The organism is Azorhizobium oxalatiphilum (genome assembly GCF_014635325.1).
In the GTDB taxonomy this organism is placed as follows: Bacteria; Pseudomonadota; Alphaproteobacteria; order Rhizobiales; family Xanthobacteraceae; genus Azorhizobium; species Azorhizobium oxalatiphilum.
In genome coordinates this window covers 1-54,258 of record NZ_BMCT01000015.1, presented here as the reverse complement: position 1 = coordinate 54,258, position 54,258 = coordinate 1, and the positions used below count along the sequence as shown (strand labels likewise).

Below are 54,258 nucleotides of genomic sequence, written 5' to 3'. Positions count from 1 at the left end.
CGGGGTGACGGATTTCTTAATCGGGACTGCTGGCTTAAGCTCGGCGGCAACAATTTGGGGCGCAGGCTGATTGGCTGCGTTCAAGCTGGCATGTACTGCGCTAATGAGCCCTGCCAGTTGGTCTTGCGCGATCGAGTTGTTGCTGACGTATGAAGCAACAATCTCCGCGGCGAGCGCAAGAACAAATCCGTTCGACTGATCAGCTCGATTCATGACAAAACCTTCTTAAAATCGCGGAGAGCGTCTGCCAGAGGACCGTGCATCGGCCAGAGGTTGACGATGTCAACGCATGCACGACAGCATCAAAAGTTAATGCGCCAAAATCATTAAAGCATCATCTTTGACATGACGTCTCGGGCTTGGCATCTCGCGGCACATGCCACGCTCTCGTCTACTGCATGTGAGCAACGGATGCCATGACTTTTATAACTGTGGTGCTGCTAACCCTCGTGGTCGCAGCGTGCATTGGTGGACTATACCTCTTCGTGTTTTGGCTCGACCGTCGAATAAGGCGGTGACGCGTGCAGCCTGATTGGATCGGTCTTTCTGGATCACCCGCGTCGCCATGGCGCACATTTTGTTGCTCTTGATCATCTCGTGAATCCGCCCGGTTCTATTTCGAGTTGTAGCCTCCAATGCGAAGCCGGCAGCGCTGTAAGGTGGGTTGTTACTCGTCAAGGCGGCAACCACCGGCCTGCTTCTGATGATGGACGGCTCCTTCGGCGCGCTGCGGAGATCCATGGAGGCAGCGCCGGGAGCTGCTAGCCCTTGGGGGAGAAGGAACGGGCAGCGATGCATGCCGTTGATACTACGCTTCTCATACACAGGGGATGAGCAATGGACGACGCCATTGAAAACAACACAGACAGCGCGTCGCTGTCCGGCCTGAAGAGCGATATTCGACAACTCAAGGCGGATCTCGCGCAACTGATGGAAACGCTCAAGATCACGGCAAGGGATGCGACAGTCGGCGCCGCTTCCGACGCTGCGGCACTTCCCATTGACACCATGGATGAGATCAGTCTCTGCATCCAGGAGCAGCCGATCAAGTCCGTCGCGATCGCGGCTGGTATAGGAGCCTTTCTGGGCGTCCTTCTATTCCGATGAAACATGATGCCGGGAGGAGCTTTGAGTTAACTCTGGCACTCGGCATTCGTGACGTCTCGAGGTGAATTTCAAGACGGCTAGGTCTGATGAAAGGAACCCCTCTCCCAATGAGGCAGAGGGGTTTTGTTCATGTTGCCCGTCTATCAGATCGGATGACGACGGGTCTCCCTGATGCGATCGCGGGGATAGTCGGGCGCGGTCTCGTCGAAGGCAGTCCACCCCTCGCCCCGATACGCCTCCCGCCGGGAACCCAGATCGACGGCGGAAAACCGCGTGAGAATTTCCTGTGCGCGACGTGCATCAGCTTCAGACACACGTGCGGTGACAATGGTGCTTCCGCGTCGCACTCCCTCGGCATAGACATTCGCGTCCGCTTCAGGCACGCCGGACGATGTCAGTGCCCCAACGAGCCCGCCTACGGCTCCACCCGCAACAGCACCAGCGGCGGCACCGGCGGCGGTCGCCACCAGCCACCCCGCGGCGACCACTGGACCGACCCCGGGAATGGCCATCATGCCGAGCCCCGTCAGCAGACCACCGGCACCGCCGATGGCGGCCCCCACACCGGCGCCGATGCCCGCATCTTCTCCCGCTTCGGATTTATCGGTCCGGCGAGCGGCATGGTAGTCGTCGGCGTTGTTGCCCACGACGCTGATATCTGCTTGCGAAATACCGGATGCTTCAAGCTCCCGCACTGCATTTGCGGCGTCGTCATAGCGATCGAACATCGCGGATACGGTCGTTGTCATGGCTTCCTCCACTGAGGCTGCGTTCACTTGCTGACGACGTTGCCCTGGAAGTCGACGGATACGGACTTGGAGGCACCATCCTTGGTGGCGGTGCCCTGCCAGACCCCACGATCATCCTTCTTGAGGGCCGATATGTCGGTGTAACCCGCCTTCTCGATCCGCTCCTTCGCCTGCGCCTCCGTGAAGCTGTTAGCGCCCTGCACGGGTGCGGCTGGATTGGTTTCCTTGGGAGCGATCGCGGGGGTCTGCGCAAGGGCACCGACGGTCGTCGCGGCCAACAGGCCGATTGTAAGGACAAGTCTCTTCATGGGCGTTACTCCGCTTGTCGGCTCCTCGTTTTCAATCGACGAGGTAAGTGCGTGAGCAACTCCACGTAAAGATCATGCGTTCCCCAGGATCCTCGCTGCGGTGCAAACCTAAACGTCGGAAAAGACGGAACATTTCAATGCGCAGTCGGTTCGCGTCATGAGTGCGGCAACCCTGTGCAGGCTTGGGAGTCGGGAATGAGCGGGATGTCACTGACGGACTTATCCGAGCGCATGAAGGATATCGATTTCGCGATGTTCACGACAAAGACCGAAGGCGGCGACATCGCCTCCCGGCCGATGAGCAACAATCGCGACGTAGAGTATGACGGAGACTCCTGGTTCTTCACCTATGAGAGCTATCGTACGGTCGCCGACATCGAGAGCGATCCAAAAGTCTCGCTGACAATGACCGGCTCGAAGGGCTTCTTCGGCAAGCCACCCCTCTTCCTTTCGATCGAAGGCACGGCCGAACTCATCCGGGACAGCGCGCAATTCGCAGCGCACTGGAGAAGCGATTTGGACTACTGGTTCGAGCAGGGACCGGACACTCCACGGGTGGTTCTCATCAGGGTCAGCGCGTCGCGTATTCACTACTGGGACGGACGCGATGAAGGCGAGATCATCATCAGCCGATGATGACCCGCTGCCTGGAGCGCATGGGAGCCCTTAGCACGCTCGGTCCCGGTCCCTGTCTAGAACGCGGCCGGGTTTGCAGTGGCTACACCCTACGCCGTCGAGGGTAAGCTTCGCAGGCCTTCAACCCAGCGAGGCCAGTCCGCCGAGGCAAAGGGGCACATGCATTCGGACGGGCCGTCCTCTGTGGCGTCACGCGGAAGATGGCGGCGGGATGCAATCCAACTCCGCGGGCTCTGACTGGGTGGGAACACTCGTGGAAAGAGAGAGTTCGGATTGGAGGGGCTGGAAACACAGTGAGAACCAGCAATGACCGACATCCAGAAATCCCGCATCCTCATCGTCGCTACCAACGGGTTCGAGCAGTCCGAGCTGGAAGTGCCGCGTGATGAGCTCCGCAAAGCGGGCGCCAACGTGAAGGTCGCCTCGTTGGATGGGAAAGACATTCGCGGCTGGGATCAGAAGGATTGGGGACGCGCTGTTCCCGCCGATATGAAGATCGCAGATGCCCGTATGGACGATTTCGACGCTTTGGTGCTGCCGGGCGGCCAGATCAATCCCGACATCCTGCGTGCCGACAAACAAACCATGGAGCTGGTCCGTGCCTTTCTGAGTTCGGGCAAAACGGTTGCCGCCATATGCCACGGTCCGTGGCTCCTGGTGGAAGCCGATGCGGTACGCGGCCGGAACGTCACCTCGTTCAACTCCATCCGCAAGGACCTGGAGAACGCCGGCGGCACGTGGGTGGACAAGGAAGTGGTGACCGATGCAGGCATCATTACCAGCCGCTCGCCCCAGGATCTGCCCGCGTTCGTCGCGAAGATCATCGAGGAGATCCGGGAGGGGAAGCACGATCGGCGGAAAGCGGCCTAGCCTCGCCGCCTGGCGCTGCTGGCGGTCGATGACACCTTCCCCCTTCAGCCGCGAAGCCTGAGAAGCCCTCCGAGGAGAGCGCGCGCCGTCGTCGTGCTGGCCGCGTCTCCTTGGACGGGTTAGTGAGCTACCATTGTCAAGCTAGCCCCCCTCAGCGCGAGAGGCCGTGCACCGACGCAAACCGGGATCATTCTCATTTCGTTGTCATGAAATCCATATGGCCAATCAGCCATGGAAATCAACATGCCGAGCGAGTCCCTGCGCGCGGACAGGCCCTCTTGCCGCTTCCAAGACTGATGCCGATGAAGTTCGAACCGCCCACGGCGGCAACGCGAATGCCCCGGTGCGTCACTGAGTAGACCACATTGCCCATTGCCTCCCGTGCGGGTGGAGCGAAGGGCATCCCGCCGTCCGTCTCATTTCTTCGTCTGCGGCGGCGCAGGCGGAGATCCCTCGCCCTGATCCGTCAGGGTGGGGAACTCTCCGAGATTGTCCTGCAAGGACGCGGGCTCCGCGTCAACGGTGTCTTCGGAAACCGGCCTGGTCGTCGCCAGATAGCCGTCCTCCTGGGCGATGATCTCCTTCGCCATGTCCCAATTGGCCTGCGCCCGCCCCTGCGGCTGCCCCTCGCTCAACCAGATCTGATGGGCACGCTCGCGGATCCGATCTTCGATATCCATCCCGCTTCTCCTTCGCGCGTATCGCTCAGATAGAATGGATCGTCGGCCGCCCGGTTCCTTACGAAGACACTTAGGTCGGACAACCCGGCGGCACCCACCATGTCACTTGTCGCGGGGCGCTCTCAGGTGCGCGCCCGATGTCGCGAGCTTGCCGCATCGCTGCGCAGCAACAGCTTCGGCAAGGGTGTGCGCAGCGTTCACGACCTCCGTCTGGATGGCCGTGTCGGCATCAAACTCCTCATGGTTGCCCGCGTAAGGCCTCCAGTAGCCGATGTAACGATCGATCTCGGCTCCCGGCCCCGCCGACACCAGCCCCATGGCGCGCAGCCAGTCGGACAATGAACGCCTTACATTCTCGGCACCTTCGGCGCCACCATGCACGATGACTGAGAACGCCCGGCCGGCCAGATGGCGGGGATAATCCCATCCCTTCAGCTCGATTTCCTTTGCACGGCCGGCATCCTTGCCGTGCGTCCGGGTGGGGTCCGGATTTCCGCCATCCGCACACACGAGGCGATCCATCATCAGCTTCAGGGGCGAAGAGACCTGATACCAGTTCACCGGTGTGATGATCATCACACCGTGTGCCTCAGCCCAAAGCGGGTAGATCTCGTTCATCCAGTCGTGCGCCTGGCCGAGCGAATAGTTGGGATAGCAGGAGCACGGCCAGTGGCAGAGCGCCGGCGCGGTGGAAAAGCAGGCCTTGCAGGGATGGATGTGGCGCCCGTATTCGGAGGCCACGCGGGACAGCGCACACGGGCTGGGGACAAGTAACGGAGCGGCGCATCGCCGCCGTCTCGATCCGGCCGACGAAAGAGATTTTCCGGCGAGGGATCGACGGCATCAAATCTTCCTCAAGGCACCCGCTTTGTGAGCCGCCCGCTTCCCTTCATTGGTCTCGACGAGATATTCGGGATGGGTCGCGGAGGCAGCAACCTTATGGCCCTTGATGGCGGTGGACGCGGTCAACGTCTTCACGACCTTACCGGTGGCTTCACCTCCATGGCTGTTCCAGGAGACCGTGTCGCCTCGTTTCAGTGTTTTGGTCATGGCACACTTCCGGTCAGCCGTTGACGACCACGCCGCCATTGGGATGCAGCACCTGTCCCGACATGTAGCTGGCGTCCTCGCAGGCGAGGAACAGGAAGGCCGGCGCCACCTCATTGGGCTGCCCCGGCCGTCCGATGGGCGTGGACTCGCCGAAATGCTCGAGCTTTTCCGCACTCGCGCCGCCGCAAGGGTTCAGCGGCGTCCAGATCGGGCCCGGTGCAACGGCGTTGACGCGAATGCCCTCGCTGATGAGGTTCTCGGACAGCGAGCGGGTGAAGGCGGTGATAGCGCCCTTGGTCGAGCTGTAGTCGAGGAGCTCCTTCGACCCCTGATACATGGTGACGGAGGTGCAGTTCACGATGGCCGCTCCGGCCTTGAGATGGGGGCGAGCCGCCTGCACCATAAAGAACATCCCGAAGATGTTGGTCTGGAAGGTGCGGCGCAGTTGCTGCTCGCTGATATCGGTGATGTCCTGATCGGGGTGCTGCTCGCCGGCATTGTTGACGACGATGTCGATCCGACCGAAGGCCTTCAGCGTCTCCGCGACCGCCCTCTCACACATCTGTTTATCGCCCACATCCGCCTTCAGGGTGATGGCCTTGCGTCCCTCGGCCTCGACGATGCGTCTGGTCTCGGCCGCATCGTCATCCTCCAGCAGATAGACGATGGCGATATCGGCGCCCTCGCGGGCATAGAGGGCGGCCACCGCCCGTCCTATTCCGCTGTCGGCGCCGGTGATGATGGCAACCTTGCCTTTGAGCCGATCCGAACCGCGGAAGCGCGGCTGCCATGCAGGCTTGGGCTTCAGCGTCGTCTCGTGACCCGGCAGGCCATCCTCGTGAATCATGCCGATGGTGTCGCTCATGGGAAGTCTCCTTCTTCAGGATTAACGCCCACGACAGCCAATGTGTTCGCGCTTCAGAACGAGGGAGCCACAGTTTATGCATCAGTGCGCTTGCTATTCCAGCGCGAGGCGCCTCCAAAGTTAGGCATCCCCGAAGCGGATCACTAAATATTACCAACAAACACACCTCTCCATCCGGAATATATGTATAATTTTATTTATCGAAATTTGAGAAATACTAAAGTATACCCAGTGAGTCGGATCTGATTTTAATTGTACCGATTTCGTCCATGCATCAAGCTAATATCGCAATATGGCCATATGACCAAGGAGAATACACTGAACGACCTCTTTCTCGGATAATATAAAGAATTCCCGACCAGCCCGGCGGTACGGAGCGTCGGATGCAATCTGACTAAGCAAAAAGGCGGGCGGCGGGAGCTCGCGCCGCGTAGCCAAATGCCGAGTTTCGACCAATCAAAATTTCAGGCCAACATGCGCACCTTACGTTCGCGATCCCATTGACGCGTCCGCGCGACCGCGATGAACGTATCGGCATCCTTGTCGAGTTCGACGATGCCGGCATCCGGCTCTACGCCGGCCTTGTCCAACAGAGGCTTTGCCTCCGCGCTGAACCCGATGGCTTTGAGGTGACCGAAAGCATCCCTGGCAAAGTCGATAGCGGCGCCCTCCGTCAGCAGCGAAGTACAGCCATCCTTTGACAAAACCAGCGCGACCGCATCGAAGATGACCGAGGGCGTGCCAGCGAGCTGTCCGTCCGCCTTGAGGCGCTTGCCATTCTTCAATGTGACGCCGCCGATCTTCGGGGCAACGATCTTCACGACCGCCCCTTCGGCTTCGACAGCTGCCCGCACAGCATCGACCAGAACACCGTCCGCGCCGTCGGAAACGAGAATGCCGACTGCTCGGCCCACCAGGGTCTCCGGATATTTTCCAACGATGCGAAGCGCCTGCGAGACCTCCATGTCCCTGGGCTTCACCGCAGGTGTCGACGGCTTCGGTAGCGCGACGTTCAAGCCGTCGGCGACACGTTGCGCCAAGTCTGCATCGACATTGCCCAGATTGGCCAGCACGCGATCGCGCACATGCTCGAGCGTGACCTTCGACAGCTCGAACACGATGGCGCTCGCCAGATGTGCCTGCTCGATGGCGGTCTGGGAGCGATAGAACAACCGGGCCTGACTGAAATGGTCGGCGAAGCTGTCCGCGCGAAGGCGGACCTTCGTCTCCTGCATGGGCAGGGCAACACTGCGGAAGCCACCGGCAGGGTCCTCACGCGGCCCGCCGACCTCGCCGGCCTCGGCGAGGCTGTTGGGCTCGTAATTGGCGCGCCCCGCGAAGACCTGTGTCTGCATCTGGCCGTCGCGCTGGAGATTCTGGAAGGGACAGCCTTTGGCGCGGTTGATTGGGATCTGATGGAAATTGACCGTCCCGAGACGGGAGAGCTGGGTGTCCTGATAAGAGAACAGGCGGCCCTGCAGCAGCGGATCCTCGGACACGTCGATGCCCGGAGGCATGTTGGTGGGCAGAAAGGCAGCCTGCTCCGTCTCGGCGAAAAAATTGTCCGGGTTCCGGTTAAGCACCATGCGGCCGATGATCCGGATGGGCACCATCTCCTCCGGGATCAGCTTCGTCGCGTCGAGAATGTCGAAGGGCAGTGCGTCCGCTTCGTCCTGGCTGATCAGCTGCACACCGAACTCCCATTCCGGGAAATCACCCGCAGCTATGGCTTCGTGCAGGTCACGCCGGTGATAGTCCGGATCTGCGCCTGCGATCTTCACCGCCTCGTCCCAGCAGGTAGACTGCGTACCAAGCTTCGGCCGCCAATGGAATTTGACGAACGTCGGCTCATCCTTGTCGTTCAAAAGGCGGAACGTATTGACGCCGAAGCCTTCGATCATCCGCAGGGAACGGGGAATGCCACGGTCGGACATGGCCCACATGATCATGTGGGTCGCTTCCGGCATCAGGCCGATGAAGTCCCAGAAGGTGTCATGGGCGCTTGCGGCCTGCGGATAGCCGCGATCGGCTTCCATCTTCACGGCATGGATCAGGTCGGGAAATTTGATCGCATCCTGAATGAAGAAGACAGGGATATTATTGCCGACCAGATCCCAATTGCCCTCGCGGGTGTAGAACTTGACGGCAAAACCGCGCACGTCCCGCGGCGTATCGACGGAACCCGCGCCACCCGCGACCGTAGAAAAGCGAGTGAACACCTCCGTCTTCACACCCACTTCGGTCAGGATGCGGGCACGGCTGAACTCAGCGAGCGTGTCCGTCAGCTCAAAAAAGCCATGCGCGGCCGATCCGCGGGCGTGCACGATCCGTTCCGGGATGCGCTCATGATCGAAATGCTGGATCTTCTCCCGAAGGACGAAATCTTCGAGCAGCGTCGGACCACGCCTCCCCGCCTTCAGCGAATTCTGGTTGTCGCTGACGGGAACCCCATGGTTGGTCGTGAGGCGGCTCTCGGGTGCCGAGGCTGACTGGTGAAGTTCGCCTCCCTGGCCTGTCTTGGCCACCGATTTGGCGGTGCCGCTGCTTTTTCGGGCTGTCATGGGGCGTCCTTTTGAATCCGGAGAATGCGCTAAGCCTGCAAGCTATCTAGATTTTCTCTTAATTCATGCTGCCAACGCTGGCCTGCCGGGACCTGTTCCAAGCCCATCTCGAGGGAAACGAGCCAAGCAACTTGGGCTTGGGCTAGGGATCAGGCGGAATGAACTCATAGCTCTCCACGCCGATCTCCTCACCCCGCATATGCGCGGCTCCGCCAACGTGCACTTCAACGTGGTCTCTCCCGAGGGCGCCGCGCCCGCCACCTGCAAGCCGTGGTCCGAGCGCGAGGTTTCCGCGCATTTATGAGCTGGCGGTGGAGATGGGCGGCGCCTTCGGGTCCGAGTACGGCATCGGCCGGGTGAAGCTCGACCTGCTGAGCCGCTACAGCAACTCGGCCAAGATCGCCGTGGTGTGGGCCATCAAGAGGGCGCTGGACCCGAAGGGCATCCTGAGCCCAGGAAAAGTTGTGCGCTAGGGACAAGCGGATCGAGGTCCCCCCGATCCGCGCCCTCGCCTGCGATGCGATGCGATGTCCGTACGCGCATCGGATCGCGCTGTGGGGCCGGTGAAGGCCTTGTCGCGCAAACCCAGTCGCGCGAGAGGCCAAGCCGCCCCGTTCCGGCCTTCACCCTCCCCTACGGAACCCGCGACCGCGGGGACTGGTTTGCTTTCCATGACTTATTGGAAGCCCGCGCCATGCCCCTCCATGCCGATTTTGCCGACATCGCGCTACGCCTCGCCTGCGCCTTCGGAGCGAGCCTGATCATCGGCCTCGACCGCGAGTTGGAGGAGCGGGCGGCGGGCCTGCGCACCACCATTCTCGTGTGCTTGGCCGCCTGCCTCGCAATGATCTCCTCCAACCTGCTGCTGGCGGAGGTGGGGCGCGCGGACGACAGTTTCGCCCAGATGGACGTGCTACGCCTGCCTCTGGGCATCCTCACCGGTATGGGTTTCATCGGCGCCGGGGCCATCATGCGCCGGGAGGACGGGCTGGTGCTGGGCGTCACCACGGCGGCGACACTCTGGTACATGACTGTGCTGGGCCTCATCTTCGGCGCCGGCCAGTATGTGCTGGGCGGCCTCGCGCTGCTGGTAGCGCTGGGGACGCTGTGGCTGCTGAAGTTCGCCAGCCGCTTCATCCGGCAGGAGCGCGAGGCGGTGCTGCGCGTGGTGCTGGCCTCCGACGGCACAGATGCGCTGGAATCCGCTCTCTGGCAGGACCTCAACCGACCGCCCTTCCGCATCCGCCGCAGTTGCGTCGCACGCGATAGCGAGACCGGCGCGCGCGAGCTGCGCTTCGAACTGCGCTACGCAGGCGAGATCGGCCGCCGCCAACCGGACGAGGTGGCGCGGCTCATGGGACAGGCGGGGGTGGTGCGGGTCGAGTGGGAGAATTGAGGGGGACGTCCGCAGGGGGGCGCTTGCAATCCCATTCCGCGCTCGACTATTGATCCCTTGCAAAGTTATCGCAACAATCACACCGGAGCCCCAGGCCGCCTGAGGTCACAAATTGACCCTAGGACTCTCTCCCGGGTCGGAGGAGAAAAGCGTTTCAGGTCAGTGGCTTTAGCCAGCGGGAGACCGCCTTCCAAAAGCGACTGTAGAGAGCCCGCTCGCTCGAAGAGCGTACGTCGGGAATGGGCCGACGTCAGACCGTCTGCTACTAAGCGCCGGACGCGGATGGCGGACGTTAGGCCATCGACACGAGTGCCGATGCCGCCACCACTCCTGGCATCGTTGAAGTGGCCACCGCAATTCAGGTCTGGCCGCTCTATCGGTCGATTCTGCCGGAGGACTCTCGCGCGGTGCGCGGCTCATCCAGTTGAAAGGCTCAACATGCATCGCCATTTCAAGGCCATGCCGCGCTCGTCCAAACCGAAAGATCCCACTCGACTTGTCCAGCAATGGCCTTTGTCGACAGCGGCCACATTGGGGTCTGCTGTCCGGACTCGCGGCATCCTGCTGGAAGTGCGGGCGCAACTGTCAGCCATCGAGCGGAAACTCGTGGACGTGGAAAACGGAGCACTTGTGTTGTGCATCCCCGAAAACGATCCCGACCCTCATGCGGCCACGGCGGCCATCATCACCCGAAAACTGATCGGTATCGAGGAACTGCCGATCATCCCGCGCGAGGTCGAGGACATCCTTTCAATCAAGTCAGCGGAGCGCCACCGCTGGCTTAAAGACGGTCGGCTGCAAAGCGCCGGCACCCGCACGGTAAAGCTGCGTGGCCGCGCGAGAAAGATCACCTTTCATGTCTTCGAGCCGCGCCACATCGAAGACATCCTCGACCGCAACCTGCCTGACGTCTGGCGCGAGGAGGACACGCTGGCGGCGGCCGAGAACCGTCGGCGCGGCAGGCAGAAGGCCGCGCTGAAGAAGGCCGGCAAGCTGCCGGCCCACGAGACGGTCAAGGGCGGCGCCGACCCGGAGAAGACACCGCTGAAAGGTTGGGACGTTTTCGACTTGGACGGCTTACTGCGCTGAAGAGCCCGCAGTCCGGCTTTGCGATCAGGCTGCATGGCAACCGATCGCGCGGCATGGTGCGCGACGTCCGCTGCAAGTTTCAGATCGCGTGCGTCTTGGTAGCGGAGTTGAATGCTCTGCAAACAACCGGATGGACGAACGGGCGATCATGCTCCACGCTCAGACTCGCTCCCGCATCTTTCTAGCGGTTCCAGCGCGACGCGGTTTGCGAACCAAGCTGGGGGCCGACTGGTCGGTCGTGATGGGAGCTGCTGCCTAGGCTCAGGATCCCATATCCTCCTTCGACATGTGCTTTGTACAATCCCTCGTGCATAGCGGTGGAGCCGTTCCTCGGCGCATCAACACGTCCGCCTTCAGAGGCCTTCACTTGACAACATGCCTTGGGGCCCCCCACCTAAGCCATTGTTCCCAGGGGCGCCTCGCTAGGAGGCTGAGATTCCGCCGGCCCGGACTTCAGATCTCGGCAACGCGGTGACCCTATGAACCTGATCCGGATCATGCCGGCGTAGGGATGTGGGACAGGCGGCCTTCAGCCCCTGCTTCCAACTGCGTCCGTGGTCCTTATCGCCATCGGCATCCGTCAGGCAGTGACGGCGGTCCGAAAAGGAGTTGCCCAGGTGACCCAGGCAGAGATCGTCGAGGCGCTGCTCGCCTTCATCGCAGCACCGGAGGCGACGGAGGCCGAATTCGAGGCCATGGCGCTGACGGTCTTCTCCTATCAGTTCCGGCACAACGAGCCCTATCGGCGCTTTGCCTTGCAGCGTGGCCGCACGCCGCTCTCGGTGCGGCGTTGGCGCGATATCCCCGCGGTTCCGATCACCGCCTTCAAGGACCTCACCTTGAGCTGCAGCCCACCGGAAAGGGCAGAGCGCATCTTCATGACGAGCGGTACCACGCAGGGCGTCCGCGGCCGCAGCTACCATCCCACGCTCGCCGTCTATGACCACTCCATGCTGCTGAATTTCCGCGCGCGCTTCATGCGCGGGCGAGATCGCATCCCCATGGGCATCCTCTTTCCCGACGAGACGGCGCTGCCCAATTCCTCGCTCGCCCATTATCTCGCCCTCGCCCGGCACGAATGCGGTACGCCTGATAGCGCGGTCTTCATCGGCGAGCCCGGGCTCGATCTCGACCGAATGCTGGCAACGCTCGCAGCCGCCGAAGCCAGCGGCGAGCCCTACGCGCTTCTGGGCGCGAGCTATTCCTTCGTGCCGGTGATGGATGCGCTGACAGCGCGGGGCCAGCGCTTCGCCATGCCAGCCGGCAGCCTCATCCTCGACACCGGCGGCTTCAAGGGGCAGTCGCGCGAGATGGCGCCGGACGAATTCTATGACGGGCTCTCGGCCACCTTCGGCGTACCGCGCAGCGCTTGCATCAACATGTACGGCATGACGGAGCTGAGCACCCAGTTCTACGACGACGGCAACGCGACCACTCCACCTGTGAAATCAGGCCCGCACTGGATCCGCAGCCGGGTGGTGGATCCGCTCACCGGCACCGACCTGCCCGAGGGCGCGCGCGGCGTGCTGGTGCATCACGACCTTGCCCATTTCAACTGCGTCTCGGCCATCCTGACCGAGGATGCCGGCGAGATCGTGCCGGACGGGTTCCGCCTGTTTGGCCGGATGGGCGGCGCGGAGTCCAAGGGCTGTTCCGTCGCCGTGGCGGAATTCCTGGCGGCGGCGCGAGGCTGAACGGTGATCGAGCATGCCGGCCATCTGCCGGGCCTCACCCGGGACGAGGTTCGCTGGCGCAGCGTGCGCCATGCCGCCTGGCGCGAAACCGTCGAGATCGCCCTCCCCGAGTTGGACGAGGCGCAGGCACAGGCGCTGTGCGCACGCGTGCGCGCCGATGCCCGCTCCCGCCTCAAGCGGATGGATGTGGCCCGCATCGTGGCTGTGATCGACGAGGCCATCGCGCGCCTCCTCGACCGACAGCACCCGCTGCGGCGCAAGGCCGAAGACCTCCTGCCCATCGTCACCGGCTATGACCGGGAAACCGTGCGCCTCGGTCTTACCAGCTATCTCAAGACCTTCCGCCGGCCGCAGCTCCAGCGCTTCCTCGCCGAGGACTTCTCCAATCCCGGCATGCTCGATACCTTCCAGCCGGCAGCGAAGGGCGGCTTCGTGCGTGCCTACGGACCGGAACTGCTGCTCCACGTCTGGGCCGGCAACGTGCCCGCCTTGCCGCTCTGGAGCCTGATCTGCGGGCTGCTGGTGAAGGCCGGTACGGTGGGCAAGCTCGCATCCGCCGAGCCGCTCATGGCCGGTTGGTTCGCGGGCCTCATCGCCGAGATCGACCCGGAGCTGGGCGAATGCCTCGCCATCGTCTGGTGGAAGGGCGGCGAGGCGGCGGGGGAAGCCGCCTTCTTGCGCGCGGCCGACACGGTGATAGCCTATGGGAGCAACGCCACGCTCGAGGCCTTGCGGGCCAAGCTGCCGGCCACCACGCGCTTCCTGCCGCACGGCCACAAGATCGGCTTCGGCATGATCGCGCGGACAGCGCTGGACAGTCGCAAGGCCATGATGCTCGCCCGCCTCGCGGCCCATGATGTCGCCCGCTACGAGCAGCAGGGCTGTTATTCCCCCCAGCTGCTCTTCGTGGAGCGCGGCGGGCGGGTGACGCCGGGCGAGTTCGCCCGCTATGTGGCCCATGAGCTGGCCGCCCTCGCCCATCGCCATCCGAGGCGCGCGCTCTCGCCCGAGGAAACCGCGTCCGTCGCCGCCTGGCGCGGAGCGCAGGAGCTGCGCGCACTGGACGGCGGGACGGAACTGTTCGGGGAGCCGGCCGACCCCTGGTCCGTGGTTCATGTGGAGAAGCCGGAGGCCCTGAACCCCACCGGCCTCAACCGCACGCTCAAGCTGGTCTCCGTCGACAGCCTCGATGCCGTTCCCGCGCTTGTCGCGCCCTACCGGAGCTACCTTCAGACCGCCGGGATCGCGGCGCCGCCGGCCGAGCTCTTCAGGCTAGCTGGGCGGCTCGGCGAAGTGGGCGTCACGCGCATCGCCGCGCTCAGTCACATGGGCGCTCCGGAGGCCGGATGGCACCATGACGGCCGCTTCAGCCTGCTCGACCTCGTCACCATGACCGAAATCGAGCACAGCGCCGAGGCGGCGGCTGAAGGGTTCGCGCCCTATGCGGACTGACCCGTCCATGCCCGGTTTCGTCACTATCGACCAGGCGCGCTATCGCTATGGCGCGGCAGGCCCGACGGTCGTTGACGGCATTGATTGGACGATCCCGCGCGGGGCAATCCATTGCCTGCTCGGGCGCAGCGGATGCGGCAAGACCACCCTGCTCAAGCTCGCCGCCGGCCTGCTCCTGCCGGACGAAGGCGCGATCCGCATCGACGGTGAGGCACTGCGCGGCCCCGGCCCGCGCATTGGCTTCGTCTTCCAGGCGCCGACCCTGCTCACCTGGCTGAGCGCGCTCGACAACGTGCTCCTGCCGATCTCGCTGCATCGCCGCCCTACCGCCGCGGATCGCACCGCAGCACATGACCTGCTCACCCTCGTCGGGCTTTCGGACCTCTCCGCGCGCCGGCCCTCTGAGCTTTCGGGCGGGCAGCAGAGCCGTGTCGCCGTTGCGCGCGCCTTGATCGGCATGCCCGATCTGCTCCTCCTGGATGAGCCCTTCGCGGCGCTGGACGCTCTGACGCGCGAAGAATTGCAGGACGACCTGCTCCGGCTTTGCGCCATGCGCGGCACCACGGCGCTCTTCGTCACGCACGACATCACCGAAGCGGTCTATCTCGGCGACAAGGTGGCGGTGATGGCGGGGGGCCGGGTGACCCATGCGCGCACGGTGGAGCTGTCGCGCCCCCGACACCGCGACATGCGCTACGCGCCAGATTTCGCCGCGACCTGCCACGATCTGCGCAGCGCCATGGACGAAGGGCCCACGGCGTGAAGGCCCATCTGCCCTCCGCGCTGCTGTTCCTCGCGCTCATCGCCCTATGGGAGGCATGGTGCCGGCTGGCTGGGGTCCCGGCGCTCATCCTGCCGCCCCCCTCCGCGATCCTCACCACGCTATGGAGCGAGATGGCCTCGGGGCGGCTCTGGCCGCACCTTGCCGTCACTGCGTCGGAAATGGCTCTGGGCCTCGGCTTCGGCGCGGTAGTCGGGCTCGGCGTCGGCATCCTCCTGGCCGAAGTCCCCGCGCTGAGCCGACTGCTGCGGCCCTATGTTCTGGCGAGCCAGCTCGTGCCCAAGCTCGCACTCGGCCCGCTCTTCATCATCTGGTTCGGGTTCGGCATGACGCCGACCGTGGTCATCACCGCGCTTATCTGCTTCTTCCCGCTGATGGAGAACACGGTCACCGGTCTTGGCGAAGTGGACCCGGCGCGGCGCGAACTGTTCCGCATGCTGGGCGCGGGCCGCGTCCAGACCCTGCTGCGCCTCAAGCTACCGGCGGCCCTCCCCTTCATCATGACGGGCCTGCGCGTCGCCGTCGTCCTCTCGCTGGTCGGTGCCGTGGTGGGCGAGTTCATCGGCGGGCGCACCGGCCTGGGCGCCTCCATCATCGCTGCCCAGAGCGTGATGGATTCCAGCCTGATGTTCGCGCTGTTCATCGTCATCACTCTTCTCGGCATGCTGCTCTATGAGGCCGTCCGCGCCCTGGAGCGCTGCGTCCTGCGCCGTTTTCCGAAAGGCTAGACCATGCGCCTGCGCCTCGCTTTCCTCTTCGTCCTGTCATGGCTCGCGCTGCCCGCAGCGGCCCAGCCGCTCGACAAGGTCACCGTCGCCGGCTGGAGCCAGCCCATCAGCGAGATCACCAATTTGCTTGCTGAGCCCGACAAGGGCTTCTTCAAGGCGAAGGGTATCGCGCTCGATTATGTCCCGGGTAATGGCGGCGGCTCGGCGATCCAGAACATGCTCACCGGACAGGCGGACATCGCCTTCACCGATCCGGCCTCGCTCTATCTCGCGCTCGACAAGGGCGAGAAGCTGATCGCCATCTACAACATCTATCCCCAGAACGTATTCAACGTGGTGGCGCTGAAGAAGAGCGGCATCCGCTCGGCCGCCGACCTCAAGGGCAAGCGCATCGGCGTCTACAGCCTGTCCAGCGGCACTTTCCAAAACCTTCTGGTGCTGCTGCATCAGATGGGACTGGGCGAGAAGGATGTCACCATCCAGGTGGCCGGCCTCCTGAACTTCGCCCCGCTCATCCAGGGACAGCTCGACGCCACCGCCGCTACCGATACCGGCCTCCTGGTCGCCCGCGCCAAGGGGCTGGGCGATGTGGACGTGATCGAGGTGAAGGACCAGCTCAACCTGCCGAGCGACATCTTCGTGGTCACGCAGGCGACCTACGAGGCGAAGAAGCCCATCCTCAGGCGCTTCCTAGCCGCCTATCGCGATGCCACCGCCTGGATGATCGCGAACCCCGAGGAGGCTGCGCGCCTCGCCGTCATCCGCGCCATCAACGGGCGCGACGAGGCCGTCAATCTGGAGATCATCAAGCTGCGCAACCGCGCCAGCGTCTCGCCGACCACCGCGCGCGAGGGCCTCGGCCAGTTCGATCCCGACGTGATGCAGAAAGGGGCGGACGCCTTCCGCAGCCTCGGCCTGATCAGCCATGCGCTGGACATGTCGCAGGTGGTCAAGAGCGACCTCATCCCACCGAAGGAGGGAACGCCATGAAGTTCCGCGATCGCGTCATCCTCGTCACTGGCGCCAGCCGCGGCATCGGAGCCGCCATCGCGCAGGCGTTCGCGGCGGAGGGCGGGCTTGTCATCGTCAATTACCGCGAGAATGCGCAAGCGGCGGAGGCTGTCGTCGCGGAGTGCCGCCAGCTTGGCGGTGAGGCGCTCGCCATCGCGGCCGACGTCACATCTCCCGAGGCGGTGGCCGCGATGGCGGAGCAGATCGGGCAGGAGGCCGGACGGCTCGACGTGGTCGTCAACAACGCCTTCGCCCCCTACCGCTTCGATCCCGACCAGCGCGCCCGCTTCTGGGAAACGCCGTGGGAGGCCTATGGCCGGCAGTTCGAGGGCGCCGTGAAGGCTACCTACACGGTCAGCCTGGCCATGCTGCCTTTGCTCGAACGACGCGGCGGCGCCAGCATCATTAACATCGCCAGCGATCTCGTCACGCGGCCGAGCATCCCCTATCATGACTACACTACGGCAAAGGCCGCCCTGGTCGGTTTCAGCCGGAATCTCGCCGCCGAACTCGGGCCGCTGGGCATCCGCGTGAACTGCGTTGCACCGGGGCTCGTCTGTCCCACCGATGCCAGCGCGGCGACCAAGGAGGAGGTGCGCGAGACGCTGATTGCCGCCACTCCCCTGCGTCGCATCGCAACCCCCACGGACGTAGCCGGGCCGGTGCTTTTCCTCGCCAGCGAATGGAGCGGCTTCATCACTGGCCAGACGCTGCACGTGGATGGCGGCCTAGTGATGGCTTGAAGGGTGAGCTGCATTCCGCCACCTCCCCGTTCTGTGAAACTTAGGATCGTCGCGTGGTGCTTTGCGTACTCGTCAGTTGGCCTGAGATAGGTCTATTGCGCCGTTGAGTGAGAGTTGACGTTGAAAGGCACGGGCCTCAGGCGGCCTGGGGTAAGGGGTCTCAGGTCACCGGCCTCAAATCCCCATAGCGCCGCGAGGACCTCAACCGTCGCGCACTTCGGACCCCGGTTTCCTCCCCTGGAGGCTTTCCGACGCCGGCCCGCGTGCCCAGCCGTTATGGATCAAATCCGATTAGGCCGTAGACTCATAAACGCGCAGCCAAAGTCGCATTGAAGCGAGCTGGACCATGGCGAGGAAGTGGGCGGTCTCCTCACTGAAGTGCGGAGTGATGCCTAAGCTTGAGACACCCGACAGCCTTACTCGCCTAAAGCGGGCTGTAGACGACAGCCCTGCGATCAGAACTTCATAGAGAAAGCACCTTTGACCATGTTGTCGGAGGCCGAAGTGGCGAGCTGGCCATTGTAATAGAGGCCGAGCGTGGTGTTGGGCGCTACCAGGACGTCGAAGCCTGCCTCCAGCAGGGCAGCGTCAGCGGCGATGGGAGCCCCTGAAACGGTGAAGGGCGTGCCGCCAGTGAACGCCACCCGTGACTGCGGATCGAGATCGCCAAACGCATGCACCCACCCCAGCGTTCCCTTCACTGTCACCGGCAACGCGAACAGCGAAAGGTTGCTAGAGGCATGCAGCCCCAGGGTCGAATAGGTCACCCCCTGATCCAGTCCGGTGCCCGAAAGTGCGGCGCTGCCGCCATTCTCCTGGAAGGAATTGCTGCTTACGTTCACATGGGCAAGGCCAACGAACGGCTCCAGCACCGAGCCTCCCGCCTGACCCGGCATGCCGGGTAACATGACCCTGTAGCCCAGCTCACCGAAGACCTGGCTGGTCTGCGCCGAATAGTCGGAATGGGCCTGCTGCGCGAAACCGGGGAACACGATGGTGCGGCTGGTAGAGATGTCGCTCCAGGTGAAGGCGGCGCCGATCTTGGCATCCAGCGGCCCGAAGTCTGCCCCGCCATAGATGGCGACGTGGTAATTGTCGGAGGAACCCGACGAGACCAGCGCGTCCTGCGAGAAGGTGCCGTGGCTGTAGCCGGCGGCGAAGCCAACGCGCCAGATGTCCGCCACCGTCCCGTCGTAGCCCACCATCAGGCCGTCGGTATTGCGCGAAACGCTGGAGGCATTGCCGTCGCCGAAGGTGGTGCCCCAGTTGCCGAAGCCCTGCATCCAGAACACATTCCCGGTGCCTGCGATGGCCGTCACCGCGCCGCCCGAGGCCGACGACCAGCCGTCCTGCATGCGGTCGAGCACGGCACCGCGCACCAGACGGCTGTCCCCGGTGAGGACGCCGTTCACCGTCGCATGGATCTCGCCCGAGAGCGCATTGAAGGCCCGCCGGGCACCGGCTGCGCTGCTCTGTGAGACCACCGCAGCGTAAACCGGATTGGACGCGCCCAGCGCCTCCACCGCCGCGGCGGTGGCCCTTTGGTTCGAGGTCAGCGCCACCGAGGGGAAGGAGGCCGCATTGCGACCCGCGGTCAGGTAGACGTCGGTAGCGTCATAGCTCAGCGCAAGCTCGATGAATGGCAGATCCTGCGTCATCGTGCTGAAGGTGCCCGAGACGCCGCCGGTCGCGCTGAGCACCGTATAGCGGGTGCCCGGCACGTAGGTGCCGGCCACCTTCTGCACCGCCAGCGTCCCGCCTTCGATGGTCGCCGTACCGGTGACACTGAGGCGTGAGGAGAGGCCGGAGGGATCGAGCAGCACCAGGAAGGTACCCCCGGCGCTCTGGGTGAAGTCTCCGGTTAGGCTGAGGCCACCGGCTGCGGTTCCGGCTTGCAAGGTGCCGGCATTGGTGACACTGGCGATCGTCCAGGTGCCAGACGCCTGCCACACCGCGCCGGAGGCGATGGTGAGCGCGCTGCCAGCGCCGAAATTGGCGATGGTGCTGGAGATGGCCCCGGTGCCGGCGAGCGTGATCTGGCCAGCTCCGGTGCCGCCGTCGATGCCACCGTTCAGCACCGAGCCGGTGCCCAACGTCAGGCTGTTGCTACCGGCGCCGAACTGCACCGCGATGCCGCCCGTGCCGGTGATGGTGCCGGTGTTGGTGAGGCTTGCGCCCGTGCCGGTAAACAGCACGCCCACGGTGCCGCCGATGGTGCCGGAATTAGCGGCCACCGCATTGCTGGCGAGCGACATGCCCGCTACGTCATCGTCCAGAATTGTGCCGGCGTTGACCACCACCGCGCCGACACCCGCCCGGACGCCGTATTCGCCGCCCTGGATAAAGCCGCCCGCATTGTTGATCAGGGTCCCGCCAGCACCGAGATCCACGCCTGTGTCGGTGGTGCCGATGATGACGCCGTTGTTGGTGACGGTACCCGAGCCGCTGACCCCTGTGCCGTCCGCCACCAGCCACCCGTTGTTGGTGAAGATGCCGCTGTTGGCGAAGATTCCCGAGCCGATAATCGTGCCGCTGTTCAGAACGCTGCCCGCGTTGCTGAACAGACCGGTGTTGGTCAGCGCGCTGTTGTTCGTGAAGCTGCCGCTGCTGATGATCGTGCCATCATTGGCAGATGGTGCGTCTGCATTGACCACGCCTTCATTGATCAGTGTGGCGGCAAGGTCCACCCCCACGGCGCCGTTCAGGGTGCCCTGATTGCTAAGCGTGCCGGATATGACCACCGGATTGGTGATGGTGGACGTGGCATCAACCACCCGCGTGGCGTCGATAAAGCCCACATATTGGAAGCCAATGGCGGTCACGCTGTCCAGCATGGCGCTGCCCGTCACCACCAGCGTGTTCACGCCGAGTGTGCCGTCGGCAATGCCGGAGAGCACGCTGCCATTCTCAAGGATCAGTCGGTTGGTGCCGCCAGCGAATTTCACCGCCGTCCCGCCCGCACCCGAGATGGTGCCGAAATTGTCGATGGTGCCCTGGCCGGTGCCGCCGAACAGCACGCCGACGCCGCTCGCGCCCGTTGCCGAGATGAGGCCCGTATTGGTCACCGTGGCGGTGCCGCCGCCGACATAGATGCCTGATGCCGCACCGCTGATCCGACCGCTGTTGTTGACCGAGCCCCCCGCCGCCAGCGCGATGCCGTCGAAGCCCATGCCGGTGATGGTTCCGGCATTGAGGATGGTGCCGCCAGCATCCAGCGAGATGCCAGTCCCCGTGCCGGAAATCACCGAAGCAGTGGTTGCATTATCGACGATGCCGGTGGCGGTGCCGAGGAACTGGACGCCTATCGACGCCGTGCCGGTGCCAGCGATCGTGCTCGTATTGGTGATCCGAGCTACCCCGCCCTGCACAGCGACGCCTGCCGCGTAGCCACTGATGCGGCCTGAATTGTTGATCGAGCCGCCCGTTCCCAGTGCCGCGCCAAAGCGAACGAGGCCATCGATGCTTCCTCTGTTCAGGATGGTGCCGAGGCCGCCGATATAGACGCCGGCGATGGCGCCCGTGATCAGCGCCGCCGCGCTGGAATTGTTGACCGTGCCGGCGCTCGCCAGCGCCACGCCGCTGGCTGTGATGGTGCTGCCGGCAATGGTGCCGGCATTGTTCACTGTCATGGTCACACCGGCGCCGTCGAGGGTCGATTTCACGCCCGCCGTTCCGCCGGAGATGATGCCGCCTGCGAGATTGTCCACCACGGCACCGGAGGCGGTCAGCGTCACCGTCTCGCCGATGCTGCCCGAATTGGTCAGCAGGCCAGCATTCGACAGGGTGGTTGCGGTCAGCGTTCCCGTGTTGATGAGGCTGCCGCTGTTTGTCAGCGCAATGAGGCTGTGTGTTCCCGAAATGCTGGCGGATGCCGCGGCGTCGATCTGGACGACGCCGAAATTGGAGAAGGTCGGCAGAGAGACAGTGCCGGAGAGCACTTCCAGCGTGTTGGTGCCTCCCCCGCCATCCACCAGACCGTTGAAGACCGCCCCTTGCGAGATCTGGAGCAGGTCATTGCCGGCCCCGAACTTCACGGCAGCCGCACCGCCGCCGCCGGAGATGGTTCCGCTGTTCGTCACCGTGTTGTTGAAGGTGCCGGCGCTGTCCACGAAATAGACGCCGGCCCCACTCCCGCTCGTCACAGTGCCGGAATTGTTCAGGGTCACGGCGGCGCCCGATGCGACCAGACCGTAGACGCTGCCCGAGATGACACCGGTCGCGTTGTTGGTGACCGCTCCGCCCTGGAACAACCTGACACCGAAGCCCGTCGAGGAGGTCGCGGCGATGGTGCCGGAGTTGACCATCGACAGGCTTGCGCTGCTGAGGACGCCATAGAAGGCGCCGACGATGCTGGAAGCGCTTCCCGTATTGGAGAGCGCACCGCCGTTCATCTGGACGGCGGTGGAGTCGCTGGTGATGTGGCCAGTGTTGGTCACGGTACCGGCGCCTGAGAGCCTTACGCCATATTGCGCACCTGAGATTTCGCCCGCGGCGAGGTTCTCAACTGTGCCGGTCGCCGCCAGATAGACGCCGGTGCCGATGGCGCTGCTGATCACGCCAGAATTCTGGAGGCTGCCGGCGCCGCCAGAGATCTGGACCCCACCTCCGATGTCGCCGGTATTGGTCACCGAGCCGCCCTGGTGCAGCTCCACGCCGACGATGGCCGTGATGGTACCATCGTTGGAGACGCTTCCTGCCCCGCCGGCGATAACTGCACCTCTCGTGAAACCACTGATCCCGCCATCAGCGGTGTTGGTGATCGTACCACCCGCGGCCAGGTAAACGCCGTCGGCGGAGCCCTGGATAGTGCCCTGGTTATAGATCGTTCCGGTGCCACCATAGATCGCGACACCGGTGCCCGGCGAGGAGATGAAGCCAGTGTTGGCATTGTTGATCGTGCCGCCGCCCAGCAAGGCAACGGCGCGAACTGTGCTGCCCGTCCCAGTACCCCAGATCATGCCCTCATTGATGACGGTGCCGCGGCCTGCGGATACCAGAATGGCATTGCGGTCACCGAAGATCCTGCTGAGGGAACCGCTATTGGTGATGGTACCGCCATTGTCCAGCACGATGCCCGAGCCGCCGAAACCGGCATAGCCTGAGATCACCCCGGTATTGTTAACGCTGCTATCCGCGACGCCGAGGTGGACACCGGTCTTTCCCAGGATGGAGCCAGCATTGGAGATGGTTCCCGCCGCACCCAGGATCTCGACGCCGAAATCGCTCGAACGGATGGCAGAACTGGCGGTCGTAAGCACGCTGCCGCCCGCCGCCATCTCGATGCCGATGACGCCGTTGACGGTGCCGGACTGGGTAATAGTGCCAGCGCCCTCGAGCAAGATCGCAACATTGGCGCCCTGGATGCTGCCTTCGTTGGTGATGGTCCAGACGGTCCCGGAAGCGCCGTGCACGCCGTTCCCGCCGCCGCCAACAACGATCTGCGCGGCCGAGGTGATGATGAACGGATTTCCCGAGAGATAGCTGCCGAGTTCGACCGTGGACGTATAGGAGCCGGTGAGCGTCGTCTGAGACACGGCCGGGCTTGTCAGCGATACGCCAACACTCGCAATCGCGGGCACACCCAGCAAGGAGATCGCTGATGCACCGCTCAACAGTCTGCTTTTGCCAAAAGTGCGGCGCTGCGTGCGGGCGATACGCGAGGAGAATGTCATGGGCTGAACCTACGGGTGCGCGGAAAAGTGAAAAGGCAATCAATAAACGGCGAGTAGCTTCCCCGTTTCATTCACCGGGGGAAGCAATGCAATTTTAGATTGCCGCCAGATCCACACACGCACCTGAAAAGTGCATTCCGAAGCGGAAAATATGGCATGTCCGAACGACGGCGGATCAATTGCTCAACGCAATGATGCGCTGGTAATATTTGCGGAACTGAGTCACACGGTCCCACGGCACCCCCCACCTGCATAGCGTGTGTTCCAGAAACGTTATTGATCAGGTCAGACTTCGCCAGGTCCACATTCAGAACTTCAGCGAGAACTGCGCGCTGACGGCGTTCTGCGCCGCCGTGCCCGCCAGCTGGCCGGTGTAGTTGACCTGCAACGTCGCGATGTCGGACAGGTCGTAGGCCAGCCCCGCGCCCACCAGAAGCGCATCCTCCGCCACCGGCACGCCCGACACCTGGAACGGCAGCGCGCCGTTCTGGAACACCATGTTCGCCACCGGAGAGGTGTCACCGAAGGCATGCTGCCAGCCGATGCTCGCGCTCGGGGTCAGCGTATGCCCGCCCAGCGTCATGGAGGTCGTCACGCGCAGGCCGAGCGTCGAGTAGACCGTATCCATTGAGCCGGTGCTCACATTGAGCTCCGCGCCCGACATCATCGGACCGTTCTCCGACAGCGAGCCGCTGGAGAGGTTCACATAGGCCAGCCCCACGAACGGCTCGAAGGCGTAGGCGCCCACGTCCACGCCATAGCCCACCTCGCCGAACACCTGCGTGGTGCCCACCGTGTCGCCACCCTTGGTGAAGCCGCCGAAGCCGGGGAACAACACGCTGCGGCTCACCGAGACGTCGTGCCATGTGTAGGACACGCCGCCCCGCAGCGCGAGCGCGCCGAACTGACCGCCCGCATAGAAGCCGATGTCGTAATTATCCATGGAGCCGGACGAGCCGCGCCCATCCACATCGAAATGCGTCTGGCTGAAGCCGGCCACGAGGCCGGCCCGCACGCCATCCGCCACGCCCACGTCGAGGCCGCCGAACACGCCGCCCACGCTGCTGGAGATGGAGGCCGCATTGCCGTTGCCGAAGGCATTGCCCCAGCCGCCATAGCCCTGCATCCAGAGCGTCGGCGTCAGGTCCCGGCTCAGCTGCGCGGTGGCCGGCCCGGCCGCCCGGGCAGCATAGGAAAGGGCGCCGGTGCCCGAGGCCGTCACCGACTGCCGCAGGCGCGTGCCCACCGCCTCGCGCAGATAGCCCGCCTCCTGCTGGATCACCGTACCCACCGAGGCATAGATCTCGCCCGAGAGCTTGTCGAAGGCCGGCGCCACATCCGCCTCGGGCAGGCCGACGATGGTGTCGAACACGATATTGCCCGCGCCCAGCACCTGCGCCGCCTCCGCCGTCCGGTACTGGTTGGGCGTGCGGGCATAGGTTGAGAAGTCGGTGCCCGAATAGACCAGGGTCAGATAGACGTTCTGCGCATCATAGCTGAGCTCCGGCGACAGGAAGGCATAGTTGGAGGATACGCTGCCGAAGGTGCCGGTGAGCGTGCTGCTGGTGGTCAGGATCGTGACGGTACTGCTCGCCGCATACCGGCCCGCCGTCGGATTGACCGCGACGCTGGCGCCGGACGACAGCGTGACCGCCCCACTGGCGATAATGAGATCGTGCGCACCGGTCGGGGTGACGTCCACCAGATAGACGGAGCCGGAATTGAACGTCACCGGCCCGGTCACGGTGATGGTGCCCGGCGAGTAGCCCGGCGCGGCGGTGCCGCCGGCATTCACCGTCAGCCCGCCGATGGTGGCGCTGCCGCCGATGGTGCCACCTGAGTTCACGGTGAAGGGCGAGGTGGTGCTCGATCCCTCCACCAGGGTCACCACCGACTGCTCCACCGTCACCGCGCCCGTATAAGGCGAGGAGAACAGCACCGTGCCGCCGCCCATGAAGGTCACCGCGCCGTCGCCGGTGATGGCGCCGGTGAAGGTGTAGGTGTCGGAGCGGTTGAACACCAGCGTGGCGTTGTTCACCACGTCGCCGACGATGCTGCCCTTGGTGCCGCCATTGCCGATCTGGAGCGTACCGGCGTCGATGGTGGTGAGGCCGGTGTAGGTGTTGTTGCCGGTGAGGATCAGCAGGCCCTCGCCGGTCTTGGTCAGCGCGCCCTCGCCGGAGATGACGCCGGAGAGCGTCAGCGTCTGTGAGGGATCAACCTCCACCGTGGCGCTCACCGGGCCTTCCGCCCGCGTGAACCGCTCCCGTGTGACCAGCGTCACGGCCCCGCCATAGGTGAAGGTGCCGCTCGCCCGCAGGGTGGCGTTGTCGCTGAGGGTCAGGCCGCCGGCGCCGAGCGCCTCGGCCTGCGCGATCTGGAGCGTGCCGTTATTGACGGCGGTTCCGCCCGCATAGCTGTTGGCGCCGGTGAGGCTCAGCGTGCCCCAGCCCTGAAGGGTCAGGGCGCCGGCGCCGGAGATGGTGCCGGCGAAGCTGGTATCACCGGCTAGGTCGAACGCCAGCGTGCCGTTGTTCACCACATCGCCCAGGATCGAGCCGTTGGTGAGGCCGTCGCCGAGTTGCAGGGTGCCGCCGGAGATGGTGGTGCCGCCCGTATAGGTGTTGGCGCCAGTGAGGATGAGCGTGCCGTAGTCAGTCTTCTCCACCCCCGACGTGCCGATGAGCGATGCCGAGATGGTCGCCTGATATCCCGCCCCGGCCGCCGTACCGTCGCCAACGCGAAGGATCGCCCGGTCACCCACCAGGGTCAGCGCGTCGCCGGCCAGCGTATAGCCATCCACAGCGAACTGCATACCGGTGGTGCTAACAGCGCCTGCACCGGTGTCGACCGTCACGGTGCCACTTGTGCCCTGGAACACCGCATATCCCGGCGCTGGCAACATTGGGCCGTTCAGTGCGCCCCCCGCATCGGTCCAGTTCTCGCCGCCGACGCTCCAACGGCCCGAGCCACCATCGACGACGTCGTTGAAATGGCCGCTTGCATCCCCGCCGTCCCAGAAGACGAGAGCCGCGCCCGCGCCGTTGATGAGGTTGACTGCGCCTGGAACCTGCGTCTGGATCAAGAGATCGGCCGCCGCGGCCCCGGTTGTGGTGCCGATCGTGAGGCCGTTGTCGGTCAGCGTTCCGCCATAATTGAACAGGCGATAAACGCCTGCCCCGAAGCCGAGCGTGGCGGTTATATTGAGCGTCCCGTCCAGCGTCAGGTTGCCGGCGATATCGAACAGTGCAGCGTCCGAAGGCGTTCCAAGCGTCACGTCGATTTGCGCGCCTGCGCTCAGATCCAGCGCGCCCATGGACAGGGTCGTCCCCTGCGTGCCCGCAAGATGCGCACCGTTCTCGATGAACACGTCTCCCGTGATCCGGCCGCCTCCGCTCAGCGTACCTGAGCGCACTTCAGTGCTTCCGGTATGGCTGGCGATGCCGCCAAAAACGAGGTTCGCACCATCGATCACGAGCGTGCCGGTGCCATTCACACTGCCGTCGAAGACGCTGGTGCCTTCGAGCAGGGACAAGCTGTGATCCGCCAGTGCGATCGTGCCGGTGCCACGGATTCTGGCAACGCTCTGATCGCCGGAGAGCTGTAGCGTGCCACCAGCGGCAAGCACCACGGAAGCGCTGCCGGCAATTTCGCCGCCCGAGATCAGCGTGCCGGCATTCACTGTCCAGCTTGCCACATCGTTCGCGGCGCCCAGTGTCCAACTGCCGGTCCCGTTGAGCGTGGCGTTCTCGAAATGGGCGACCATTCCGAGCGTCGCCGCACCTTCACCGACGAGGATAAGTGAATCTTCGTTGCCGCCGCCATCAAGGATCCCGGAGATCGCGGCGCTTGTCGCGACGGTGAGCACGTCCACACCATCGTCTTCGTCCAAGTCACGCCCCAGATAGCTGCCGTTCAGGGTGCCGGCGATGGTGACGTGAAAGGTGCCGGTGCCCCTGGCCCGAATGTCGCCTGTCGTCGTCGAACCCGCCTCGAGGTTGGCCGTAGCGCTCGTACTGGAGCGCAGGTCCACCGACGTTTCGCTGCCAATGATCGTGCCGCCCGCCTGATTGGTAAGCGAACCTTGATACATCTCCACGCCCGCGCGACCGCCCCCGTCGACGACGCCCGAATTCGTGAACGCCCCTCCCGAGATAACGACCGCGGAGCTCGAGAGGCTGCGGATGGTCCCCTGGTTCACGAAGGAACCGTTCGACATACTGACTGTGTCAAAATTGCTACTGACGATGCCCGAGGCACGATTGATGGCGGTCAGATTGCCATCGAAATTGACACCGCCGATTGAGGCTGCGGTAATGCTGCCGGAGTTGTCGAAGCTGATTTCATTGGCGCTTGCTGATAAAATATAGGGATCGTTCTTATTTTCGGTTTCTGCGATCGAGCCCGTGTTGATAATCGTTATGTTCCGGGGAGACTCAGCGTCACCGAGCATAACCACAGCCCCGATGATATTGCCGTAATTTACGAGCCGGAATTCGTTGGTGAAGCTCGTGATGGATAATCCGTTTATTACATTTTCAATTACGCCGTCGACATTATTGATCAGGCTACCGCTTGCACCATTGAAAACAATCGACCCATTTCTCCTGTCACCGTTACTACCGATATAGCCGCTATTATCCACGCTACCATTGATCGTTATAGCGATGGGGCTATAGCTAAATATTTCTCCTTCTTTCTGGTTGACGACACCCGATCCGGCGCCAAGGAACTGTACCGACTGGCCAGCGAAGATCTGGCCGGAGTTGATCAGAGTGCCAACACCTTCGACTGAAACGCCAAATAAAGTTGCATTCACATCTATTATGCCGCTGTTGGTAATCGTGGCGGCGCCGCCTCCCCTCAAAAACACGCCGAACATCGTGCCGGCGTTGTTGATCGTGATGTTGGCGGCATCGCCCACCACGGAAGGAGGGCTATTTTCCCCTCCGATGATGCCACCACTGTTGTTTGTCAGGACGGCGCTTTCGCCGTTTAGATAGATTGCGATATAACCTTGGGCCGAGATTGTCCCGCTGTTGGTGATACTGCCGCCGCCCGTCAGAGACACCCCGGTTCCCGCTTCCTTGCCGCCGCCGATAATCGTGCCTCCGGCGCCATTGACGATCACGGCGTCGCTACCGGTGGTCGTGACCGCCGATTGGTTGTCGCGTGCGGTGATCGTGCCGAAATTGGTGATTGTCTGGTGGTCGGCGGTGCCGAGCACGGTGGTCCCGATGGACCCGCCGGCCATGACATCGAGGCTGCTGCCCGCACCGGAGAGCAGTATGCCCGTCGTGACGCTGCTGCTGAATGCCCCCGAAATAGCGATGTGCGAGGCGTCGGTTACCTCGATCCTACCCTCTATGTCGCTGGTGCCCGAAAAGGTGAGCATCTGCCCGGCAGCGAGGCCACGCACGGTAACGTTGCCGGTGCCCGAGATATTCTGGGCAAAAGTGCCGCTGGCCGCCTGGTCCAGGACCAGCGACCCGTCATCGAGGTTGAGCGTGCTGCCGCCGATGCTGGCGGTGGTTCCGGTGAGCGTGCCGCTGCGGATCGTGGTGATGCCCGTCCATAGGTTGGCGCCGTTGGTGAGGACGAACCCCGAGCCATCGACACCCTCGAACACCAGATTCTGGCCAGCGAGGCTTTCGGTGATCGAGCCGGTAAGCGTGGCGGTCACGCCGGCTTCGGCACGCAGGGTGGCGGGATCGTTCCGTGTGTCGATCGCTGCCAGATCGATATCGTTGCTGTAGATTCCGGTGATGCCGTAGACCGCTGTGGGGTCGATCATGTGGATCGTCCCGCTGCCGAAACCGCCTTCGGTAACGGCGCGGACGGAGGCTCCGTTGACGTAGATGTCGCCGCGCAGACTCGATGTGCCGTTGAAAATGAACGTGCCGGCGGGCGCGCCCGAGCCGGCGAAGACTGCAGCATCGGGGTCGATATCCGCGCCGGTAAGCGTGATGCTTTCGCCGGGTGCCGGCAATGCGGCGCTGGCGCCGGCTACTGTCTGCGCCATTGACGGGGCGGCGCCCAGGGCGACGCCCACCAGGGCGGTGCTACTCATCAGCCACCGGAGCGCCCAGTAGCAGGGCCGCGCGTGCGAGCGCGTCTCGCTGAAACGGATTGCGCTTGAATGGCGAGTGGTACGCGACATGAAACTCCCCTGACGAGCGGCGACGGTGACCAGGGCGCCCCCGGGGTTCCGGTCGATTCGTGGGCCAGGCAACAAGGCCGGACGCGCGGAATCCTATGCCGGACCGCATTGGTCCGGCATGCCGGCGATGGGTAGGGATCCACGCTAAATGGAGTAGGGTGTCAGGCTGATACCTGCTTGGCGCCCATCGCTGTCACTTCGCGCCGGCCACGCAAGCCCAGCTTGCGGAAGATGTTCTTCAGGTGGAACTTCACCGCATTGTCAGTGATGCCCAGTGCGCGCGCGATCCGTTTATTGGCGCAGCCCTGGCGCAACAGCTCGAACACTTCGCGCTCGCGCGGGGTAAGCGGCGTGGTATCGCTGGCGGCGTGCACCGCCTCAGCGACTTCGCGCAGCCATGGGACAAGCAAGGCGGGCAGTGCCGACGTCCCGGTGCCGGCCAGCAATTCCATGCTCAGCGTCGAGACGGCGGGCCCCTCCTCTACAAACAGTCGCAGCGTTCGCCCGTCTCCGGTTCGTTGCAGCGCCTCACGGAGGGCGGCAAATGCGGCTTCGGGCTGGCCAAGAGCCTGTTCGGCCAGCGCGAGCAGCAGATAGGCCTGTGCCGCATACCAACCTAATCCCGCCGCTTCATGTCCAGCGATCAGCGGCACGAGCATTGCTCGCGCAGCCTCCACGCTGCCCTCGGCGATCAGGAGCCGGGCCCTCATCGCGCGATGCTCGGCGCGTTCGCTCCACGTCTGGGTCGCGTCAAAACGCTCCTCCAGCAACGCCAGATTCCGCGCATTCGCCTCCACCAGTTGCCGAGACCTTGTGATATCCCCGGCAAGAAGCGTGTAATGTGCCTCACGCGCCTCCAGAAACCACGCGATCCGCGGCATATCGCGACGTCGCGCGAAGTTTCTGCCCGCGATGAGCAACGGTTGCAGCCCGGCAAGACCGGCGCGTGAGAATGCCGTACCCAGCGCTACTCGGTATGCGGCCAGATAAACCTCAACCCAGCCGTCCGCCCGTTCGAGCTGCGTCAGCGCCTCGGGCAAATGGCCGACCTCGCTTTCCAGCTCATTCCGCTCATATTCCAGCGCGGCCTGAAGGATGCGCACATGTGCCTGCATTGTGCGATCCTCAGGGAAATGCATCCGTGCGATCCGGGCCGCATCGGACGCCTTTCGGTCCGCCACGCCAAGATGGCCACGCAGCATCCGCAGCCTGGCTTCGTGCTGAGTCATGAAGAACAGGCCATATTGCAGGCCGGCAAGCGAGAATTGCTCGATACTGGACGACGCAGAATGCCCGGCGCCGATAAGATCGCCGCGATGCAGGCGCATGGTGCAGATCAGGTTGTGGACCAGCGCGCGATACCAAGGCTCGTGCGGTGGAATGGTGGTCACAAAGCGTTCCATCGCGGCCAGTGCCTCGCTGGTCACGCCGCCGTCCACATAGTTGCTGAGAAAGCCCTCCATGACCGCGATATCGAGATCCAGTTGCGCGCCGACATCGCTGTAGTCGCCCGCATCCAGCTTGTCGCGCAGGTTCGATAGCAGCGCGCGTGCGCCGTCGGGATCGCCGTCCTTGATCCACAACAGCGCCTGGGCGACCGTGATCCGCGGATAGCGGGCGAGCGCCTCAGGCGTGAACAGGATCTTGAAACTGCGATAGCGATCGGCACCCTCTCGCAAGATGCGGTGAAACAGGCCGGCATGTTCGAGGATGGCGAGCGCCGCATCCGGTTCGCCCGCCGCCCGGGCATGCTCGACGGCCTCGAACACCATTCCCTTGCCTGCAAGCCAGTCCGCCGCGCGCAGATGCAGGGTGCGGCGCGGCGCTTCCCCTTGCTGCCGCAACCGGGCGAGCAGAAATTCCCGGAACAGATGATGATGGCGGAACGTCGTTCGACCGGCATCGACAGGGTAGAAGAGCGGATTCAGCCGTTCCAGCTTTTCCAGGGTCTCCCAACAATCCGTACGGGCGCAGAGATGGTTGGCGATATCACCGTCGATCGAGTCGAGGATCGCTGTCCGGATCAGCAAATCGCGGGCAGGCTCGGGCAATTCCTCCATCACCTGGTCAACCATGTAGGCGGCCATATCTTCGGTCGAGCCGGAAAAGCCCGCGATGCGCTTATCCAGCCCTCCCTGGTCTGCTGCCCATACCCGCGCGATCTGCAACGCTACGGGCCAACCTTGCGTGCGCTCAGCAAGAACCGCGATCTCAGCGGTTGCGAAGCTGCTTTCCAGCATGGAAAGGGACTCTTGCGCTTCGAAGCGCAAATGCTCCGCCTTGAGGTGTAGCAATTTCCCACTCGCCTGCATTTCGGGCAGGCCCAGGCTGGGGCGTGTCCGGGTAGCGACGATCAGGTGAACGTGCGGCGGCAGCACCCTCAAAAGGCGCTGGAGCAGCAAATCATTCTCCCGCTGCTCGGCAAAGTGATAATCGTCCAGGAAGAATATGAACGGGCGCCCCGCACCGGTGAGCGCTTGAACGATTTGCGCGAACAGGGATTCGCTGTCCGTCGCCTGACCCGGTTGCAACAGCCTCTCGGGCTCGGGCGCGATGGCATCGAGCGCGCCGAGCATCGACAGCGCGAACACGGTCGGGTCGGAGTCATGACGATCTACCGAGAGCCAGGGGACCGCATATCCCCGCCCCATCAGTTCCTGGCGCCACTGACCCAGCAATGTGGTCTTACCGAATCCCGGCGGAGCCTGCACGATGGTGAGCGGCACTTCGAGCGCGCTATCAAGCAGGGCGAGCAGCCTCGGGCGCTCGACCAGAGGGATCGACGGAAGGGCTGGACGAAATTTGATCGGCAAGCGGCCCGCTTCCGGCTCTGGATCCGGAACCTGCCGCCTTATTTCCTGCGCGTGATGTCTGGGATCCATGATGCTGACCGGCAATGGTGATTCCGCGCTGATCAAAGCGTCGCTGTATGGGCTAAGGGTTACATGATCTACCCTTATATCCGGCGCGCGTTTCGCCTCTGTCAACATGACGGTGACACGCTCCGAGAAAACCCCTCCAATTTGAGCGGGAGTCCACCCTGAAAAGAAGGTACGACGCGAAGAAGAACCGATCCAGTGAGCAGCAGGTTATCTAAGCGGCATGAGCAAGACGAGGGAGCCTCTAAAGCCAGCTGAGGGCCAAGTTAACTTGCCTGACTCCCGATCGGGACGATTGTACTAGAATGAGTGCTCAATTTCCTGCCTTAAGGTGCACCGGCGGCAGGACGCCGAAGGCCGAACCGGTCCCACCTCATTTACAGATGGCGAGGATCGGCACACACAATGGCCTAAGCGGGGCCGGCAGCGGACGTTCCACTCATGGCTGAACGGGCAGCATTCACCTGACATTGCAGCCGGTTCGCTTCGGTTATCCTTAATCCCATCCGGAACCATGCGCTCCAAGATGTCAGCTTTAGGACCTACGACCGCCGGAACTACATGCCCGAGAAGCGTGTCGCCATAGCCAAGTGTGACCGCTACGTGCAACGCCTGCTCACTCGGAAGGAAATTGAAGCAGGCGCCTGATGCCGATGGGTTCGCACCCTAGGTTTGGGGGCGGCTGCTCGACTCGCAGCGCATACACGGTCCGGCCGTAGAATCTGTTGCGATTTCGTACTTAGCTCGTCACCTTGAAGCTCATGCTCGGTCCGCAATCTAAGAACGTGTAGAATCCTAATGATCGACTGGCGTAGCGGAGGATGGACCGGAAGCGTGAACCGCTGGGTGCGGCGGGAGGTGACCGAGCAACTGCGCGGGAACCCGGTCGCCCGCCGCGTTCGCTATGGGCTCGTCCATCGCGCGCTCCGGCGCTTCTTCGGATCAGGCACCTTCGGGCGGTTCATCATCGCGTACATGGCCGTAAATGTTGCGGTCGTCGCGGCCGAGGCGCTCAGCGTTTGGCTCGTCCCGGCCTGGCTCCCGGCTTGGAGCACTTCCGGCTCAGCGCCGGCGACCGACATCAAAGCTCTGATGCTGAACGTATCAAGCTGTCTGCTCGGCGCGCAGATCGGGCTGCTTGGAGTCATCTCGCTGTCGCTAGCGCTTGTGACGCTGATCGCGCAACGCGAGGGATCCTCGACTGACGTTCAGGTCTACTATCACGAGTCTTTCTCGTTCGAGCTCGTCGCGAGCTGCGTTGCCCTAGCGGCCGTGTTGTGCGCTCAGCTCCTCTGGCCTCTGCAGTTCTTCATTCACCGTCTCGGGCTCGGGACCGAGCTCCAGTTCTTCAAGCTCTGCTTGTTGGGTCTCCACCTTGCCTGGTTGCTGGTGAACCTCGCCGCGGTAGCCTACTTCATCGCCACCACGTTCCGGTTCGTTCAGCAGTCGGCTCGCGAGACGCTCCGCGAACGCTACACCGCCAACGTTGTACTGCCGCGCGATCTGACGCAGCGGCTGCGCGAGCAGCTCTACGGGCTTGCGACGAAGGAGCTCATCGGCGACGACGAGGAGGATCGGGGACGCCCCACCGCAACCTTCGGCTTCGACTTCGGCGCGCCTTGGAACGTCGAGGTCGAGACGCTCTTCGCTCGGCCGGTGGCGCTCCACGACGTCAGGATGACGTGGGTGCGCTGGGTTCTGAAGCGCTGGTCCGCCCGGTGCGTCACAGCGGCTGCTCAGCAACCCACCTCGGCGTCGCACGGCCTTGGGCGCATGGGGCCCTCGATATGGTTCACGCCCCACATAGGCGGGGTACTCCGCGGAAACGTCAGCTGGTGCCGAAGGCGCGAAGGTGTGCCCCTGACCGCTTTCGAAAAGTTCGTTTTGCGGCGCGCTTTCATCTTCAGGAGCAGCCGCGATGAAGGATGAGCTTCCCAAGCCAGAGGCGATTCTCGAAGAATTGGCCGACAAGGTAGCAGCGCAGATCGAGCTCCTCGCGCCGGTCGCATTCGATGGCGCGTTCCGCGAGATGACCCGGTATCATCGCTTCTTGCTAGCGCTAGGAGCCTCGCGCGACCCGAACGGTGCTGCTTTCAACTTCGCCGAGATCGCGGGGAATGCGTGGAACGCACCACACAAGGAGTGGATCAGGCAGTACCGTCGGTTGTTCGAGCGTGCCGCGGACAAGCTCGTTGACGACAGTCATTTCGTTCGGTCCCTCGCCTACGTTTCCGGCCGACTGATGCCAGGCCCCGGCGACCCCGAGCTGTCGCCGAACGTGGTGCGCGCGATTTTGGACCTCGGTCCGTTGCTCGTCGGCCGCCTCGAAGCCTGGGTGACGAAGCGCACCACGGTCGAGACACGTCAGGGACAAGCCGCGGAGCCTCGGCTGGCGCTCGCGGGGTCCGACGCGAAGGCGTATGAGAGCGTTGTTCCAGAGATCGTCGGGGCCTGGGAAAGCCTGCTCCACTGCCCACCGTCGATGTATAGTTGGCGCGAGCGTAGCGAGCTAACTGACGTCGAGCGCTGGGCGGCATTCAGGGCGAGCTGGCCCTTCCTGTGGCAGCACCTGACGAACACAGCCTACTGCCTCGCCACTGCGGTGTGGAATGAGGACGAGACTGGTGCCGCCCTCTTTCGCGAAGCGCTCGTGCGGTGGGTACATGCGGTCGACCATCGTTTGGACGATCGAGCCGAGCTGCGGCACCGGCGTCTGCTTTTCCCGAGCATCCTCGACCTGAACTGGCCGGAGGCGAGCGCAAAGGCCGCTCCGCTCGGCTACGATTACATGCCGCCGCCGACACCGGACCAGCTGTTCGCTAGCGTAGTCCTGGGTGCGCACGACGACACCGTGTTGCTGACGTCAGCGCTGCTACTGTTCTGGACCATCAACGAGAAGCAGGCCTCGGACATCGGTGCGCGCACTGCGCGGGCGCTGCTAAGTCGGGAGGCGAGCGACGACGATCATCGTCATGCGGGCCGGCAACCGCTGAGCTTCCGTTCGCTTTTCCTTGACCTGCTCCGCCTCGAGACGACGGGGGAACGGTATCGCAATGGCTCCTACGCAGCCGACCTCGACCACTCCGTCGCAGTGCTCGACAACATGACCGAGCGTCGCGTGGTGCCAGGGCGCGTGTTCACGCCCTCCACGCTGCATGGCCGTGACGGTCTCCTGTTGTCCGACCTCGTGATCTTGTTGGCGCACGTTCCCGACGAGGGTGACGATGGTCTGAAGGAGCGGATCACCGCGCTCGCGCACGAGGAGGAGGTGCTGCCTAAAGGCGATGGCTCGCTGCGCGACATTCTCCACCAGCTCGGGCGATTTCAGTCGACCCTGGAGCAGCAGTTTCCCGCGCTTGATCGCGGCACTCAGCTTCTGTCGCCGGACCGGGACCCTGAGCGGTCGAAGGCTCGGTTGAGAAATATCGTCAGCGAGGTTTCAAACGCGATCGGGGAGAAGCGGCGGCATCGACTTCAAGCCCGTCCGGCCGATCCCGCGAAGCTGGAGCGTTTGCGCTCAGCGATAGAAGAAGCGCTGCTGACCTCGGAGGTGGAAACGCCCTTCTTCCGCGGTGTGGAGGTCGGTCGCGCAGCCGAAAGCGACGGCGCCCAGTGGCGCGACATGACCTTCTCAGGCATTGGCAAGGCGCAGCTTACCGAGCCGCCGATGGAGTCGCCCAGTTCCAACTTCGACGAGATGCTGGTCTCCGGGGCCCGCGAGATGGCGGGTCGGTATGCCTGGGCTGCGTTTTGCCAACGCCCGCGCATCGAGGCGGCGGTCGCAGGTCGAGCGGAAGAGGAAGCATTCTGGCGCGACTTGCGACCGCTGGTTCAGCAAGTAGGCCCGGAGCCAGTGCTTGTCATCTCACGCAACGCCGAGGGCCGGGCGTTGCGACGCTTCCTTTACGCACCAGCCGCAGATCGACCGGGGCTTACGATCGAGCAGCGTCCGCGCGCGAGCAGACGGGCGTCCTACATCGCCACCGTCGAGGGCGTCGACGTGTTCGGCGCGGACTTCCGATCGGGTGAGGCATGGCTGTTCTCCGCAACGTCGCTTCGCGAGGTGCGATACGCCGAGACAACACCTCCTGATCGCCACGCCGAGCTGACGTTCGAGCTCGGCGAAGAGATGAAGGGCACTCTCCGTGTACGGGTGCGCCAGGCGTTTAAGTGGGCGGACACCCCGACGTTCGAACTTAAAGCACCTGATCTAACTGCTACAGGTAAAATGGAAGATCCAAGATAGGTCCGGCGCCACCATACCGGATGTTACGGCATCAGGAGCTGTGCAGATCAGCGTCAATGACCAAGCAGATTCAGCTTAATCAATTGTATGCATGCTCGATTGCTGGTGCAATCCGATTCTTATATTTGCGGAACAGAGGGGCACATGAGCTTGCGGACCAGCCAGCACGCGTAAATCTCAGTGCGATGTAGCAGGAGCGATCCTTCCAAAACTAAGGTATGAAGCATATTACTTATCTGGGGTTGGGCCCCTGTGTGGCTTGGGTAGCGACCGCTTTCGGGGGCGGAACGAGCCATCCCGAACGGCTGAGATGGGGCGCAAAGCAGCCATTCGCGCCGCCGTGCCGGGAGGGCCGCTTTGGGTCGAGAGCGGTCTCTGAGAGTTTACCCGAGAGCGGACATCCCACGCCCAGCCACGCTGCAGCCGCCTCCGTCTCCTCTTTGACATTCGCCGCGCCGCTTTCGGTGGCGCATCTTCTACGCCTCACCTAGCGGGTAAGTGGCTGTTCTAGCCGCGCTTCACAGGCGGGGCCGGCCTACCCACCTGCGCCTGCATGTTGATCAAGTCGGCCAGCGACGCGGCCTTCATCTTCTGCATGACCTTCCCACGATGCGCTTTCACCGTGACTTCGCTGATTCCGAGCTCCGCCGCGATCTGTTTGTTCATCGAACCTGCGATGACCAATGTCATGACTTCCCGCTCCCTGCGACTTAGGGTTGCATAACGATCCCGAACCACCTGGGAAGCAGTGTCGACCCTGAGAGTGGCACGGCTGCGCTCGATCGCATCCCGGACCGCCGATAAAAGTGCCTCGGCATCCAGAGGTTTGGTCAGGAATTCAATCGCACCGGCCTTCATCGCGCGCACGATACTTGGCGCATCGCCATAGCCCGTTATGAAGATAATCGGGATCCGATCGGTCTCGACAGCGATCATGCTCTGAAGATCCAAACCGTTCAGATCCGGCAGATTAAGATCAAGCACAAGGCAGCTCGGAACACGCGGCCTCACGAAAGATAGAAACGCCCGGGCGGTTTCGAACAAGATGGGCTTGAACCCTGCATGCTCAAGAAGTGCCTCCAGGGCCTCCCGCGTCGAGACATCGTCATCGACAACGAAGACAAGCGGCCGTTCTGTGTTCATGGATTTAGCAGGCGGCGTGGGAGAGGGCGTATACATACATCACGAAGCCCCCTTAGATCCCGCCAGCGCCACAGCAATTTGAAACGCTGCATTCACGGCCCCGATGAGAGCTACATCTGTGAAGGGCTTGATCAGACAATCAACTGCACCTAACGCCAGCACTTGCGGACGCACGATGTCATCGCCGTGCGCGGTAATAAAGACGACTGGAACTCGAACTCCACGACGCTTTAGCTCTTGCTGCACTTCAGGCCCTGACATTCCTGGCATTGCGATGTCAAGAAGAACGCAGCCAATCCTCCCAAAAGAGTTCGCAGCGAGGAACTCCTCACCCGATGAAAATACTTGCGAAGAAAATCCGTGCACGCCGAGCAAGTCCGGAAGCGACTCTCGCACCGACTCGTCATCATCCACGATTACTACCGACAAATCCGACATGAGCGCGGTCATTTGGCGTTCCCTGCGAGGACATCAGACCAGTCGCGCGACTGTCCATGCTCTGGTGCCCTCCCTCTCCCTTTTTCCGCCTTAGGGGATGACGCGGACGGAATTGCAAACACGAACGTAGCGCCACGCTCTTCCGTCGGCTCAACCCATAGGCGCCCCGCATGACTCTCAAGTATGTAACGACTGATTGACAATCCCATCCCCATGCCGCCCGTTCGTGTCGTGTAAAATGCCTCAAATATGCGCTCTCGGTCACAATGATCGATGCCGTTCCCGCTGTCGCGAACCGCAAGACGAACACAGCTGTCCTTGTCCAAGGCGGTATGCACGATAATGAGACGCTGTCGATCCGAAACTTCCCTCATGGCGTCGGACGCATTGAGAATAAGATTCAACATTACTTGCTGAAGCTGCACACGATCTCCAATGACATCAGGAATATGATCCATCAGGACACGGCGCACTACAACCTTGCTGTGTTGCAATTCAGCCGCTGACAACGCCAAAACCTCATCAACGGCCTCGTTAATGTTTACCCGCTCATGCGAAAGTGCCCGTGAGCCGAACAACGCGCGGAGTCGCTTGATGACATCCGCTGCCCTATGCCCGTCCCGTCGAGATCTCTCTGCTGTTCGCCGCGCCCCCTCGATGTTTGGAGGGTTAGCTGACAGCATGCTCAAACATGCACTTGCATTGTTGACGATGCCCGACAGCGGCTGGTTGACCTCATGTGCGATGGACGCCGTCAGGACGCCGAGACTTGTTGCCCTGGACACGTAGGCCAACTCTGATCTGACCTTGCCGAGTGCGGCCTCGGCCGCCTGACGTTGTGTCACATCCTGCACCGTGCCTGTGTAAATGAGGTCGCCGCCATTCGAGCGGCTACCATGCGCCACAACGTGGAGATACTTAATCGCTCCGTCGGCCATGCACGCACGATGCATGAAATCAATGTCCCCCTCCCCTCGACGTGCCGCCTCCAGCATGCGCTGAAACTGCGGCAGATCTTCCGGATGGAAGCGACTTCCGAGGATTTCAAGCGTGACCACCTTATGCGGATCAACGTCATAGGCGCGGAAAGTCTGCTCGGAGAACTCAACCTCTTCGGAGTTAACTCGCCAGAAGAAGCTCCCGGTCAGGCTGACGCGCTGGGCCTCCCGCAACCAGGCCTCACTGCGCTGGAGGTCAGAATACAGCCGCGCATTTTCCAGCCAGATGGGTGTCTGCGAGGCGAGGAACTCAAGTAACGCGGCAACGTCAACACTGAACGCGCGGGTCGATAGGTTGTTCTCAAGATATAGAACGCCGGCAACGCCGCACTCCGAACGTATTGGAAGACAGATGACGGATCGAGTAGCCCACCCGACCACGTAATCATCCTCTGCCGACAGCCCGCTCGATACGGCATCGTTCAGCAGGATGCGCTCACCGGTTCGCAGGACGTAATTGAAAACCGAAAGCGGCAGATCCGAGCCGGTCAGCCGTGAACTAGCAACTTGAACCTCGATCGGTCCGTCGGCCGTCGCCGCTCTCGCTTCCACATGCGGCACGCCCTCCCGCATCAGAACAAGAATACCCCGCTGCGCCCCCGAATGTTCGACAGCGAGCCGCATGAGCTTCTCAAGAAGGTTCGGAAGCACCATCTCCCCGCTCAGAACGAGGGATGCTCTACCGACCGCCTCCACATCAAGGCGCGAGAGGGAACTGCTCTGATGGAACGGCTTGCGTGCAGGCTCTCCCACGAGGCGTAACGACGGAAAGCGCGTCTCCAACCGCCTTACTCTCAGTTGCGCACCCCAGCGCGCATAACACTGGATCGCCTTGGCAAGATAAGCCTCCGCAAGCGTCTTGAGCCCTCGCCTGTCATAAAATTCCCCGGCCAGTTCACTGGCCAGTGCCTCGACTTGCGTAATACCTTGGGCAGCAGCCAGTTGGACCGCCTGTTCATAGGCGTCCTGTGCTGCCGAAATTCGACCTTCGATACCGTCGATCTCCGCACGTACCAATGCCTCACGTGCGGAAAAATTCTCCGGACAGCCTCGCGCCCACGCAGCGATACGCCCGTGATGCAGTCGAAGGTCATGCAGCAGGTCGGAATGCTGCGCCTCGCCCCTGAGCATGGCAGCTAGCGCGAGCGAGGTATAGAATTCATATTCGGATTCCTCAATCGAGGAGCGCATGGCCCAACGGGCCGGCTCGATATGGTTCGCCACCGCGACCGCCGCCCCGAACTCGCCCAGGAAATAATGTTCCTGAAGTCGGAACACCCGATAGTAGCACTCCATCATCGCAGCACCCGGGGGCAGATCAACGGGCTGTCTCGCGCGCGCTTCGTTTGAACTCCGGGTAATCGCGTTGTCCTGAAGCGTTTCGATTAACGCCAAGTGCTGGACGAACCGCTCTGTGGGCACACCTAATTGCAGGTGCTGTGCGGATGCCAAGGTATCCTCGGCCTCACGCTTAACGGCCTCGAGTGTCTCCCCTGACACCAGCAGATGGGTGATGAGATTTCGCGCGTTGTAGGCAGCGAAGGCCATATCACCCATCGACCGGCCCACACGAGAGGCTTCCCGCATCAATGGCTCACACTGAGGGAGAGGAAGCGTCCACGGCATCGTGAACGCAGCGATGCAGGAATACACACGCGATCTGTGGCGGTTATTCCCGTGGTCTTCGACGAGGCTGCGCGCGACGCTACCGAACATGACCGCAGTTTCGTAATCCGCGAATCTCGTGCCAAGAGCCATGTTCAGCGCCGAATAGGCGACACTGGAGCTTTCATGATTTCCGAATTGAAGGCTCAGATTTGTCATCCGGAGGAGGACGAGCTCAAGCAGGCATCTGTCGAATGCGTAAGCTGCGGGAAACACCTCGGTCAGCACGGACATCATGGCCATGCAGGTGCGGTCCGTCATGGCCGGAAGCTTTAACAAATCATCGGCTGTCCGGTCCCCGAGGATTGAGCGGAGCACCTGATATTCGCGCCGGACATCCGCCTCCGTCGGATGAGAGGACCATGGCACACCAACGCTCTCGAAGAATGCCAGAGCCACTTGCACGGCTCGCTCGATACCACCTGTCGTAAAATGCATGAGCAATTGCAGACAGACAACTTGCGCCCGCGTCTCAACGGCTCTTGCAGCAGAAGCGAGCACAGATAGACGCCCGTTGGCGGCCCCGAATTCTCCGTTCACGATCTCGCATTCGGATCGCAATAGCTCGATACCAAACATGAGATCGAACTGCGCTTCCTCCCCCCAGCCTGGCAGCAAACCACTGCCCATTGCCAGAAAGTGTTGTGCAGACTGGAATGCGGATGCCTCCCTTGCGCGCTTTCCTGCCGCGAAGCAAAGACCGGCGATCATCACGCGATCCGAAGGCTGCTCCAACGCCGACAGGCCACGCGTAAACTGATTCACGACCTCAAAAAGACGGTCGTCAAAGGCGTCGTTACCGCGTCGCGCATACAGCGCCTTGGCAATGCGCATATGTGCGGCCGCACGGTCGGGCTCCGGGAAGAGTGCATAGCTTGCCTCCTGCACACGATCGTGTGCAAAACGCAAAACTTCATCCGACCTGATCACGAAGCCGCCGTCGACTGCATCGCAGAGCGTGGCATTGACCTCATCAGTCGATCTGCCAAGGATATCGGCTAGGCTCTCAGTCGTGTCCCCATTGCCCAGACACGCGAGGTGAAAAAGCGCGGATCGCGTCTGTGCGTCCAGACGCCGGAGCTTGGCGGCCAGGAAATCTGCGACATTCTCCGCCGTTGGCAGAGCCCGGATGCCTTCGATGTCCCAAGCCCACGTTCCCGTGTCTACCTCGAACGCCAGCAGGCGCTGCTCGGCCAATGCAGTGACATATTGCGCGACAAAGAATGGATTTCCTGCGGTCTTATCAATCAGAACTTCAGCCAGTGGTAGCGTCACCTCTGCATTGACCTGGAGTATGGAGGCCACGAATGCGCTGAGGGCATCTTTGCCCAAGGGAGACAGACTGATCTCCGTCAGCTCGCCGCGCAGCCTCGACACTGAATCGATCGTTGCCGTGAGCGGATGCGCGGAGTCGACTTCATCCGCGCGATAGGCGCCAATGACCATCAGATACCGGAGTCCCGGATCGCTCAGGATCCGTTCGAGTAAAGCGAGCGTGCCCGCATCAAGCCATTGCAGGTCGTCAATGAACAGGACGAGCGGATGGTCCGATTGGGCCAGGACGCCAAGGAGTGCAATGAAGACGGCGTGGAACCGGGATTGAGAGCTCTGGGGCTCCACCACTGGTGCACGTGGCAGTTCGCCAAGTAGCAGCGCAAGTTCGGGAACTAGCTCCACCATGAGCTGCGCATGGACTCCGAGCGCGCTGCTCAGGTCCGCACGCCACCGTACCAATTCGACTTCACCTTTCGCGAGCAACGCCCGAAAGGTGCCACGTAGTGCTTGTGCCAACGTCGCATACGGAATGTCACGCTTGTATTGGTCGAACTTGCCCGCCGCGAACATACAGGTGCGAGGCAGACACTCCCGGAACGCGTCCACCAGCGCGGACTTTCCGATGCCGGCCTCGCCGGAAATGAAGGCAGCGGCGCTGCCCCGCCCCTCGGACGTACCGCGAAATTCTTCCATGAGGCGGCCCAGGTCTTCCTGTCGGCCAAACAGCTTGCCTGCCGTACGAAGCCGGTCAGACGCGTCAAAAAGACCAATCCTCAGCGCCTCAACCGAACCGTGCTCTTCCAGTAAGGATAAGCACTGGCTTATATCGTGCCCAACACCAGCAGCACTCTGATAGCGACGATCTGGATCTTTCTCGAGCAGCTTCAAGATAATCTCGTCGATTACCTTGGGGAGATCCGCCTCGAATACACTCGGTGCGGTGGGTGTCCGCGCAACATGCGAGTGCATCAACCCGCCTGCATCTGCGGTAGTAAACGGTAGGCGCCGCGCAAATAGAAAATACAGCACCACGCCCATAGAATACAGGTCCGTCCGCATATCCACTGAGTGGTTGGTGCGGCCGCTCTGTTCCGGTGCCAAATAGGGCAGGTCCTCAATGCTCACGTCAGTGAGCGATTTACCTCCCGTATTAGCTTTAGAGAGGGACGCTGCATCAAACCCAGTGATCCTGATACGACCATCGCCATCGACCAAGAAAAATCCGGTCCGGATGTGCGAGTGCACGACGCCAGCGGCATGCATTCCCCGCACCGCACGCACCAACGCGATCGCCAATGCAAGGCGCGCCCTCAAATTGAATGGCAGCGTTTCCATCTCTGCAAGGATGAAGTCGAGAGGTTTGGTACTGCGATCCTCGATCACGAGCATCTCGCCATTGTCATAGCGCGACAGCGCAAGAGGACGGGCAGCCCAGTCGGCGTCAATCAGCCGGGCGAAGCTGAATTCCCGCGCAAGCGCGGCCCGGCTACCTGCATCCCCTCCCCGAGTAACGCGCGCCAGAACGGCAGGCTTGCCCTGCGCTCGCCCTATACAAAGGGCGAACTCGGCCTCGACGGTCAAAGGCTCGAGCGAATATGCGGAATATTCAGGCATAGCATTGAGCGCTAGGCTTAAAGCAGAAACGCCCAACCGCATGCGCGCGGGCTTTCCCAATCCGCGAGCGGGATCTACGCAGCTTGATGGAAAGAGATGACCGCACTGGCATACATCCACATTTGAAGGGAAAAAGGCGTCGTATTTCGGTCTCCACTCATTCCATTAACTTTAAGTCGCTATCCCCCCAATTACTAAACGCGTTTCATCTTGACGAGCGCGAACGCAGCCGCTTCGCTCCCGAACCATTCCCAAACATCTCTGGCAATCTACCCAGAATGCAGCATCCAACGTGCTGTCGGTGCCCTGCTGCAGCGGACTGTAAGCGGATCACGGAACCCGTCGATTGCACTTAGGTATCGATTGTCCAATGACATAGGCATGGTCGCAGCCACCTTGCCCATGGCGCTTTTGTTGGATCCCCCGTCAGGGAGACCGATCTTCGGCGCCCTCGGTAGGAATGGAAAAGCATACGGTGACACCAGCCCCTTCATTCTGTGTGGCGCGCATCCGCCCGCCATGATGCTCGATGATCGACCGGCTTACCGACAGCCCGATCCCCATCCCCTTGCTCTTTGTGGTGTAAAAGGCATCGAAGAGCTTTTCGGTATCCTGCGTCTCAAATCCCGATCCCGTGTCCTTCACGCACAGACAGACCCCTTGCTCCGGATCGTAGTAGGTGAAGACATCTAGTTCTCGTGCCCCTTCCTCCTGCCCAGCCATGGCATCCGCGGCGTTTTGCAGGAGGTTCAAAATCACCTGCTGAAGCTGAACACGATCCCCCGACACCCGAGGCAGGCCACCGGGCAGGCAGGCACGAACCCTAATGCGCCCCCGCCGCAGTTCCTGCGCCCAGAGGTCCAATACCTCCCGCGTGATTTCACCAATATCCAGCTGATCCCGATTGGCCTCCTTGCTCGAAAACAAGGTGCGTAGGTGATTGATCACGTTTGAGGCGCGTTTGGCATCCCGGATCGTCCGCCGGGCCGTCTCCGACGCCCCCGCTACGTTGGGAGGATCGTTCGCAAGCATGGCAAGGCAGGTCGACGCGTTCGTCATGATGCCCGTCAAAGGCTGATTCAATTCGTGCGCTATGGAAGCCGACAGGTGCCCCATGGTCGCAACGCGATTCGCATGCACCAGTTGAAGCTGCAGTTCGATATATCGGCGCTCCCCGTCTAGTAAGGCGCGCTCGGCATTCTTGCGGTCTGTCAGATCCAGAACGAATGCGACCCCCTGGGTCGGAGATTGATCGAACAGCGCATAACCCAGCATGACAGGAACTTGCGTTCCGTCGCGCCTGACGAACACGGTCTCAGCAGGGGCAATCACCCCTGTATGCCTGAGCTCGTCCATCCGATGATCGTCGGATGGAAGCCATTCGCCCGAGGCGAGGTCGTGCCAATGGACGTTTCCCGCCCCGAACTCCCCGCGATCCCCCCCAACGATATCCATGAAAGCCTGGTTCGCCTCGATAATCCTTCCGGGTACCTCCCATATAACGATGCCGATGATGTTGGAATCGACCAAGCGGCGCACCTGCGCCTCGCGCTCACGCAAGCCGGCATAGAGCTGAGCATTCTCCAAGGAAGTCGCGGCCGTTGAAGCTAGGAACTTCAACACGGAGAGCCGCGTGGCCGTAAATACGTTCGTGCTCAGCCCGTTCTCAAGATACAGCAGCCCCACCAGTTGCGCCTGCTTTAGCAGGGGCATGCAAAGCACCGAACGCACGCCGCGACGACGGAAGTAGGTATCAGCGCCGGGAACCTCGCACACACGGGCATCGTGTACCAACAACGCCTCTCTGGTCCTGACAACTTGATGCAGGAGCGCTTCGGGAAGCTCCTCATGCGAGAGCTCCCCTTGCAGCAACCTTACCTCAAATGTTTCAACAGCCGTGTTCGCTTCGGCGACAATTTCCAGAGCTGCCCCGCGAAGCAGGAGAAGGACACCGCGGTCAGCGCCCGCATGCTCGAGTGCCAGCCGCATAAGCGTCGCCAGGAGCTCGCTCGGAACGGTCTCGGCAAAGATAGCCTGTGACACCTTCAGAACGGTCGTGAGATCCAGCTGTTCTGCCGAAGCCGTGAGCCCGAGTGGAGTATCGGGAGAGGGCGGCTGGCGATACAAGCCAGGGAAGGCCCGCTCCATCTGCCGTACCTTGGCCAGAGCGCCCCACCGCAGGTAGCAGGCCTTGGCGTCCCGCAGATAGCCCATGGCAGCCCTGTCTAACCCGCGCGAGCGGAAAAACCGACCCGCCAGTTCCATTGCGAGACCCTCATTATGTAGGATCCCACCTTCGGAGGCGGATTGCGCCGCCTGCTCGTACAAAAGCTCCGCCTCGGCCACCCGCCCTCCAATGCGCGCAGCCTCTGCGCGGACAATCAGGGCGTAACTGGAAAAATTGGCAGGACAGTCGTGCGCCCTCGCAACAACCCTTGCGGCATAATTGCCCATGGCCTGCACTTGCTGGGCCCGCTGCTCCGCGACCGTCTCACTATGCAATGCCGCATAGGTGAGAGCGGCGTAGAAGTCGAATAGGATCTGCTCCAGCCCCGCCAGCATGGCCCAACGGATCGGCTCGATGAACTCCACCGCCTCACGCGCCGCCACATAGTCATCGGAAAAGAACCGTTCAATGAGACGAAAAACCCAGTAATAACTGGCCACCTGCGCGAGGCCGCGCTGTTCAGATACATCCTTGCGCGCCCAGTCATCGCTCGCGACAGGTTCCGCCTGAACGCCGCGCAGTTCGGCGACCAACCACTGCTGTCCCACGAACCCTTGAACAACGGCGGCAAAGCCAGAGCCCCGCGCGAATGCAATGGCCGCCTCCGCCTCAAACGCCACCTGGGCGAGTGGAGCACCCGCAACGAACAAATTTGTGACCAGATTCCGAAAGGTATAGGCGGCGAATGCAACGTCTCCCGATGACTTGCCGGCGGCAAGTGCCAGCCTTAAACAGGCATCGGATTGCGAGAGGCTCTCAAACCACGGCATCGAGAATGAGCCAGTCTGTGCGTAGGCTCGCGCCCGCAAGCGATCCGAACCGTAGGCATCTGCTAATTGGCAGGCCAGCCGGCCGAACTGATAGGCTGATTGATAGTCCCCGAAGCGCGGCCCAAGAAATAAGCCAAGTGCGGAGTAGGCAACGCTCGACATCGCGCAGTTGCCGTCGCGCAGGCTCATATTCACCATGCGCAAGACAATCAAATCCGCGAGTGCTCTCGATGTGTTCGCGGCAGTGGTAACAGCCGGAAACAACTCAGTGAGCACCTGCATGATAGCTAATCGATCTTCGTCAACCATCTGAGGAAGTTCGGCGACGTGCTCAACAGAGACGATCTGCAGGCGATGCACGAGATCGTCATACTCCCCCTGCACATCGGCATCGCTGGGATCGAGGGGCAAAGTGCTTCCAACCTCACGCAGGAATGCCAGGCCGATCTCGATGGCAGTTCCATGTCGACCACGTGTGAAGGCGATCAGGATGCGAAGGCAGACGATGTCGCTCCGGTCGACTCTGGTTCGCGCACACCCCATCAAATGAACAAGCCGCTCCTCCGCTGAGGTGAGTTCGCCATTGATGAAATCACACTCCGCATGCAGGTGCTCCAGTTCAAACGCGAGCGCATAGCAGCACTCCCATCTGTCTTCGGGGAGCAGATCCAGGCCAGCAGTGAAATATCGCTGCGCGGCCGAATATGCCCCGGAGCTCCGCGCACTCCTGCCAGCGGTAAGGTTGAGCTGCGCGACGACGAGCCGCTCTTCCCGTGAAGAGATTTGTATCCGACCGCGGTCGAACTGATCCACCAAACCGAAAACCGGCTCATCCATCCTGCCCGATCCCGCAACCCGGAAAAGAGCCCGTGCAGCCTCGAGATGAAGGAGTGCGCGATCTTCCGCAGGCACTAACGCGTAGGCTGCTTCATGGACGCGGTCGTGCACAAAGGAGAGCCCCGCTCTGGAAGACACAACCAGCCCTGCCTCAATCGCCTCCTTGAATAGAGACCCGATATCCGCCTCGTCGCGATCGAGAACGGCGCCGATTTTCCAAAGCTCCGCCTCGCTGCCCAAGCAGGCGAGCGCGCTCAGGACCTGTCGGCTATCGGCGGTGAGCCGGCTGAGCTTTGCAGCCATCAGATCGGCAACATTATCGCTCATGCCCTTGCCACGCATGCTTTCCAGGCTCCACGCCCACAGCAGACGCTCCGGGTCAAACCGCAGAAGCCCCTCCCCAACCAGTTCACCTATGAACTGGATGGCAAAAAAGGGATTCCCCGCGGTTTTCTCCGCCACAAGCGCGGCAAGATCACCCACGCTCTCCGCCTCGGCATGCATGCACTCCGACATCAACTCCACGAGGTCCCCGACAGACAGAGGCGCCAGCGCCACTTCCTGTCTGAGGACACCATGATCGCGCAGCAGATCCATCATGCCTGTCAACGGATGGTCGGCGGCCACCTCACCATCCCGATATGCGCCGACAACCATCAGATTGCGCAAACCTGGAGCGGTTACGAGATGGCTGAGAAGGTCGAGGGTGGCCGCGTCCACCCATTGCAGATCATCGACGAACAGGATCAGGGGACGGTCCAGCGCAGCAAATACACCGACCAGTTCCTCGAAGGCCTTATGAAAGCGCGCTCTCGTCTCGACCGGATCGACTTCGGATAGCGGCGACAATTCACCGAGCACGAGACCAAGATGGGGAACAAGCGCGACGAGCAGTTGACCATTTACGCCCAGAGCCGCAGCTAACTTTTCCCTTAGGGTCACGCTTTCCTCTTCGAGCGTGCCCAGTGCGTCCCTTATCAACCGCTCGAAGGCCTGTGCGACGGGTGCAAAGGGGATCTCGCCACGATATTGATCGCACTTACCGGTGGCAAAGTGCCCCCCGCCTGTGGAAAGGCGCTCCCGGAATTCATTAACGAGAGCGGATTTTCCAACGCCAGGGCCTCCAGAAACCATAACCATCTCTGGTCGCCCAGACATCCGGATACGCTCATGGGCATGCTCCAGCTTCGCAGTCTCGCCCGCCCGCGCATAAAGCTTCCCCGAGATGAGCAGGCGACCCGCCCCATCATCGCCACCGATCTCGAAATCGGATACCGAGCCACCTCTCGACCACTCATCAAGGCAGCGTGCCAGATCCCGCTCTACACCAAGAGCAGTCTGATATCGGTCGTCGGGCATCTTGGCGAGCAGGCGCATCAGTATCCGCGAAATGGTTTGCGGAGTTTCTGGTGCGAGATCCGTCAAGGGCGCGGGCAACCGTGCCACATGACAATGCACCCACTGCACTGGATCATTTGCTACGAAAGGCAGACGCCCCGCAAGCAGATGGTAAAGCGTAATTCCCAGAGAATATAAATCCGAACGGGCATCCACGACCCTGTCCACGCGGCCCGTTTGCTCCGGCGCCATATACTGCAAGGACCCAACTATATTCCCCGGCGAAGTCGCGGATAGATTTTCGGACATCACCGGCGAGGCAAAGCCGAAGCCGGACAATCGGACCTCAAGCGAGGCCGTGTCAAGAAATACGTTATCTGGCTTAATGTCCCTATGAACCAGGCCCCCCTGATGCAGGCGATGCACCGTTCCGCATAAAGCGGTTGCAATACGCAGAAAGAGGCCGACTTCCATCGGCGCCCCGATCAATCGCCCGAGGGGTTCGCGACCAGAAACATCGAGCGTCAGAAGTGTCCGCCCCTGCTCGCGCGTGAGGCTCACCGGGCAGATCGCCCAGGAGGGATGAAGATGACGCCTCAACTCATATGCATGTGTCAGGCGTTCTGATAAACTTGGATCGGGATGTTCCTCCGCCGGCGTAACCACGACATAACCGCCACTGCCGTCATCCGCACCTGAAGCGGTCGCACGATAATGGAGCAAGCCATCGGTTTCCCAGGCGCAATTTGAATCGACGCTGCGCGACTGAGCGACGGCGCTAGTGAAGTCGGACATCTAGGCGCTCCGGCCGCGCATGGTCGAGTGCATAAAGGCAAAACCCCACGCGAAAGCAGGGCGAACAACGCGATAATATATGGCCGAGTTCACCTGCCGCCTGAGCACGACGCAGACATGTATTAGCTCGATAATCATCAGGCGCATGGAGCATACCGCTGTCTAGGACACATCGACATCGCTCGGCGGAAACGCTGCGCAGACAGTTCCCACGTAGCGTACAGGCACCGTCATCAACGCTGCCCGATCGCCTTGGACTGGCCGCACCTTTTCGCAGACCGGGGGCAGTTTGAGCTGCCCCATCAACACGGCCACGCCTACCTCAAATGCCTGGCTCAAGATCGGACACCCATCCGAAATTGAAACTGCATATAGCATTCAAATACCGCCTTTGTGGAGAATCTGACCACTCGTCATGATCGGCCCCACGCTTCCATGTCAGGCTCAACGCTATACCATTCCCCTTCCCCAAGCCCCTAGGATACATGGCTATAATTTATCTGCCGCATCTTCATTTGGCAGATGCCATCACACTGCTCACCGCATCGATCATTTCCTGAGCCTGGAAAGGCTTGGTCAGAAAATGAGCCGCACCGGCGTTGAGCGCTTTCAACGTCATAGGTGCTTCGGTGTGCCCGGTCATCATCACCACCGGCAGTGTGATTCCGAGCTGCCCCAGCCGTGACTGAAACTCCAGCCCACTCATCCCCGGGAGCCTTACATCCAGCACGATACATCCGCTGACAGAAGGTTCGTGACCGCTCAGAAAATCTTGCACCGTCTCATATTCACGGCAATCAAACCCGACCGTCGACAGGAGAAGGCAGACCGACTCCCGCACCGAGATATCGTCATCAATCACATGAACGATCGGATCCGCCCGCATCATCACCGCTTCCCCCATAAGGCGCGCAGCCTCCCCTACCCTTACAAGAGGTGGATAGGTTCACGTCGCGAGCGGGTCGTCTATCACACCAAGGTATCGGTTCCGGGACGGCAACCACGCTTACGTCGACATACACAATAGGCAGCAAGCCGGCGGGATCTCAACACCTCTCGCTCCGCTGCTTCCAGGCAACCGCTGCGTGTGCCATCTCGGACTTCCCGGCTGCCGTCCAAGCGCACTGCGAAAGCCCGCCCACAGCATCCCAAACCCATACAATGGTATGACCGAAACCGTGAGTGAGCATGGGCAAATCAGACACGCTGCTGATGTCCCGAAAGTGGGACGTGATCCAGCATAAGCGTGTAATCGTCGCCAACGGTCGGCCGAGAGAGCAGTCACGGCTGGGGTATGCATGGCGACGCATCCAGCGGGAACTCCGACATGGGACCGAACATATCGCGGCGCGATTTCATCCGTGGATCCGCAGCTACTCTCGCCGGCACAACAATGGGAGCGCTGGGCTTCGTCGATCTCGATCAGGCCATGGCAGACTATGTGAAGCCCTTCCATCTTTTTCGCACCACGGAGACGCGCAACACATGCACGTACTGCTCGGTAGCGTGCGGGATCCTCATCTATACGGCGGGTGATCGGAAGAAGGGCGACCACGCAGAACTCATCCATATCGAGGGTGACGTTGATCACCCGACCAATCGCGGCACGCTGTGTCCAAAGGGGGCGGCCCTCCGCGATATCGTGAAGTCCGAGTCGCGTCTTCAGCAACCCATGCTGAGGCGAGGTGGATCTGACGAGTTCGAACCGATCTCCTGGGACGCTGCGCTCGACAAGATCGCGCGCGCCATGAAGGACGATCGCGACAGGAACTTCATCGCCAAGAACGCCGACGGCGTGACCGTGAACAGGTGGCTCACCACCGGCTTCCTCGCGGCGTCGGCTGCAACAAACGAGACCGCTTACGAAACCTACAAGGTGGTCCGAAGCACCGGCATTCTGGCGTTTGATAACCAAGCGCGCGTTTGACACGGCCCGACGGTGGCGAGTCTCGCCCCAACTTTTGGCCGTGGCGCAATGACCAATCCCTGGACGGACATCAAGAACACCGATCTGGTCATCATCATGGGCGGAAACGCTGCTGAGGCGCATCCCTGCGGATTCAAATGGGTCGTGGAGGCGAAAGCCAACCGTGGTGCGAAGCTTATCGTGGTCGATCCGCGATACACGCGCTCGGCTGCGGTCTCCGACTATTACGCTCCGATCCGTCAGGGTTCGGACATCGCCTTCCTGTTGGGCGTCATCAACTACTGCATCACCAACAACAAGGTTCAGTGGGACTATGTGAAGGCCTTCACCAACGCGACCTACGTCGTGAAGGAGGGCTTCGCCTACAATGACGGCCTCTTCACCGGCTATGACGAGGAAAAGCGGGACTACAACCGCTCGACTTGGGATTACGAGATCGGCCCCGACGGCTATGCCGTGGTGGACGACACCCTCCAGAATCCTCGCTGCGTCTGGAATCTGCTGACGGCTCACGTCGCCCAGTACACCCCGGAACTGGTGGAACGCATCTCCGGCACGCCGAAGGACAAGTTCCTGAAGGTGGCCGAGATGATCGGCGAGTGCTGCACGCCCACCAAGACCATGACGTCCATGTACGCGCTTGGCTGGACCCAGCATTCCAAGGGCGCCCAGAACATCCGCTGCATGGCGATGCTCCAGCTCATCCTGGGCAATATCGGCGTGCGTGGCGGCGGCATGAATGCCCTGAGAGGTCACTCCAACATCCAGGGCCTCACCGATATCGGGCTCATGTCCAACATGCTGCCCGGCTATATGAACCTTCCGTTGGACGCCGAGCAGGACTTCGAAACCTATATGTCGTCGCGTGCCTTCGAGCCGCTTCGACCTGGACAGACGAGCTATTGGCAGAACTACCGGAAATTCTTCGTCAGCTTCATGAAGGCGATGTATGGCGCCTCGGCCAACGCGCAGAACAATTGGGCATATGATTATCTGCCGAAGCTGGATGTTGCCAATTATGACATCCTGCGCGCGTTTGAGCTCATGAAGCAGGGGAAGATGAACCTCTACTTCTGCCAGGGCTTCAACCCGTTGCAAGCCTTTCCCAACAAGGCGAAGCTCGCTGAAGGGCTGTCGAATCTGAAACTGCTGGTCGTCATGGACCCGCTTGAGACAGAGACTGCCCGCTTCTGGGAGAACCATGGCGTCTATAATGACGTGAAGTCGGCTGAAATCCAGACCGAAGTGCTTCAACTGCCCACCACCTGCTTCGCGGAGGACGAGGGCTCGCTGGTGAATTCCGGCCGCTGGATGCAATGGCACTGGCCTGCCAGCACCCCGCCGGGGGCGGCTAAATCGGACAACTGGATCATGGCACAGATTTTCCTCCGCCTGCGGGAGCTATACCGCACGGAGGGCGGTGCCTTTCCTGATTCAATTCTCAATCTGAACTGGCCCTATGAAGATCCCGGCGAGCCGAGACCGGATGAGCTTGCTCGGGAAATGAACGGCTACGTCGTCTCCGACGTGCTCGATCCCAACGATCCCACCAAGAAGCTGCTGACCGCCGGCAAGCAGTTGCCGAATTTCGGCGTTTTGCGCGACGACGGCTCTACGGCGTCGGGCTGCTGGATCTTCGCGGGCTCTTTCACCGAGGACGGCAACATGATGGCCCGCCGGGACAATTCCGATCCCGACGACACCGGCGCGTATCTGAAGTGGTCGTTCGCCTGGCCGGCGAACCGCCGCATCATCTACAACCGCGCCTCCGCCGACATCAACGGCAAGCCGTGGGACGACACCCGCAAGCTGCTGTGGTGGGACGGGGCCAAGTGGACCGGTTACGACGTGCCCGACATTGCCCCCACGGCGAAGCCGCAGGAAGTCGGCCCTTTCATCATGAATCAAGAGGGGAGCGGGCGTCTCTTTGTAGGCAAGTCCATGCGAGACGGCCCGTTCCCGGCCCATTACGAGCCATTCGAGAGCCCGATGGTCAATCTGGTGGCCCCCAAGGTTCGGGGTAATCCGGTGGCCCGCGTGTTCAAGGACGACTTCGCCCAGTTCGCGGAGCCGGCATCCAAGGAATTCCCCTATGCGGCGACCTCCTATCGCCTCACCGAGCATTTCCACTACTGGACCAAGAACAACCATGTGAACGCAGTCCTGCAGCCCGAATTCTTCGTGGAGATCTCGGAAGAGCTCGCCAAGGAGAAGGGCATCCAGAACGGCGGTCATGTGCGCGTGTGGTCCAAGCGCGGGCAGGTCTATGCCAAGGCCTACGTGACCAAGCGTATCCGTCCCATCATCTGCGACGGCAAGCCTGTGCATGTGGTCGGCATCCCCATCCACTGGGGCTTCGTCGGTGCGGCCCGCAAGGGTTTCCCCGCCAACGTGCTGACGCCATCGGTCGGTGACGCCAACATGGAGACGCCCGAGTTCAAGGCGTTCCTTGTCAATATCGAGCCCTCGACCGGGCCGGTCGCGTAAGGAGGGGGCACGTCATGTTGAAACCAGCACCGAACCCTCCGGTCACGACCGCCCCGGCGAAGTTCGG

General features: G+C 62.2%; 30 protein-coding genes, 1 pseudogene and 1 riboswitch. Of the genes and pseudogenes, 15 read left to right on the top strand and 16 right to left on the bottom strand.

The features are described 5' to 3' along the window. Positions 1-213: MucR family transcriptional regulator (locus tag IEW24_RS28300; protein WP_188584277.1), on the bottom strand; the 213-nt coding region annotated here is incomplete at its 3' end. 624 nt (positions 214-837) lie between these two features. Here IEW24_RS28300 and IEW24_RS28295 point away from each other — a divergent pair. After that, complete coding sequence (locus tag IEW24_RS28295; protein ID WP_188584276.1) at positions 838-1,107, top strand: glycine zipper domain-containing protein; 270 nt, start codon at positions 838-840, stop codon at positions 1,105-1,107. 143 nt (positions 1,108-1,250) lie between these two features. On the opposite strand, the gene IEW24_RS28290 is transcribed toward IEW24_RS28295, so the two are convergent. Further along, positions 1,251-1,856 (bottom strand): general stress protein, encoded by a 606-nt coding sequence (locus IEW24_RS28290; protein ID WP_188584275.1) that lies wholly within the window; start codon positions 1,854-1,856, stop codon positions 1,251-1,253. A 23-nt stretch (positions 1,857-1,879) separates the two neighbouring features. Next, on the bottom strand, positions 1,880-2,164 hold the full coding sequence (locus IEW24_RS28285) for a PepSY domain-containing protein (RefSeq protein WP_188584274.1): 285 nt from the start codon (positions 2,162-2,164) through the stop codon (positions 1,880-1,882). Positions 2,165-2,359: 195 nt separating this feature from the next. Here IEW24_RS28285 and IEW24_RS28280 point away from each other — a divergent pair, with 195 nt between their 5' ends. Beyond that, a complete protein-coding gene (locus IEW24_RS28280; protein WP_188584273.1) occupies positions 2,360-2,800 on the top strand; it encodes a pyridoxamine 5'-phosphate oxidase family protein in 441 nt (146 codons plus the stop codon). 306 nt (positions 2,801-3,106) lie between these two features. Beyond that, on the top strand, positions 3,107-3,670 hold the full coding sequence (locus tag IEW24_RS28275) for a DJ-1/PfpI/YhbO family deglycase/protease (protein WP_188584272.1): 564 nt from the start codon (positions 3,107-3,109) through the stop codon (positions 3,668-3,670). Positions 3,671-4,086: 416 nt separating this feature from the next. On the opposite strand, the gene IEW24_RS28270 is transcribed toward IEW24_RS28275, so the two are convergent. From IEW24_RS28270 to IEW24_RS28250, 5 genes and pseudogenes are all read right to left on the bottom strand, one after another. Further along, complete coding sequence (locus IEW24_RS28270; protein WP_188584271.1) at positions 4,087-4,350, bottom strand: DUF2934 domain-containing protein; 264 nt, start codon at positions 4,348-4,350, stop codon at positions 4,087-4,089. Between the two features lie 102 nt (positions 4,351-4,452). Then, a pseudogene (locus IEW24_RS28265) lies at positions 4,453-5,100 on the bottom strand (flavodoxin family protein); the annotation flags it as partial. Positions 5,101-5,193: 93 nt separating this feature from the next. Next, positions 5,194-5,400 (bottom strand): hypervirulence associated TUDOR domain-containing protein, encoded by a 207-nt coding sequence (locus IEW24_RS28260; RefSeq protein WP_188584270.1) that lies wholly within the window; start codon positions 5,398-5,400, stop codon positions 5,194-5,196. A gap of 13 nt (positions 5,401-5,413) precedes the next feature. After that, positions 5,414-6,265, bottom strand: coding sequence for an SDR family oxidoreductase (locus IEW24_RS28255; RefSeq protein ID WP_188584269.1), 852 nt, complete (start codon positions 6,263-6,265; stop codon positions 5,414-5,416). Between the two features lie 464 nt (positions 6,266-6,729). Further along, positions 6,730-8,826 carry a catalase gene (locus tag IEW24_RS28250; protein ID WP_188584268.1) on the bottom strand — a complete coding sequence of 699 codons (2,097 nt, stop codon included), beginning with the start codon at positions 8,824-8,826 and terminating at the stop codon, positions 6,730-6,732. A 317-nt stretch (positions 8,827-9,143) separates the two neighbouring features. Between IEW24_RS28250 and IEW24_RS28950 the strand changes: the two genes are divergently transcribed. The 9 genes from IEW24_RS28950 to IEW24_RS28205 all read left to right on the top strand — a co-directional run bounded on the left by IEW24_RS28950 (position 9,144) and on the right by IEW24_RS28205 (position 17,720). Then, entirely contained in the window at positions 9,144-9,299 is a 156-nt protein-coding gene (locus IEW24_RS28950; protein WP_244644721.1) for an FAD-linked oxidase C-terminal domain-containing protein, read from the top strand. A 221-nt stretch (positions 9,300-9,520) separates the two neighbouring features. Further along, entirely contained in the window at positions 9,521-10,222 is a 702-nt protein-coding gene (locus IEW24_RS28240) for an MgtC/SapB family protein (RefSeq protein ID WP_188584267.1), read from the top strand. Between the two features lie 459 nt (positions 10,223-10,681). Further along, positions 10,682-11,311: a hypothetical protein gene (locus tag IEW24_RS28235; protein WP_188584280.1), complete on the top strand. Its 630-nt coding sequence runs from the start codon at positions 10,682-10,684 to the stop codon at positions 11,309-11,311. A gap of 400 nt (positions 11,312-11,711) precedes the next feature. Next, positions 11,712-11,840, top strand: a riboswitch (TPP riboswitch). An 88-nt stretch (positions 11,841-11,928) separates the two neighbouring features. Next, complete coding sequence (locus tag IEW24_RS28230) at positions 11,929-13,005, top strand: LuxE/PaaK family acyltransferase (RefSeq protein WP_188584266.1); 1,077 nt, start codon at positions 11,929-11,931, stop codon at positions 13,003-13,005. A 3-nt stretch (positions 13,006-13,008) separates the two neighbouring features. After that, positions 13,009-14,457 carry an acyl-CoA reductase gene (locus tag IEW24_RS28225; RefSeq protein ID WP_188584265.1) on the top strand — a complete coding sequence of 483 codons (1,449 nt, stop codon included), beginning with the start codon at positions 13,009-13,011 and terminating at the stop codon, positions 14,455-14,457. Positions 14,458-14,464: 7 nt separating this feature from the next. After that, on the top strand, positions 14,465-15,220 hold the full coding sequence (locus IEW24_RS28220) for an ABC transporter ATP-binding protein (protein ID WP_210324303.1): 756 nt from the start codon (positions 14,465-14,467) through the stop codon (positions 15,218-15,220). After that, a complete protein-coding gene (locus IEW24_RS28215; RefSeq protein ID WP_188584263.1) occupies positions 15,217-15,966 on the top strand; it encodes an ABC transporter permease in 750 nt (249 codons plus the stop codon). The genes IEW24_RS28220 and IEW24_RS28215 overlap by 4 nt, the downstream gene beginning before the upstream one ends. A 3-nt stretch (positions 15,967-15,969) precedes the next feature. Further along, positions 15,970-16,956, top strand: coding sequence for an ABC transporter substrate-binding protein (locus IEW24_RS28210; RefSeq protein ID WP_188584262.1), 987 nt, complete (start codon positions 15,970-15,972; stop codon positions 16,954-16,956). Continuing rightward, positions 16,953-17,720: an SDR family oxidoreductase gene (locus tag IEW24_RS28205; RefSeq protein WP_188584261.1), complete on the top strand. Its 768-nt coding sequence runs from the start codon at positions 16,953-16,955 to the stop codon at positions 17,718-17,720. Before IEW24_RS28210 ends, IEW24_RS28205 begins: the two co-directional genes overlap by 4 nt. 455 nt (positions 17,721-18,175) lie before the next feature. On the opposite strand, the gene IEW24_RS28200 is transcribed toward IEW24_RS28205, so the two are convergent. From IEW24_RS28200 to IEW24_RS28190, 3 genes are all read right to left on the bottom strand, one after another. After that, positions 18,176-23,254, bottom strand: coding sequence for an autotransporter domain-containing protein (locus IEW24_RS28200; protein WP_188584260.1), 5,079 nt, complete (start codon positions 23,252-23,254; stop codon positions 18,176-18,178). Positions 23,255-23,699: 445 nt separating this feature from the next. Next, positions 23,700-29,552, bottom strand: coding sequence for an autotransporter domain-containing protein (locus tag IEW24_RS28195; RefSeq protein WP_188584259.1), 5,853 nt, complete (start codon positions 29,550-29,552; stop codon positions 23,700-23,702). A gap of 161 nt (positions 29,553-29,713) precedes the next feature. After that, positions 29,714-32,449, bottom strand: a complete 2,736-nt coding sequence (locus IEW24_RS28190; protein WP_188584258.1) for a winged helix-turn-helix domain-containing protein — start codon at positions 32,447-32,449, stop codon at positions 29,714-29,716. 816 nt (positions 32,450-33,265) lie between these two features. Between IEW24_RS28190 and IEW24_RS28185 the strand changes: the two genes are divergently transcribed. Together IEW24_RS28185 and IEW24_RS28180 are read left to right on the top strand one after the other, a co-directional pair. Next, the gene (locus IEW24_RS28185) at positions 33,266-34,360 is read left to right on the top strand and encodes a hypothetical protein (RefSeq protein WP_188584257.1); all 1,095 of its coding nucleotides are present in this window, start codon (positions 33,266-33,268) and stop codon (positions 34,358-34,360) included. Next, complete coding sequence (locus tag IEW24_RS28180; RefSeq protein ID WP_188584256.1) at positions 34,350-36,677, top strand: hypothetical protein; 2,328 nt, start codon at positions 34,350-34,352, stop codon at positions 36,675-36,677. The genes IEW24_RS28185 and IEW24_RS28180 overlap by 11 nt, the downstream gene beginning before the upstream one ends. 507 nt (positions 36,678-37,184) lie before the next feature. On the opposite strand, the gene IEW24_RS28175 is transcribed toward IEW24_RS28180, so the two are convergent. The 5 genes from IEW24_RS28175 to IEW24_RS28155 form a co-directional block, all read right to left on the bottom strand. Continuing rightward, complete coding sequence (locus IEW24_RS28175) at positions 37,185-37,856, bottom strand: response regulator transcription factor (protein WP_244644719.1); 672 nt, start codon at positions 37,854-37,856, stop codon at positions 37,185-37,187. Between the two features lie 3 nt (positions 37,857-37,859). Then, positions 37,860-38,270, bottom strand: coding sequence for a response regulator transcription factor (locus tag IEW24_RS28170; protein ID WP_210324302.1), 411 nt, complete (start codon positions 38,268-38,270; stop codon positions 37,860-37,862). Beyond that, the gene (locus IEW24_RS28165; protein ID WP_188584255.1) at positions 38,267-43,852 is read right to left on the bottom strand and encodes a trifunctional serine/threonine-protein kinase/ATP-binding protein/sensor histidine kinase; all 5,586 of its coding nucleotides are present in this window, start codon (positions 43,850-43,852) and stop codon (positions 38,267-38,269) included. Before IEW24_RS28165 ends, IEW24_RS28170 begins: the two co-directional genes overlap by 4 nt. A gap of 384 nt (positions 43,853-44,236) precedes the next feature. After that, positions 44,237-49,777, bottom strand: a complete 5,541-nt coding sequence (locus IEW24_RS28160) for a trifunctional serine/threonine-protein kinase/ATP-binding protein/sensor histidine kinase (RefSeq protein ID WP_188584254.1) — start codon at positions 49,775-49,777, stop codon at positions 44,237-44,239. Positions 49,778-50,288: 511 nt separating this feature from the next. After that, positions 50,289-50,681: a response regulator transcription factor gene (locus IEW24_RS28155; protein WP_188584253.1), complete on the bottom strand. Its 393-nt coding sequence runs from the start codon at positions 50,679-50,681 to the stop codon at positions 50,289-50,291. Positions 50,682-51,104: 423 nt separating this feature from the next. On the opposite strand from IEW24_RS28155, the gene fdnG reads away from it, so the two are divergent. Continuing rightward, on the top strand, positions 51,105-54,191 hold the full coding sequence (gene fdnG, locus IEW24_RS28150; protein ID WP_188584252.1) for a formate dehydrogenase-N subunit alpha: 3,087 nt from the start codon (positions 51,105-51,107) through the stop codon (positions 54,189-54,191). The last annotated feature ends 67 nt before the right edge of the window (positions 54,192-54,258 follow it).

Excerpts from the sequence above, each read along its gene's own strand:
- IEW24_RS28295 (WP_188584276.1), top strand. The coding sequence starts at position 838 with ATGGACGACGCCATTGAAAACAACACAGACAGCGCGTCGCTGTCCGGC.
- IEW24_RS28290 (WP_188584275.1), bottom strand. The coding sequence starts at position 1,856 with ATGACAACGACCGTATCCGCGATGTTCGATCGCTATGACGACGCCGCA.
- IEW24_RS28285 (WP_188584274.1), bottom strand. The coding sequence starts at position 2,164 with ATGAAGAGACTTGTCCTTACAATCGGCCTGTTGGCCGCGACGACCGTC.
- IEW24_RS28280 (WP_188584273.1), top strand. The coding sequence starts at position 2,360 with ATGAGCGGGATGTCACTGACGGACTTATCCGAGCGCATGAAGGATATC.
- IEW24_RS28275 (WP_188584272.1), top strand. The coding sequence starts at position 3,107 with ATGACCGACATCCAGAAATCCCGCATCCTCATCGTCGCTACCAACGGG.
- IEW24_RS28270 (WP_188584271.1), bottom strand. The coding sequence starts at position 4,350 with ATGGATATCGAAGATCGGATCCGCGAGCGTGCCCATCAGATCTGGTTG.
- IEW24_RS28260 (WP_188584270.1), bottom strand. The coding sequence starts at position 5,400 with ATGACCAAAACACTGAAACGAGGCGACACGGTCTCCTGGAACAGCCAT.
- IEW24_RS28255 (WP_188584269.1), bottom strand. The coding sequence starts at position 6,265 with ATGAGCGACACCATCGGCATGATTCACGAGGATGGCCTGCCGGGTCAC.
- IEW24_RS28250 (WP_188584268.1), bottom strand. The coding sequence starts at position 8,826 with ATGACAGCCCGAAAAAGCAGCGGCACCGCCAAATCGGTGGCCAAGACA.
- IEW24_RS28950 (WP_244644721.1), top strand. The coding sequence starts at position 9,144 with ATGGGCGGCGCCTTCGGGTCCGAGTACGGCATCGGCCGGGTGAAGCTC.
- IEW24_RS28240 (WP_188584267.1), top strand. The coding sequence starts at position 9,521 with ATGCCCCTCCATGCCGATTTTGCCGACATCGCGCTACGCCTCGCCTGC.
- IEW24_RS28235 (WP_188584280.1), top strand. The coding sequence starts at position 10,682 with ATGCCGCGCTCGTCCAAACCGAAAGATCCCACTCGACTTGTCCAGCAA.
- IEW24_RS28220 (WP_210324303.1), top strand. The coding sequence starts at position 14,465 with ATGCCCGGTTTCGTCACTATCGACCAGGCGCGCTATCGCTATGGCGCG.
- IEW24_RS28210 (WP_188584262.1), top strand. The coding sequence starts at position 15,970 with ATGCGCCTGCGCCTCGCTTTCCTCTTCGTCCTGTCATGGCTCGCGCTG.
- IEW24_RS28205 (WP_188584261.1), top strand. The coding sequence starts at position 16,953 with ATGAAGTTCCGCGATCGCGTCATCCTCGTCACTGGCGCCAGCCGCGGC.
- IEW24_RS28195 (WP_188584259.1), bottom strand. The coding sequence starts at position 29,552 with ATGTCGCGTACCACTCGCCATTCAAGCGCAATCCGTTTCAGCGAGACG.
- IEW24_RS28180 (WP_188584256.1), top strand. The coding sequence starts at position 34,350 with ATGAAGGATGAGCTTCCCAAGCCAGAGGCGATTCTCGAAGAATTGGCC.
- IEW24_RS28175 (WP_244644719.1), bottom strand. The coding sequence starts at position 37,856 with ATGTATACGCCCTCTCCCACGCCGCCTGCTAAATCCATGAACACAGAA.
- IEW24_RS28170 (WP_210324302.1), bottom strand. The coding sequence starts at position 38,270 with ATGACCGCGCTCATGTCGGATTTGTCGGTAGTAATCGTGGATGATGAC.
- IEW24_RS28165 (WP_188584255.1), bottom strand. The coding sequence starts at position 43,852 with ATGCGGTTGGGCGTTTCTGCTTTAAGCCTAGCGCTCAATGCTATGCCT.
- IEW24_RS28160 (WP_188584254.1), bottom strand. The coding sequence starts at position 49,777 with ATGTCCGACTTCACTAGCGCCGTCGCTCAGTCGCGCAGCGTCGATTCA.
- IEW24_RS28155 (WP_188584253.1), bottom strand. The coding sequence starts at position 50,681 with ATGGGGGAAGCGGTGATGATGCGGGCGGATCCGATCGTTCATGTGATT.